The 57,671-nt window shown below is 38.5% G+C and carries 61 protein-coding genes and 1 tRNA gene; 34 read left to right on the top strand and 28 right to left on the bottom strand.

The window, feature by feature from the left end; all coding sequences use genetic code 11:
• The first annotated feature begins 32 nt into the window (after positions 1–32).
• A complete protein-coding gene (locus BLW20_RS01900) occupies positions 33–308 on the top strand; it encodes a DUF1294 domain-containing protein (RefSeq protein ID WP_091095748.1) in 276 nt (91 codons plus the stop codon).
• Here BLW20_RS01900 and BLW20_RS01895 read toward each other — a convergent pair.
• From BLW20_RS01895 to BLW20_RS01880, 4 genes are all read right to left on the bottom strand, one after another.
• Complete coding sequence (locus BLW20_RS01895; RefSeq protein WP_091095746.1) at positions 301–873, bottom strand: helix-turn-helix domain-containing protein; 573 nt, start codon at positions 871–873, stop codon at positions 301–303. The genes BLW20_RS01900 and BLW20_RS01895 overlap by 8 nt on opposite strands.
• Before the next feature lie 107 nt (positions 874–980).
• A complete protein-coding gene (locus tag BLW20_RS01890; RefSeq protein WP_143037716.1) occupies positions 981–1,454 on the bottom strand; it encodes a hypothetical protein in 474 nt (157 codons plus the stop codon).
• 10 nt (positions 1,455–1,464) lie between these two features.
• Positions 1,465–1,896, bottom strand: a complete 432-nt coding sequence (gene rpiB / locus BLW20_RS01885; RefSeq protein ID WP_091095742.1) for a ribose 5-phosphate isomerase B — start codon at positions 1,894–1,896, stop codon at positions 1,465–1,467.
• 55 nt (positions 1,897–1,951) lie between these two features.
• Positions 1,952–3,580, bottom strand: coding sequence for an AMP-binding protein (locus BLW20_RS01880; protein ID WP_091095740.1), 1,629 nt, complete (start codon positions 3,578–3,580; stop codon positions 1,952–1,954).
• A 218-nt stretch (positions 3,581–3,798) separates the two neighbouring features.
• On the opposite strand from BLW20_RS01880, the gene rnr reads away from it, so the two are divergent.
• The 5 genes from rnr (at position 3,799) to BLW20_RS01855 (ending at position 8,652) form a co-directional block, all read left to right on the top strand.
• Positions 3,799–5,985: a ribonuclease R gene (gene rnr / locus BLW20_RS01875; protein WP_091095851.1), complete on the top strand. Its 2,187-nt coding sequence runs from the start codon at positions 3,799–3,801 to the stop codon at positions 5,983–5,985.
• On the top strand, positions 5,982–6,665 hold the full coding sequence (locus BLW20_RS01870; protein ID WP_091095738.1) for a head GIN domain-containing protein: 684 nt from the start codon (positions 5,982–5,984) through the stop codon (positions 6,663–6,665). Before rnr ends, BLW20_RS01870 begins: the two co-directional genes overlap by 4 nt.
• Positions 6,666–6,730: 65 nt before the next feature.
• On the top strand, positions 6,731–7,402 hold the full coding sequence (locus tag BLW20_RS01865; protein ID WP_091095849.1) for a LysE family translocator: 672 nt from the start codon (positions 6,731–6,733) through the stop codon (positions 7,400–7,402).
• A gap of 14 nt (positions 7,403–7,416) precedes the next feature.
• Entirely contained in the window at positions 7,417–8,151 is a 735-nt protein-coding gene (locus BLW20_RS01860) for a DUF4184 family protein (RefSeq protein ID WP_091095736.1), read from the top strand.
• Between the two features lie 105 nt (positions 8,152–8,256).
• Complete coding sequence (locus BLW20_RS01855; RefSeq protein ID WP_091095735.1) at positions 8,257–8,652, top strand: hypothetical protein; 396 nt, start codon at positions 8,257–8,259, stop codon at positions 8,650–8,652.
• Positions 8,653–8,769: 117 nt separating this feature from the next.
• Here BLW20_RS01855 and BLW20_RS01850 read toward each other — a convergent pair whose 3' ends face one another.
• The 3 genes from BLW20_RS01850 to BLW20_RS01840 are packed head-to-tail and all read right to left on the bottom strand — an operon-like array spanning position 8,770 to position 13,114.
• Entirely contained in the window at positions 8,770–9,189 is a 420-nt protein-coding gene (locus BLW20_RS01850) for a hypothetical protein (protein WP_091095733.1), read from the bottom strand.
• Positions 9,186–12,536, bottom strand: coding sequence for a transcription-repair coupling factor (gene mfd, locus BLW20_RS01845; protein ID WP_091095731.1), 3,351 nt, complete (start codon positions 12,534–12,536; stop codon positions 9,186–9,188). Before mfd ends, BLW20_RS01850 begins: the two co-directional genes overlap by 4 nt.
• Positions 12,536–13,114, bottom strand: coding sequence for a hypothetical protein (locus BLW20_RS01840; protein WP_091095729.1), 579 nt, complete (start codon positions 13,112–13,114; stop codon positions 12,536–12,538). The genes mfd and BLW20_RS01840 overlap by 1 nt, the downstream gene beginning before the upstream one ends.
• Positions 13,115–13,267: 153 nt before the next feature.
• On the opposite strand from BLW20_RS01840, the gene BLW20_RS01835 reads away from it, so the two are divergent.
• Positions 13,268–14,209 carry an NAD-dependent epimerase/dehydratase family protein gene (locus tag BLW20_RS01835; protein ID WP_091095727.1) on the top strand — a complete coding sequence of 314 codons (942 nt, stop codon included), beginning with the start codon at positions 13,268–13,270 and terminating at the stop codon, positions 14,207–14,209.
• 90 nt (positions 14,210–14,299) lie between these two features.
• Positions 14,300–14,713: a hypothetical protein gene (locus BLW20_RS01830; protein ID WP_091095725.1), complete on the top strand. Its 414-nt coding sequence runs from the start codon at positions 14,300–14,302 to the stop codon at positions 14,711–14,713.
• Positions 14,714–14,767: 54 nt separating this feature from the next.
• On the opposite strand, the gene BLW20_RS01825 is transcribed toward BLW20_RS01830, so the two are convergent.
• Positions 14,768–15,289 (bottom strand): CvpA family protein, encoded by a 522-nt coding sequence (locus BLW20_RS01825; protein WP_177165008.1) that lies wholly within the window; start codon positions 15,287–15,289, stop codon positions 14,768–14,770.
• Between the two features lie 72 nt (positions 15,290–15,361).
• On the opposite strand from BLW20_RS01825, the gene BLW20_RS01820 reads away from it, so the two are divergent.
• The 13 genes from BLW20_RS01820 (at position 15,362) to BLW20_RS01760 (ending at position 25,333) form a co-directional block, all read left to right on the top strand.
• On the top strand, positions 15,362–15,718 hold the full coding sequence (locus tag BLW20_RS01820) for a hypothetical protein (RefSeq protein WP_091095720.1): 357 nt from the start codon (positions 15,362–15,364) through the stop codon (positions 15,716–15,718).
• Between the two features lie 69 nt (positions 15,719–15,787).
• A complete protein-coding gene (locus BLW20_RS01815; RefSeq protein WP_091095718.1) occupies positions 15,788–16,807 on the top strand; it encodes a phenylalanine--tRNA ligase subunit alpha in 1,020 nt (339 codons plus the stop codon).
• Between the two features lie 320 nt (positions 16,808–17,127).
• Complete coding sequence (locus BLW20_RS01810; protein WP_241313533.1) at positions 17,128–18,447, top strand: site-specific integrase; 1,320 nt, start codon at positions 17,128–17,130, stop codon at positions 18,445–18,447.
• A 662-nt stretch (positions 18,448–19,109) separates the two neighbouring features.
• Entirely contained in the window at positions 19,110–19,502 is a 393-nt protein-coding gene (locus tag BLW20_RS01805) for a single-stranded DNA-binding protein (RefSeq protein ID WP_091095716.1), read from the top strand.
• A gap of 43 nt (positions 19,503–19,545) precedes the next feature.
• Positions 19,546–20,619, top strand: a complete 1,074-nt coding sequence (locus BLW20_RS01800; protein WP_091095714.1) for a DUF932 domain-containing protein — start codon at positions 19,546–19,548, stop codon at positions 20,617–20,619.
• Positions 20,620–20,671: 52 nt separating this feature from the next.
• Positions 20,672–21,079, top strand: coding sequence for a hypothetical protein (locus BLW20_RS01795; RefSeq protein ID WP_091095712.1), 408 nt, complete (start codon positions 20,672–20,674; stop codon positions 21,077–21,079).
• A gap of 3 nt (positions 21,080–21,082) precedes the next feature.
• Positions 21,083–21,523, top strand: coding sequence for a hypothetical protein (locus BLW20_RS01790; protein ID WP_091095710.1), 441 nt, complete (start codon positions 21,083–21,085; stop codon positions 21,521–21,523).
• Positions 21,524–21,566: 43 nt separating this feature from the next.
• A complete protein-coding gene (locus BLW20_RS01785; RefSeq protein ID WP_091095708.1) occupies positions 21,567–21,755 on the top strand; it encodes a 3-isopropylmalate dehydratase in 189 nt (62 codons plus the stop codon).
• A gap of 12 nt (positions 21,756–21,767) precedes the next feature.
• On the top strand, positions 21,768–22,379 hold the full coding sequence (locus tag BLW20_RS01780; protein WP_091095706.1) for a PRTRC system protein E: 612 nt from the start codon (positions 21,768–21,770) through the stop codon (positions 22,377–22,379).
• An 18-nt stretch (positions 22,380–22,397) separates the two neighbouring features.
• Positions 22,398–22,616 (top strand): PRTRC system protein C, encoded by a 219-nt coding sequence (locus BLW20_RS01775; RefSeq protein ID WP_019976352.1) that lies wholly within the window; start codon positions 22,398–22,400, stop codon positions 22,614–22,616.
• 17 nt (positions 22,617–22,633) lie between these two features.
• Positions 22,634–23,788: a hypothetical protein gene (locus tag BLW20_RS01770; RefSeq protein ID WP_091095704.1), complete on the top strand. Its 1,155-nt coding sequence runs from the start codon at positions 22,634–22,636 to the stop codon at positions 23,786–23,788.
• Between the two features lie 10 nt (positions 23,789–23,798).
• Positions 23,799–24,524, top strand: a complete 726-nt coding sequence (locus tag BLW20_RS01765) for a PRTRC system protein B (protein ID WP_091095702.1) — start codon at positions 23,799–23,801, stop codon at positions 24,522–24,524.
• Entirely contained in the window at positions 24,524–25,333 is an 810-nt protein-coding gene (locus tag BLW20_RS01760) for a PRTRC system ThiF family protein (RefSeq protein ID WP_091095700.1), read from the top strand. Before BLW20_RS01765 ends, BLW20_RS01760 begins: the two co-directional genes overlap by 1 nt.
• 280 nt (positions 25,334–25,613) lie before the next feature.
• Here BLW20_RS01760 and BLW20_RS14825 read toward each other — a convergent pair whose 3' ends face one another.
• Complete coding sequence (locus BLW20_RS14825) at positions 25,614–25,850, bottom strand: response regulator (protein WP_245725256.1); 237 nt, start codon at positions 25,848–25,850, stop codon at positions 25,614–25,616.
• 518 nt (positions 25,851–26,368) lie between these two features.
• Here BLW20_RS14825 and BLW20_RS01750 point away from each other — a divergent pair.
• Positions 26,369–27,106 (top strand): YoaK family protein, encoded by a 738-nt coding sequence (locus BLW20_RS01750; RefSeq protein ID WP_091095698.1) that lies wholly within the window; start codon positions 26,369–26,371, stop codon positions 27,104–27,106.
• A 5-nt stretch (positions 27,107–27,111) separates the two neighbouring features.
• Here the strand turns inward: BLW20_RS01750 and BLW20_RS01745 are convergent, their stop codons facing one another.
• The 15 genes from BLW20_RS01745 to BLW20_RS01675 form a co-directional block, all read right to left on the bottom strand.
• A complete protein-coding gene (locus BLW20_RS01745) occupies positions 27,112–27,393 on the bottom strand; it encodes a helix-turn-helix domain-containing protein (protein WP_091095696.1) in 282 nt (93 codons plus the stop codon).
• Positions 27,374–27,685: a helix-turn-helix domain-containing protein gene (locus tag BLW20_RS01740; protein WP_091095694.1), complete on the bottom strand. Its 312-nt coding sequence runs from the start codon at positions 27,683–27,685 to the stop codon at positions 27,374–27,376. The genes BLW20_RS01745 and BLW20_RS01740 overlap by 20 nt, the downstream gene beginning before the upstream one ends.
• A gap of 181 nt (positions 27,686–27,866) precedes the next feature.
• On the bottom strand, positions 27,867–28,154 hold the full coding sequence (locus BLW20_RS01735; RefSeq protein ID WP_091095693.1) for a molybdenum ABC transporter permease: 288 nt from the start codon (positions 28,152–28,154) through the stop codon (positions 27,867–27,869).
• A gap of 110 nt (positions 28,155–28,264) precedes the next feature.
• Positions 28,265–28,714 carry a TraQ conjugal transfer family protein gene (locus BLW20_RS01730; RefSeq protein ID WP_091095691.1) on the bottom strand — a complete coding sequence of 150 codons (450 nt, stop codon included), beginning with the start codon at positions 28,712–28,714 and terminating at the stop codon, positions 28,265–28,267.
• Positions 28,715–28,725: 11 nt separating this feature from the next.
• Positions 28,726–29,286 carry a conjugal transfer protein TraO gene (locus BLW20_RS01725; protein ID WP_091095689.1) on the bottom strand — a complete coding sequence of 187 codons (561 nt, stop codon included), beginning with the start codon at positions 29,284–29,286 and terminating at the stop codon, positions 28,726–28,728.
• Between the two features lie 21 nt (positions 29,287–29,307).
• Entirely contained in the window at positions 29,308–30,201 is an 894-nt protein-coding gene (gene traN / locus BLW20_RS01720; RefSeq protein WP_049038326.1) for a conjugative transposon protein TraN, read from the bottom strand.
• 24 nt (positions 30,202–30,225) lie between these two features.
• Entirely contained in the window at positions 30,226–31,563 is a 1,338-nt protein-coding gene (gene traM, locus BLW20_RS01715) for a conjugative transposon protein TraM (protein ID WP_091095687.1), read from the bottom strand.
• Positions 31,553–31,837 carry a hypothetical protein gene (locus BLW20_RS01710; protein ID WP_049038324.1) on the bottom strand — a complete coding sequence of 95 codons (285 nt, stop codon included), beginning with the start codon at positions 31,835–31,837 and terminating at the stop codon, positions 31,553–31,555. Before BLW20_RS01710 ends, traM begins: the two co-directional genes overlap by 11 nt.
• Before the next feature lie 20 nt (positions 31,838–31,857).
• Entirely contained in the window at positions 31,858–32,289 is a 432-nt protein-coding gene (locus BLW20_RS01705) for a hypothetical protein (protein WP_049038323.1), read from the bottom strand.
• A gap of 10 nt (positions 32,290–32,299) precedes the next feature.
• A complete protein-coding gene (gene traK, locus BLW20_RS01700) occupies positions 32,300–32,923 on the bottom strand; it encodes a conjugative transposon protein TraK (RefSeq protein ID WP_053327170.1) in 624 nt (207 codons plus the stop codon).
• A 21-nt stretch (positions 32,924–32,944) separates the two neighbouring features.
• Positions 32,945–33,940: a conjugative transposon protein TraJ gene (traJ, locus tag BLW20_RS01695; RefSeq protein ID WP_091095685.1), complete on the bottom strand. Its 996-nt coding sequence runs from the start codon at positions 33,938–33,940 to the stop codon at positions 32,945–32,947.
• 2 nt (positions 33,941–33,942) lie between these two features.
• A complete protein-coding gene (locus BLW20_RS01690) occupies positions 33,943–34,575 on the bottom strand; it encodes a DUF4141 domain-containing protein (RefSeq protein ID WP_091095684.1) in 633 nt (210 codons plus the stop codon).
• 28 nt (positions 34,576–34,603) lie between these two features.
• Positions 34,604–37,108, bottom strand: coding sequence for a TraG family conjugative transposon ATPase (locus BLW20_RS01685; RefSeq protein ID WP_091095682.1), 2,505 nt, complete (start codon positions 37,106–37,108; stop codon positions 34,604–34,606).
• Entirely contained in the window at positions 37,105–37,434 is a 330-nt protein-coding gene (locus tag BLW20_RS01680) for a DUF4133 domain-containing protein (protein ID WP_053327174.1), read from the bottom strand. Before BLW20_RS01680 ends, BLW20_RS01685 begins: the two co-directional genes overlap by 4 nt.
• Positions 37,435–37,445: 11 nt before the next feature.
• Entirely contained in the window at positions 37,446–37,751 is a 306-nt protein-coding gene (locus tag BLW20_RS01675) for a DUF4134 domain-containing protein (protein ID WP_091095680.1), read from the bottom strand.
• A gap of 192 nt (positions 37,752–37,943) precedes the next feature.
• Between BLW20_RS01675 and BLW20_RS01670 the strand changes: the two genes are divergently transcribed.
• Both BLW20_RS01670 and BLW20_RS01665 read left to right on the top strand, forming a co-directional pair.
• Complete coding sequence (locus tag BLW20_RS01670) at positions 37,944–44,219, top strand: P-loop domain-containing protein (RefSeq protein WP_091095677.1); 6,276 nt, start codon at positions 37,944–37,946, stop codon at positions 44,217–44,219.
• Entirely contained in the window at positions 44,176–44,895 is a 720-nt protein-coding gene (locus BLW20_RS01665; RefSeq protein WP_091095675.1) for a hypothetical protein, read from the top strand. The genes BLW20_RS01670 and BLW20_RS01665 overlap by 44 nt, the downstream gene beginning before the upstream one ends.
• Positions 44,896–44,925: 30 nt before the next feature.
• On the opposite strand, the gene BLW20_RS01660 is transcribed toward BLW20_RS01665, so the two are convergent.
• Genes BLW20_RS01660 through BLW20_RS01650 form a run of 3 tightly spaced genes read right to left on the bottom strand, consistent with a single transcriptional unit; the run spans position 44,926 to position 46,754 of the window.
• A complete protein-coding gene (locus tag BLW20_RS01660; RefSeq protein WP_091095673.1) occupies positions 44,926–45,561 on the bottom strand; it encodes a conjugal transfer protein TraD in 636 nt (211 codons plus the stop codon).
• A 2-nt stretch (positions 45,562–45,563) separates the two neighbouring features.
• Positions 45,564–45,974, bottom strand: coding sequence for a DUF3408 domain-containing protein (locus BLW20_RS01655; RefSeq protein ID WP_091095671.1), 411 nt, complete (start codon positions 45,972–45,974; stop codon positions 45,564–45,566).
• A gap of 12 nt (positions 45,975–45,986) precedes the next feature.
• Positions 45,987–46,754, bottom strand: a complete 768-nt coding sequence (locus tag BLW20_RS01650; RefSeq protein WP_091095669.1) for a ParA family protein — start codon at positions 46,752–46,754, stop codon at positions 45,987–45,989.
• Positions 46,755–47,454: 700 nt separating this feature from the next.
• On the opposite strand from BLW20_RS01650, the gene mobA reads away from it, so the two are divergent.
• From mobA to BLW20_RS01610, 8 genes are all read left to right on the top strand, one after another.
• Complete coding sequence (mobA, locus tag BLW20_RS01645) at positions 47,455–47,886, top strand: conjugal transfer protein MobA (protein WP_084019006.1); 432 nt, start codon at positions 47,455–47,457, stop codon at positions 47,884–47,886.
• Positions 47,887–47,894: 8 nt separating this feature from the next.
• The gene (mobB, locus tag BLW20_RS01640; RefSeq protein ID WP_065719249.1) at positions 47,895–49,175 is read left to right on the top strand and encodes a conjugal transfer protein MobB; all 1,281 of its coding nucleotides are present in this window, start codon (positions 47,895–47,897) and stop codon (positions 49,173–49,175) included.
• Positions 49,176–49,303: 128 nt separating this feature from the next.
• Positions 49,304–49,678, top strand: coding sequence for an ArsR/SmtB family transcription factor (locus BLW20_RS01635; RefSeq protein ID WP_026728957.1), 375 nt, complete (start codon positions 49,304–49,306; stop codon positions 49,676–49,678).
• 294 nt (positions 49,679–49,972) lie between these two features.
• Positions 49,973–50,050 (top strand) — tRNA-Arg (locus BLW20_RS01630).
• Between the two features lie 296 nt (positions 50,051–50,346).
• Positions 50,347–51,381, top strand: a complete 1,035-nt coding sequence (gene xerA, locus BLW20_RS01625) for a site-specific tyrosine recombinase/integron integrase (protein ID WP_091095667.1) — start codon at positions 50,347–50,349, stop codon at positions 51,379–51,381.
• A gap of 247 nt (positions 51,382–51,628) precedes the next feature.
• A complete protein-coding gene (gene tet(X), locus BLW20_RS01620; RefSeq protein ID WP_091095665.1) occupies positions 51,629–52,795 on the top strand; it encodes a tetracycline-inactivating monooxygenase Tet(X) in 1,167 nt (388 codons plus the stop codon).
• 175 nt (positions 52,796–52,970) lie between these two features.
• Complete coding sequence (locus BLW20_RS01615; RefSeq protein WP_010257826.1) at positions 52,971–53,834, top strand: AadS family aminoglycoside 6-adenylyltransferase; 864 nt, start codon at positions 52,971–52,973, stop codon at positions 53,832–53,834.
• 184 nt (positions 53,835–54,018) lie between these two features.
• Positions 54,019–54,483 carry a GNAT family N-acetyltransferase gene (locus tag BLW20_RS01610; RefSeq protein WP_024568394.1) on the top strand — a complete coding sequence of 155 codons (465 nt, stop codon included), beginning with the start codon at positions 54,019–54,021 and terminating at the stop codon, positions 54,481–54,483.
• A gap of 206 nt (positions 54,484–54,689) precedes the next feature.
• Here the strand turns inward: BLW20_RS01610 and erm(F) are convergent, their stop codons facing one another.
• Positions 54,690–55,490 carry a 23S rRNA (adenine(2058)-N(6))-methyltransferase Erm(F) gene (gene erm(F), locus BLW20_RS01605; protein WP_091095664.1) on the bottom strand — a complete coding sequence of 267 codons (801 nt, stop codon included), beginning with the start codon at positions 55,488–55,490 and terminating at the stop codon, positions 54,690–54,692.
• 510 nt (positions 55,491–56,000) lie between these two features.
• On the opposite strand from erm(F), the gene folP reads away from it, so the two are divergent.
• Together folP and BLW20_RS01595 are read left to right on the top strand one after the other, a co-directional pair.
• Positions 56,001–56,807: a dihydropteroate synthase gene (folP, locus tag BLW20_RS01600; protein WP_091095662.1), complete on the top strand. Its 807-nt coding sequence runs from the start codon at positions 56,001–56,003 to the stop codon at positions 56,805–56,807.
• Positions 56,808–57,235: 428 nt separating this feature from the next.
• On the top strand, positions 57,236–57,610 hold the full coding sequence (locus BLW20_RS01595) for an ArsR/SmtB family transcription factor (RefSeq protein ID WP_087941489.1): 375 nt from the start codon (positions 57,236–57,238) through the stop codon (positions 57,608–57,610).
• The last annotated feature ends 61 nt before the right edge of the window (positions 57,611–57,671 follow it).

Below are 57,671 nucleotides of genomic sequence, written 5' to 3'. Positions count from 1 at the left end.
TAAAATACTACCTTTACAGCAATTATTGTGATATGAAATTTGTATTCCTTTATTTAGTCATCGTGAATTACATTGCTTTTAGCTTGTTTCATTTGGATAAAGAACGGGCAATTAAAGGTAAACGACGTATTTCTGAGAAAAATCTGCTTTCGGTAGTTGCTTTCGGCGGAACTCTGGGTGCATGGATTGGCATGAACAAATACCGGCACAAAACAAAAAAAATGTCTTTTAAATTATGGTTTTACGGTATTTTAATTGTACAGTTATTGTTCTTCTTTGCTTTTTATAAACGAAAGTTTTTTATTTGATAAACCGAATAACCGTTGGATAAAAATTCTTTATTGTTCCTTTAGAAATACGGATTGCATTAATGATCGGAAAAAAGAAATTGATCATTCCTAAAACCAAGACAATAATTAAGGCTTCTTCTAAGCCAATTGTTCCTTTGCTATGAATAATTTTACTTAAAGCTCCAAAAGATATTATAATAAAAGTAACTACGGAATATAAAATCTGAAAATTAAGAATATTTTTTCCTTGTTCGTTTACGTGTTCAATTCTGTTTTTGTTTGAAAGCCAAAGAATCAGTGGTAAAATGATATTGCCCATTGGCAAAACATAACCCAACATAACCGATAAATGCAGCCAAATTAAAAACGTATGATCTTCTGTTTTTTCAAAATTTACAATTTCATCGGGAGTTACGCCCAACGCATCACAAATTAGTTTTAAAGTAGCACCGCGCGGTGTGGTTTCATTATTTTCAATTCGTTGAATGGTGCGGACATTTACTTTTGCCAATTCTGCTAATTGCTCTTGAGAAAAAGCTTTTTGTTTTCTTAATTGTGTAATTTTTGTTCCTATTGTTTCCATATAAATTTACTATTAGATTTTTATGCTACAAAACTACTTTTGAAGGCATAAAAATCTTACGGCAACCCTATGACATTTTCCCGACATTTGTGTCAGAAAGCGTAATATCAGGGAGTTTTAGATGTTTTTTCAATAACGAAGTCTTTCCATTTTTGTTTCACATCGTCAGAAAGAGAAAAATAAAAAGTACGGTCAGCTGTCTTAATTTTCAGGAAAAATCCATCATTAAATACATAAGCAACTTCATTCCCTTTTTTTCTTTTTCCCCATCCACCAAATTTGGTAAGAAAATCTGTTGCTTCAATATCTAATTCCAGAATATCATCAAATGGTATGAATACTTCCGTTTTTTGAAAGGGTTTTAATTGGTAGGAAATTCCTAAATCAGATGTTTTCAATAAAAGTTTTGTAGAAAACATATACCAGGCTGCCCAAATCAATACAAGTAGTATTATTATCCCAAAATAGAAAAAAGTTGACCCCCAATTACCAACAAGTATTACGAGAAAAATCCCGATTGGTATAAAAATACTCCATCGGGCAATAGCATTGTATTGCGTACTGTCAATAACAGAATTCATAGCATTTTCGTTATCTACACGCAATTTTATTCACTCGGTTAGCATGTCTTCCTCCTTCAAATTCTGTAGAAAGAAAAACATCAACCATTTCTAAAACTTGTGGAATAGCCGTAAAACGTGCCGGGATAGAGATTACATTGGCATCGTTATGTTGGCGTGCCAAAACAGCAATTTCTTTTGTCCAGCATAATGCACAACGCACACCTTGATATTTGTTTGCACTCATGGCAATTCCGTTGCCTGAACCACAAATAACGATTCCAAAATCAACTTTTTTATCCTCTACATCTTGTGCTACTTTGTGACCAAAATCAGGGTAATCTACAGAATCAAACGTGTCCGTTCCGTAATTTACTACTTCAAATCCTTTGTTCTGCAGCATTTCTACTATTGCTTTTTTGTATTCCGGACCTGCGTGGTCGTTTCCTATCGCTATCTTCATATCTTGTGAGTGTTGTTTGTGCAAAGATAATTTATTTTAAACTTGAAATTCACTGTTATTTTAGCAAATGCTCTAATCCCAATTCTTTAACCGAAATTTCACGCATTTCTACTTTTCGTATCTTTCCAGAAATAGTCATTGGAAAAGAATCTACAAATTTCCAGTACTTAGGCACACAATAATGCGCTATTTTCTGATTGCAAAACAATTGTAATTCTTCCGCGTTGGCTTCTATTCCTTCGTGCAGTTTTACCCATGCCATTACTTCTTCACCATATTTTTCGCTTGGTACGCCAATCACCTGTACATCGACAATTTTTGGATGCGTGTATAAAAAATCTTCGATCCATTTAGGCGATATGTTTTCTCCGCCACGAATAATTAAATCTTTAATTCTTCCTGTAATCGTAATATAGCCGTCCTCGTCCATAGATGCCAAATCTCCGGTATGCATCCATCTGCCTTCGTCTAAAGATTGACTTGTTTTTTCGGGATCGTTCCAGTATTTTAACATAACCGAATAACCTCGGGTACACAATTCGCCCGATGATCCGCGGGGAACAATGCCTCCTGTTTCCGGGTCAATAATCTTAATTTCTAAATGATCCTGAACGGTACCAACAGTACTTACTTGTTTTTCAAAAGGAACGCCTATTTTAGTTTGTGTAGATACAGGCGAAGTTTCGGTCATTCCGTAGCAGATACTTACTTCTTTCATGTTCATTTCACTTTGTACCCTTTTCATAATTTCCGGCGGACACAGTGATCCTGCCATTACTCCGGTTCTTAATGTAGATAAATCGTATTCCTTGAAATTAGGCAGTCCTAATTCTGAAATAAACATTGTCGGAACGCCATATAACGAGGTGCACTTTTCGTTCTGAACAGCTTCTAAGCTTTTTGCCGCATCAAAAGCATCGTTGGGAATAACCATACAGCTGCCGTGTGTGGTACAGGCTATATTGCCAATGACCATACCGAAACAGTGATAAAAAGGCACGGGAATACAAACGCGGTCTTTTTCGGTATAATGCAAACGTTCGCCAATAAAATATCCGTTGTTTAATATATTGTGGTGTGAAAGCGTTACCCCTTTGGGAAATCCGGTAGTGCCTGAAGTGTACTGAATATTCACAGGATCATCAAATTGAACTGCTTTTTCGGCATTTCTTAAAGCTTCATCGGATATTTCAACTGCCGTTGCTAAAAATTCATCCCAATCTTCGTTTAAATAAACCACTTCCTGTAACGATGGGCAATCTTCACGAACTAAAGTCAGCATATTTTTATAGTCAGATGTTTTAAAAGAAAGTGCCGAAACAACCAATTTTATCTCAGACTGGTTCATGGCAAAACTTACTTCGTGTGCACGATATGCCGGGTTTAAATTCACTAAAATCACACCAATTCTTGCGGTGGCATATTGCAATAATGTCCATTCATAACAATTTGGAGCCCAAATGCCCACACGGTCTCCATTAAAAACGCCGTTAGCCAGCAAAGCTTTTGCCAAGGTCCCTGTTTGCTGATAAAAATCAAGATAGGTTGCCCTGTAATTCTGATGTACCGATACCAAAGCTTCTTGATCAGGAAACTTTTCTACCATGTGTTTTAAATGAGATCCTATTGTTTCTCCTAACAATTGTTTTTCACTTGCACCGTGTACATAAGACAATTTATCCATATCTTTTATCGTTTAATTTTTACATCGCTTAATTTACAAATAAAAACATCACATTATATGCTTTAAGCTGCATTTAAATTAAAAAATTAACATTCACATAGAACTTTGAAAATTCAAAAAACAGGATACTAATTATTTATAACAAATTTTACATTTGCACCTTGATTATTTTTGTACCTTTAATAGATATTAAGCATTGTGCTTATGATAATTTATATATGACAAAGAAAATAAGAAAATTTAATAAAAAACCGGGGAAAGATTTTTCAGGTAAAATTTTAAAATTACTATCGCAAAACAGCTCCAAAGTTTTTAACTACAAACAAATAGCTGCTGCTTTTGAAGTTACCGATACCAAAGGCAGAAACGAAATTATTAAAGAATTAAAATATTTGGTTTCCAAACAAAAAATAGAAGAGACTGATCGCGGAAAATTTCGCATTGTAGAACAATCGAGTTATTTTGAAGGAATAATTGACATGACTTCGCGTAAAGCAGCCTATTTTGTAAGCAGCGAGTTCGAAGAAGATCCTTTCATTCCCACCAACAATTTAAACAAAGCCCTGCATGGCGATAAAGTTAAGGTTTACGTATATAACAAACGTAAAGGCAAAAAGCCCGAAGCCGAGGTTATAGAGATTTTAGAACGCAAACGCGATGAATTTGTGGGTGTGATTCAAATGCACGGCACCTTTGCTTTTGTGGTTTCTGCAAACCCTAAAATGTATGTGGATTTATTTATTCCCAAAGAAAAATTTGGCGATGCTGAAAACGGCGATGTTGTTTTGGTAAAAATGACCGATTGGCCTGAAAAAGCCAACAATCCGTATGCAAAAGTAATTAAGGTTTTAGGAAAACCGGGCGAACACAATACCGAAATGCATGCTATTTTGGCTGAATATGGTTTACCAACCGAATTTCCTATCGAAGTGGAAACTTTTGCTCAGAAATTAGACACATCGATTACCGAAGAAGAAATTGCGAAACGCCGTGATATGCGCAATGTGCTTACTTTTACAATTGATCCGCGCGATGCCAAAGATTTTGACGATGCATTGTCGTTTCAGGTTTTAGAAAACGGAAATTACGAAATTGGAATTCACATTGCCGATGTTTCGCATTATGTACAAGAAGGTACTATTTTAGATGAAGAAGCTTACAACCGTGCCACATCTATCTATCTGGTAGACCGCGTAGTGCCAATGCTTCCAGAAGTATTATCAAACTTTGCCTGTTCATTACGCCCTAACGAAGAAAAATATACCTTTTCTGCCGTTTTTGAACTGAACAAAAAAGCAGAAATAGTAAACTCGTGGTTTGGCAGAACCGTAACCTATTCCGACAAACGATTTGCTTACGAAGAAGCTCAGGTTATCATTGAAACCAAAGGAAATAAAATTCCTGCCGAAATATCGTTAACCAACGAAGACCAAACGATAGAAAAACCTATTGTTGATGCTATTTTAACAATAGACGATCTGGCTAAAAAGCTGCGTGCCAAACGTATGGCAAACGGTGCGGTTTCTTTTGATAAGGTAGAAGTAAAGTTTCATTTAGACGAAAACGACGAACCAACCGGCGTGTATTTTAAAGTATCAAAAGATGCCAATCATTTAATTGAAGAATTTATGTTGCTGGCAAACCGCAAAGTTTCTGAATTTATCGGTAAACAAAAGAAGACCTTTATTTACCGTATTCACGACGAACCCGATCAGGATAAATTGTTCAATCTACAAGCAGTGGTTTCTAAATTTGGTTACGGATTAAATTTCAAATCCAAAGACACCATTTCTAAATCTTTAAACCAGCTGTTAACCGATGTACAAGGCAAAAAAGAGCAGAATATGGTTGATACGTTAGCTATTCGCAGTATGAGCAAGGCCGTGTATTCAACAGATAATATTGGTCATTACGGCTTGGCATTTGATTATTACTCGCATTTTACCTCGCCTATCCGCCGATACCCTGATGTTATGGCACACAGATTGCTACAAAATTATTTAGACGGAGCAAAATCGGCAGATGAAGAAGTGTACGAAGAAAAATCTATCCATTGCTCGCAAATGGAAAACCTTGCTGCCAATGCAGAACGCGACAGCATAAAATACATGCAGGTTAAGTTTATGCAGGATCATAAAGACGAGGAGTTTTTAGGGGTAATTTCCGGAGTTACCGAATGGGGAATTTATGTTGAAATTGTAGAAAATAAATGTGAAGGAATGGTTCGCATCCGTGAGATTAAAGACGATTATTACACATTTGACGACCAACAATACGCTTTGGTGGGCGAAGTTACTAAAAACCTGCTGCAACTGGGCGATGAAGTAATCGTAAAAGTTAAAAATGCCGATTTGGTCAAAAAACAATTAGATTTTACGTTGATAAAAAAAGTAAGTGAAGAATGAAAAAACAATTTTTAATTGCAGCAGTATTTTTAGGATTTCAAACTTTTGTGAATGCACAGGTTGAAAAAAATGTGGGCGATTTTACCTCGTTAAAAACCAGCAACCGTATAAAAATTGAATTAATCCCATCAGATCTAAACAAAGTGGTGGTCAAAGAAAGTCAGGAAGATGCAATAAACATCGTCAACAAAAACGGGCGTTTGGTATTAAAAAACACGCTGAAAGAATTGGTAAGGGAAGATGAATATTCAGTTACGGTTCAGGTTTATTTCAATAATTTAAAACAGATTGATGCACAAGGTGGTTCCTATATTTTTAGTGAGACCGTTTTAGAGCAAACTGCTATTGAATTAAACGCAAATCTGGGTTCTACTATAAACTTAGATTTAAAAACCGAAACGTTGAAAGCCAATACCAACACAGGTGCAAAACTAAATTTAAAAGGTTCGGTTAGTGAGTCTGTTAAACTTTCAGCATCATCAGGCGGACAAATTACTGCTAACGAATTAAAGACCCCTCGCAACACCGTAAAAGTAAATTCGGGCAGTATTGCCAAAGCAACTGCTACCGATTATTTAGACGCACAGGTTCTTGCCGGCGGAAAAATTACCATTTACGGAACGCCAAAAGATATTAAAGAAAAGGTAACAATTGGCGGAAGCATAGAATATGTTAAGTAATTTATTTGTAAATTTGTAAACACCACCAACAGGATGCCAATGTAAAATTGGCATTTTTTTTACAAATGGATTTATTTTTAACAGGAATATTGCTCGGTTTTTTTCTCAGTTTCATGATTGGACCTGTGTTCTTTATTTTGATTGAAACCAGTATCACCAAAGGATTTAAAGCCGCTTTAACATTTGATGTAGGAGTAATTTTAGCAGACATCTGTTTTATTTTAATTGCTTATTTCAGTAGCTTTCAGTTGATCAATCGTATTAAAGACGACCCGGCACTGTTTCTTTTTGGTGGAATGATCATGATTACATACGGTATCATATCATTTATCAGGTTGCAAAAATTACATAAAGCCGAAATCCACGTTGAAGCTACTTCTTATAAAAACAACTATTTCTCTTTATTTGCCAAAGGATTTTTATTGAATTTCATCAACGTAGGCGTTTTAGGGTTTTGGTTAACCATTATCATTACCATTGGTCCGCAATTAGAAATGAACCACGGCAAAATGATTAATTTCTTTGCTTACGTTATTTTAGCTTATTTGGCTACCGATATTCTTAAAATACTTTTAGCCAAACAATTACAAAGCAAACTTACACCCAAAAACATTTTAAAAGTAAAGAAAATCAGCTGTATTTTATTGATAATCTTTGGTACAGTCATCATGTCTAAATCGTTTATAAAAAACGAACCAAATTTTATTAAGAATAATATTCATCTGCCAGGTAATTAATAGTCTTTAGAAAAATGCCTTTTACATTCTCACATCCTGCCATCATTCTACCTTTAAACTTTTTCTTCAGAAAACGGTTGTCTCTGACAGGATTAATAATTGGAAGCATGGCACCCGATTTTGAATATTTTCTGAGAATGAAAATAAAAAGTAATTATAGTCATACATTAGATGGAATATTGTGGTTTAATTTACCTTTAAGTATCATTTTGGCTTTCATTTTTCATAATATTGTTCGCCAAAAATTATCCGATAACCTGCCAATAGTTTTAAAAAGTCGTTTTTCTCAATTTGGGGATTTTGATTGGAATCGATATTTTGTAAAAAATTGGTTTATAGTGGTAATTTCTATTCTTATTGGTTGTATTTCACATATTTTTTGGGATAGTTTTACTCATGATAGCGGATATTTCGTTGAGGTACTTCCATTCTTATCAAAATCTATTATTGTTTTAAATAAAGAAGTCTCCATATTAAAAATACTACAACATTCATCAAGTATTATTGGTATGATATTTATAGTTTATAGTATTTATAAAATTCCAACAATTCAGATCAAAACAGAGTATAGAAATTTAAAGTATTGGATAACTATAGCAGTGATAACTGTTTTAATTGTTTTTATAAGAATATCGTGTGGTTTGGATATTAAACAATATGGAAACGTTATAGTAACAACTATTTCCGCAGTCTTAATATCATTTGTTTTAACATCTTTTATGGTTAAAAAACATAAAACAAACACCTAAAGTTATCTAAGGTAATTATAGATATACTTTATTATGCATGAAATTTATTCCACTTTACAACCTTTTTTACTTTTTATGCGTCTATAGTAATATAAATCAATTAATATGAAAAAACATTTTGTAAACGTATGCCTTTTCAGTGTGCTGGCATTGGGAACAGTGGCTTGTAATTCAGACGATAATGCACCAACAGAACAAGTAAATCCTTATGAAAAATTTAAAGGAACCTGGACCGGATCTTTTTCCGGGAACACTCAGGGTGGTAACTGGACAGCTACTTTTGACACGAACGGAAAAGCAATGGGTACACTTACTACCGGAAATTTCACTTTCGATTTAGAAGGTCAGGTTTCAGAAAATGGGGAAATTACCGCAAAATATAAAAATGATACTACCGAAGTAGGCACAATGACCGGTACAATGACTGAAACTACTGCATCGGGTACCTGGAAAAGCCCACTATTAAATATTGAAGGTACTTGGGAAGGTTCTAAAAACTAAAACCAAAGGTATTTACAACGGAACGAAGATTGGGTAATTTATATGATATATAACATGGCTACTTTTCATTTTCAGTAGCCGTGTTATTTTCTTTTAAATTTTTAATTAAAATCACTTTCAAAAATCACTAATTACTGCTTTGATAGGAACCACCAAAAACTGCTTTTTGTATTCATTATCTTTTGCAGCAACATTCCAACGGGTTGATGCAATTACGCGGACTGCTTCTTTATAAAAACTGTTTTCTGCCGAAATTTCTTTGGGAGAAAATTCAAACGCCTTCCCGTCTTCGCTTACCGCAAATACCACATAAAACACAAAATACGGCTGTTTTCTTGCCACTATGGGTATATCTTCTTTTTTTACGTTGTTGTAATTGAAATTATTGTTTACATAGTAATATAAATCTTCGGTATTTCCACCGGCATAATTCGCGTCTTTTACTACAGGAATATGTTCAACATCAAGGGAATCAACTTGTGAAAAACAAGAAGAGCTACCACATACTAAAAAGAATAAAACACTTAAAATTCTCATAACTGCTGTAATTTTTGAAGGTTTTCTAATGCTTTACTTATTGATCTTATCTGATCAAATGTCAACAGTAAACGCAATCCGTTTTTGGTTTGTTTTTCTTTTAAGGTTGCCAACTTTGGATACATTTGAATGAACTGTAACACTTTGCGGAACTGAGCCGACTGATAATACATTGACTGCTGATCGCTTACAAAATAACCAATCATTTTGCCTTGTTTCAATACCAGCTTTTCAATTCCGGCTTTTGAGGCGATCCATTTAATTCGAACCGAATCCAACAAATTCACCGCTTGTTTAGGCAATGCCCCAAAACGGTCAATCAATTTATTTTGAAAAGCGATTAATTCCTCTTCGGTTCTCAATGTTGACAATTCGTTATATAAAGTTAATCGTTCTGAAACATTGTTGATGTATTCATCAGGAAACAAAATTTCAAAGTCAGATTCAATCACTATATCTTTAACGTATTCTTTGGTATCGATATTTTGCTCTTCCTGGTATAAATCCTTGAATTCGTTTTCTTTCAATTCGTCAATGGCTTCGTTCATGATTTTCTGATAGGTTTCAAAGCCAATTTCATTGATAAATCCACTTTGTTCACCGCCCAAAATATCACCGGCACCACGAATTTCCAAATCTTTCATAGCAATATTGAATCCACTGCCCAAATCGCTGAATTGTTCTAATGCCGAAATACGCTTACGGGCTTCTTCGGTCATGACACTATAAGGCGGCGTAATAAAATAACAAAATGCTTTTTTGTTGCTTCTCCCTACCCGACCACGCATTTGATGTAAATCGCTCAATCCGAAATTATTGGCATTATTGATAAAAATGGTATTTGCGTTTGGAACATCCAATCCACTTTCAATAATAGTTGTGGCAACCAAAACGTCAAATTCGCCTTCCATAAACGATAAAAGAAGTTCTTCTAATTTTTTACCGTCCATTTGTCCGTGACCCACACCCACTTTGGCATTTGGAACCAAGCGCTGGATCATTCCGGCAACTTCCTTAATATTTTCAATTCGGTTGTTGATAAAATAAACTTGTCCGCCACGTTCCAATTCATACGAAATAGCATCACGGATTACCTCTTCATTAAACCCAATCACATTGGTTTCGATGGGATAACGATTAGGCGGCGGTGTGGTAATAACTGATAAATCGCGGGCTGCCATTAAAGAAAACTGTAGCGTTCTCGGGATTGGTGTTGCGGTAAGCGTTAGGGTGTCAATATTTTCGCCAATGGTTTTTAATTTGTCTTTTACCGCTACTCCGAATTTTTGTTCTTCATCGATAATCAGCAAACCCAAATCTTTAAAAACCACATTTTTATTTACTAACTGATGCGTTCCAATGATGATGTCGATTTTTCCTTCTGCCAAATCTTTCAATGTTTCTGCTTTTTGTTTGGCTGTTTTAAAGCGATTCAAATAAGCTACACTCACCGGCATATCTGTTAAACGTTCGGTAAACGTTTTATGATGCTGAAATGCCAAAATGGTTGTTGGTACCAGCACCGCAACTTGTTTTCCGTTATCAACCATCTTAAAAGCCGCGCGAATAGCAACTTCGGTCTTACCAAAACCCACATCGCCACAAACCAACCGATCCATCGGTCGTTCACTTTCCATATCGGTTTTTACATCAATAGTAGATTTTAACTGATCGGGCGTATCCTCGTATATAAACGAACTTTCCAACTCGGCCTGTAAATAACTGTCAGGTGCACAGGCAAATCCTTTCTCCAATCTGCGTTTGGCGTATAACTTTATCAAATTAAAGGCAATGTGTTTTACACGTGCTTTTGTTTTTTGCTTTAAGGCTTTCCATGCTCCTGAACCAATTTTATAGATTTTAGGCGGTGCACCCTCTTTTCCGTTGTATTTTGAAATCTTGTGTAATGAATGTATTGATACATACACAATATCGTTATCGGCATAAACCAGTTTTATGGCTTCTTGCTTTTTACCTTCTACATCAATTTTCTGTAAACCACCAAACTTCCCAATTCCATGGTCAATATGCGTCACATAATCGCCCACCGAAAGCGTGGTAAGTTCTTTTAAAGTGATGGTTTGCTTTTTGGTATAACCGTTTTTGATGCTGAATTTATGGTAGCGTTCAAAAATTTGATGATCGGTATAACACGCAATTTGATTTTCTTTGTCGATAAAACCCTGAAACAAAGGCATTACAACAGTTTTATACTGCTGAATACTTTTGTTTTGATCTTTTAAGCTCGAAAAAATTTCTTCAAAACGCTTGCTTTGTGCCTCGCTTGAACAATACAGGTAATTGGTGTAGCCGTTTGCGGTGTTTTCATTTAAATTTTCAATCAGCAAATCAAACTGCTTATTAAACGATGGCTGCGGATTGAAATAAAATTCCAGCGAAAAATCTGGTGTAAAAAAGTTTTGCTGTGCCAGTTCAACCACAGTAAAGTCATCGGCTTTCTGTAAAAACTCAACTGTTGGAAGAAACATTTGTTCAGGCGACAGATGTTTTACATCGGCACTTAATTTCTCAAATGTTTCGGTTGCTTTCTGAAACATTTTAGCAAGTTGTTCCTTTACTAAAGTTGTATTCTGAATAAACAAAACCGTATTTGGATGGATATAATTCAGAAAACTTTCTCTACTTTCCTGCAAAAATTTATTTTCTACATTGGGAATGATCGTGATTTTTTTATTGGTTTCGATTGATAGCTGTGTTTCCACATCAAACGTACGAATACTTTCGATTTCATTTCCAAAAAATTCAATACGATACGGATTTTCGTTCGAGAAAGAAAACACATCAATGATTCCGCCACGAACCGAAAATTCTCCAGGTTCCGAAACAAAGTCAACACGTTTAAAATTGTATTCAAACAGTACTTCGTTCACAAAATCAATCGTCATCTTGTCATTTACAGCAATCTTGAGCGTGTTTTTATCTAATTGTTTCCGTGTAACCACTTTTTCAAACAAGGCATCGGCATACGAAACAATGACAACCGGCTTTTTACGGGCATTTAACCGGTTTAAAACTTCGGCACGCAACAACACATTGGCATTATCGGTTTCTTCGATTTGATACGGACGGCGGTACGATCCCGGATAAAACAATACATAATCTTTAGAAATCAGATGTTCCAGATCGTTCAGATAATAAGCCGCTTCTTCTTTATCGTTAAAAATCAATAAAAAATGTTGTTCAGAATTTTTAAACAATGCCTGAATTTGAAACGACAAAGCCGATCCAATAAATCCTTTTGCGTGGATTTTATTGCCTGATTTACTGATTTGCTCTTGTAATTGCTGTGTTTTGGTTGCTTGTTCAAATACTTTTTTAATACTCATTATTCTTGTGGAATGGTGTTTAAAGTGGCACGTTTTATTGTATCGATGCGTTGATGCAGTTGCTCTTCACCTGTCTCTTTTGGTATTTTTGCTTTAATTTCAAATTCATCAAACTGGTTAATCAATGAACTGGTATTTTTTTGGATATTGGCAAGCAAAACATTGATTTCTTTGATGTTTAAAGGTTCCAACTCTAAAAGCATATCTAGATTTTGAATATTCGTTTCTAACAAAGCTAAGCGGGCTTTGGTCTCCGGTTTATTGTACAAGTCAGGAATATTATTTTTCAAAACAGCCGATTTTTCAACTAAAGCATTTGCTTTTCGAGTTAAATTCGACAAACTTGCATTGGGTGCAATGGTTAATTCGTTGGTATAATTCCGCCAGTCTTCCCAAGAATTTAATTTTGAATTGACTGATGGATTGGAAACAGCAACAGTAAATTTCCATTGATTGTAAATGCTTCGCACCAATGAATCCTGTGATACGGTCAATGGCAGATTTTCGGTGGTTTCCGTTTGTTTTTTACAACCTGTTACCAAAAATGAAAGACCTATTAAAACAAAAATATACCTCATAAATGTATTTCTATAACAAAACACAAAATTACTAATATTGACCGTATTAAAATATTTAAACCATAAATATTACGAGAAATTCGGTTTCTTTTTTGAGAAGATTTCAAAAATATTTGGTTACAAACAGTATCTTTGTGCATCAAATTAAATAAGATGGAGACAACCAAAATATTGATTATTGGAGCTTGCGGGCAAATTGGTTCTGAGCTTACGCTGAAATTGAGAGAAATTTACGGAATTGACAATGTTATTGCCTCGGATATCAGAAAAGGAGAACAAGAAGTTTTTCAAACAGGACCTTTTGAGTTAGTAGATGCAATGAATTTTGATGCTGTTGCAGCATTGGTTGATAAATATAAAATAGACGAGGTATATTTAATGGCAGCATTGTTATCGGCAACTGCTGAAAAAAATCCGGCATTTGCGTGGGATTTAAATATGAATTCGCTTTTCCACGTACTAAACTTAGCCAAAGAAGGAAAAATTAAAAAGATTTTTTGGCCTTCAAGCATTGCCGTTTTTGGTCCCACAACTCCAAAACACAACACCCCGCAATACACCGTAATGGAACCATCTACCGTTTACGGAATATCAAAACAAGCCGGAGAACGCTGGTGTGAATATTATTTTAACAAATATGGTGTCGATGTACGTTCTATCCGTTATCCGGGATTAATTTCATGGAAAACACCACCGGGCGGCGGAACAACTGACTACGCTGTTGATATTTACTATAAAGCCATTTCAGACAATAAATATACTTGTTTTTTAAGTGAAAATACTGAATTACCAATGATGTACATGGATGATGCCATTCGTGCAACGGTTGGAATTATGCAAGCTGAAAAAGAAAATATAAGAATCCGTTCTTCGTACAATTTAGCAGCAATGAGTTTTACTCCTAAAGAAATTGCCGAAGCTATTACGAAAGAAAAGGCAGGTTTTGAAATTTCTTACCAGCCAGATTTCCGTCAGGCAATTGCCGATTCGTGGCCATCAAGCATTAATGATTCATCAGCTCGTGAAGATTGGGGCTGGGAACACGATTTTGATTTGGAAAGCATGACAAAGGAAATGTTGAAGAATCTTTCTTAAAATGTTAATTATTTAAAATTTCATTTTTTTTATAAAAAATTACAAATAATTATTACATTAGCGAAATAAAGGAATCAACATATAATTATTATGAAGAAAATATTTTCACTTTTATTATTATTTATACCATTAGTTGCTTTAACAACAGCTTGTGAACACGATGAAGAAGATCCAATTACCACTACATCTCCGTATTCCAAGTATAAAGGTGCTTGGGTAGGTACTTATTCAGGTAGTGATTCCGGTGAAATTGAGTTTAATGTAAAAAATGACGGAACGGTCATTGGTACGGTTGAATCTGAGAATTTTACTGATTTAGAATTATCCTTAAAAGGTAAAGTTAGTATTCAAGGAGAAGTTAAACTAATTTTCATTAACACTAACGAAGATGGTAATGAAGAAGAGATAGGTAGTTTTACTGGAACAATGAGCGAAACACATTCTTCCGGTCCTTGGGTTAATGACTCTAAAGGCATCAAAGGCACTTGGATTGCAGGAAGATAAAAAAAGAATGTAAATAAAACGAGGTCTGGTATTAATTACCGGACTGTTTTATTTTTACTCCATCCTTTCCTTTGCCTCATTTAAAACTGCTTTATACCATTTATCCATTAACGGAAAAATGCTTCGGGAAACTTCTTCAAGCGGATGATAAAAAACAGATTCCTCTAACTTTTCTTCTGAAACAAGTAAATTGTTATAATTGATCTTTTGAAATAAATTCAGGAATACTGAAATAATCAAGATCATTTTTAAACTTTCAAAAGCAGCTCCGGCTAATTTGTTTATAAATCCCAATGCAACAGCATTTACTAGTTTTGTAAGGATTTTCCCTAATAAAAAAAGTAAGACCAATACCAATAAAAACGTCATAAAGAAAGCACTTACCGTTATCACATTTTGATTCCACTGTGTGTTTTGCTGAAGAATTTCACTAATAAAAAAAGAAAATCGGAGAGAAAAATAAATCCCAGCAATTAAAGCAATCAGTGAAATAACCGAAACGATCAATCCTTTTTGTAACCCTTTAAACAATGCATAACCCAATAAAACAGCAATTAGCAAATCAATAACAATCATATTCATAAATAAAATACAAATATAAAGTAGTTTCGGTATTATAAAATATCTTTGTAAATGAATAGACTATTTATGGCAAGAGACGAACAATTAAAAGCACGCTGGGAATTATTGGTTAAAAAATTATCTAACCAGTTTGCCGACGGAGATACTTTAGATGTTGACGGAATTATTTATTTAATTGGTGTTCAGGAACTGGGCAAATTCAACAAAAAGTTTAAAAAAGACGAAAAAGTAAACATTATGCACATAGCCATTTGTCGTTTATTGGAGCCTTTTGGTTATTATGAATTTTCGCATTTCGACAACGATGGTTGGCCGCATTACATCATTAAAGATCAATTGCCCCACTTAAAAGCCGGCGAGCAAACCGTGTTAATGAAAGAAGCTATCGCAAACTATTTTTTAGAGAACGGATATATAAATTAATTTTTAACCATTCTAATTTTCTGCATCGGGCAAAAAGCGTAAATTTGCACAACTACTTTTTAGAAAAAAATGATAGATAGAATTAAAGAACTGATTGGTGAAGCTGAAGCTTTTACTACTGACAACAAAGAGGCTTTAGACGTTTTTAGAATTAAATTTATTTCTAAAAAAGGACTGATTAATGAGATTTTTGCCGAGTTTAAAAATGTGCCAAACGAGCAAAAAAAAGCATTTGGTCAGGCGATTAATTCATTGAAAAACGCGGTAGAGAACAAAATCAGAACCATTCAGGAAACTTTAGAAGCAAAAGAGGAAGCTATTGGTGTTTACGGCGATTTAACACGCCCGGGAACACCAATGAACATTGGCTCTCGCCATCCTATTTCTTTAGTAAAAAATCAGGTAATCGACGTGTTTTCAAACATTGGATTTAACGTTTCTGAAGGCCCGGAAATTGAAGACGACTGGCATAATTTTGAAGCACTGAATTTCCCGGCACATCACCCTGCACGTGATATGCAGGATACGTTTTTTGTACAAATGAACCCGGATTATTTGTTGCGTACACACACCTCATCGGTTCAGGTACGTTATATGGAAAACAACCAACCGCCTATTAGAACTATTTCTCCAGGTCGTGTATTCCGAAATGAAGCTATTTCATCACGTTCTCACTGTATTTTCCATCAAGTTGAAGGTTTGTATATAGATAAAGATGTATCGTTTGCCGATTTAAAGCAAACCTTGTTATATTTTACGAAGGAAATGTTCGGAAAATCAAAAATTCGTTTGCGTCCGTCGTATTTCCCTTTTACCGAACCAAGTGCAGAGGTTGATGTTTACTGGGGATTGAAAACCGAAACCGATTACCGCATTACCAAAGGAACCGGCTGGTTGGAAATTATGGGCTGCGGTATGGTAGATCCAAATGTGCTGAAAGCATCAAACATTGATCCTGATGAATACTCTGGTTTTGCTTTTGGAATGGGATTGGAACGTATGGCAATGTTGCTGTATCAAATCGGAGACATTCGTATGTATTTTGAAAATGATGTACGTTTCTTGGAACAATTTAAATCGAACTTTTAAAAAAAATTCATAATTATACAAAGCTCTTGTTTTTTCAGGAGCTTTTTTTATTTTTACCAAAAAAAGATTAGATAAAAGCAAAAATAAGCAAAACGGTTAAAGCAATTGCAATACAACGCTTTATAAAACAGTAGTCTTGGTGTGGAACTCGGTGTCGGATAGGTTTTGGGCTTGAAAACACAACGTTAGGTTACTAATTCGTTACCGATTGACATAGGTAATAACACAGCCTAACAGGTTATATTTCAGTGTTTTGCACTGCATTCTCTATTCCCTTGTAACTCAATGTAATTTAATTTTAAACATTAAACATTTGAGTTATGGAGCAGGCAAAGAAATCGACGTTCAAGCTGCTTTTCTATCTGAAAAAGAACGAACTGAAAAAAAACGGTAATGCCCCGATCATGGGGCGTATTACTATTGATGGCACACCCAAGACTTTCGGGACAAAGTTAGAAATAAACCCCAATAATTGGGATTTGAAGTACGGAAGAGTTGAGGGCAAGAGTGCCACAGCTTTGAGTATTAATCAAAAGCTGGATAACATACGGGGCCGTATCGACAAGATTTATGAAGATATGCTAAAACACGAGGGCTTTGCAACCGCACAAAAGGTAAAGCTCACGTTTCTGGGTGTCGGTGTGATGGAAGATGCCATACTGAAAGTCTTTAAGGAGCAGAATGAAGGCTTTGAAAAAATGGTCGCTAAAGGGAAACGCTCTAAAAGCACCTATGCCAAGTATACCACTGTTTACAATCATCTTAGCGAATTTATAAAGGAACGGTACCATCGGGAGGATATGGCGTTCCGGGAACTCACTTCCGATTTTATCCGGGAGTTTGATTTCTTTCTCCGCATTGATAAAGAATGTACCCACAATACGGTTTGGGTTTATACAATGCCCGTTATTGCACTGGTAGAACTGGCTATTAAAAAAGGTTTGCTACGGGATAATCCTTTTGATGATTACAAGATCACTATGGAGGAAACCGACCGTAGTTACCTTCTAAAAGAGGATGTGGAAAAGTTAATGTTCCTGAACCCATCCAAACAGAAATATGAACTGGTAAAAGACCTCTTTCTTTTCAGTTGTTTTACCGGACTTTCTTACATTGATATTAAGAAACTGAAATGGAGCAATATTCAATCGTTCTTCGACGGCCACCAGTGGATTATCAGCAGGCGTAAAAAATCTGACGTTGCTTCAAACGTAAGGCTGATGGAAATCCCCAAACGCATTATTGAAAAATACAGAGGCATTACCAGAAGCGATTATATATTTCCTGTTCCGTCCAATGCGACCTGTAATAAGCATATCAGTAAACTTATTGAGGAAGCTGGCATTGTTACCGAACAGAAAGTTACTTTCCATACCGCACGTCACACATTTGCCACCATGTTTTTGACCGAGGGCGTACCGCTTGAAAGCCTTAGCAAAATGATGGGACACAAGAATATTTCCACCACCCAGATCTATGCTAAGATTACCAGCCAGAAAATCAGTAAGGATATGGATTTGGTAGCACCTAAATTCAAGGCAATGGAAGATGCGTTTCTTGTCAAAATCGAAGATGAAGAAATAGAATTATTGAATGAAGCTCCACTTGGATTTTATGATACCGAAGAAGTGATGGCTTAAAACAGGGTATATTTTTTAACAGTCAGATTGAAGCAGGATTAAGTCCTGCTTTTTTTATGTCTATACTTTTTATAGCCAAAGCACATTTACTTTTCTCTCCTATTCCCCTTCTGTAAAAGAGCTTTTGTCTACTGCTGAAACAGAAGGTTAAAAAATATTGCCCTGGTACTTCTCCCGCACAAAACGATTTTTCAACCCTCTGTCTCTGTGGCTGTCACAGCCACACAACTTAAAAATAGAGTTTTAAAAATTCAACCAATTGGAAGTGTTATTTCAATCCATTGGGAACCATTTGCCAATACCATCTTCATTGCTTCCACTGTTTTTTTACTCAAAGAAGCCTGTATGCCCTATTGTTCCATTTCAAGAGCAAAGGTATTTCCGTGTTCTTAACGCCCCCACAAGGTCACGCAAGTTTGAAAAAAAATCTCCACCCGTTGGGTAGTATTTGTTTTCCAAAACCTTGTGCCGCCTAAACACTAACCTTTTTCTGCTCGTGAAACGAAACATAGCATACTCCGGCTCTTTAAACGAATAAAAAAAATGTCAGGTATGAAGATCAAAAGCATTGGAAATGGTAATGAAACGAAACAGCACCTCCTCTCATTGCCGAATAAATCAAAAAAATTAAATCAAATATCAATCACTAAAAAGTAGAAATCATGAACATCACAGGAAGACTGACAAGAGATGCGGAAGTACGCACAACGTCACAGGACAAACAAGTAGTAAACTTTTCGGTAGCGACCAACGACAGCTACAAAAACAAACAGGGCGAACGAGTGGAGCAAACAACCTTTTTCGACTGCTCATATTGGATAAGTCCGAACGTAGCCAAGCTACTGACAAAAGGCACATTGGTAGAGCTCACAGGCAGGGTAAGTGCGAGAGCATGGACAGGTAATGATGGTGAAGCAAGAGCAGGACTGAATTTTCATACCTCTAACATCAAACTGCATGGAGGTAGCAGAAAAGCCGAAACCGTACAGGCTACTGCACCATCTGAAAACAGCGGATTTACAGCACAGGGAACAGAGGACGACCTCCCATTTTAACAACGAGTATTCAATCATTTTTTAACATCAAAATTTTATCAAAATGGCACATAATATCAATTTCAACGAAAGAGCAGGAAAGTACAGTTTCTTTTCAGTACAGCAAAAAGCGTGGCACGGTTTGGGGCAAATCGTGGAACAATACCCAACAAGCGAGGAAGCTATAAAGCACGCAGGGTTAAATTACGAAGTAGTAAAATCCCCATTGTTTACCAAAGGTTCGGGCATTATCGAAACTGCTAACGGCATAGAGATAGGCAGTAGCGAATTAGAAGTACCTAACTACTTCGCAAACATTCGTACCGATAACAATGCCGTATTGGGCGTAGTGGGTAAAGATTACCACATCGTACAAAACCGTGAAGCCTTTAATTTCTTTGATGCTATCGTAGGTGGTGGCGAGGGTATCCTGTACGAAACCGCAGGAGCATTGGGCAACGGAGAACGCATTTTTATCACAGCCAAACTGCCCGACTATATCCGTGTAGGCAATGGCGATGATGTGACAGAAAAATATATCTTCCTCACAACTTCTCACGATGGTAGCGGAAGTATTACCGCAGCGTTTACACCTATCCGAATTGTTTGCCAAAACACCCTTAACGCATCGTTACGCAATATGACCAATGTGGTACGCATCAAACATACATCGGGAGCAAAACAGCGTATCGAGAACGCCCACAAGATTATGGGACTTGCCAATACATTGAGCAACCAGTTAGAAGCAATTTTTAATGATTGGACAAAAGTAAGGGTAAGTGACAACGAAGTAAAAAAGCTAATCCAATTGGCACTTTGCCCAAACAAGGAAACCTTAGACCTCATTAAAAAAGGTGCGGAAGATGAAATTTCAACCGTATTCAAAAACACCGTTGAAGATGCCTTTGCCTATGCTATGATGAGTGATACACAGCAGATGAACACCACCAAAGGCACTTTGTTCGGAGCGTACAACGCTGTTACGGGCTACTATCAGAACGTAAGGAATTACAAAGATGAAGAAGCCAAGCTACAGAGTATTGTAATGGGTGGAACTGCTCAACAGCGTACACAGAAAGCCTTTGAATTTTGTACCGCCTTTGCTTTGGACGGTGCGGAAATCCTAAACCTTAATTAAATAACCACAGGCTACCGCCTTAAACGGTGGTAGCCTACTAAAAACAAAAGATATGAAAGCTTTAAATGAAATGAACAACGTACAAAAGGCGTATTTGGTAGCAAAACTTTTCCCCGATACCCTTAAACAATTAATCGTCTTTATCCAACAGGAAACAGAACGCTTCAGAGAGCGTGACGAATATATGCGGAGTATATGGTCAGACAATACATTAATAACAGCCGACTTTTGGTACGGACTGGTTGACAATACAGAACAGATATTAAAACGCTACAATGTGATGTTGCATAGAAGCCCGAGAGTATTTTCTGACCAACTGTTTGACGGTTACAATTCAATATTTATCACCAACTGTTTGATTGAGTTTACAGAAAAACAGAAATGTGAAACTAAATTAAAACAGGCTATACATCTGTTTTTCGGAGAACATAAAATGATTGAGATAACCATAAATGATTAAGACATGAAAAAGAAATTTTCTTTCAAAATTGAAACCCTGCTATTCGGCATCGAAAACCCCAAGGGAGCTATTGAACAGGTGTTGTTTGCCAAAAAAGTAGCAACGCATGAGGGCATTGAACCTTTTAACTGTCTTGCCTGCCTGACATTTACCGACCCAACCATTAATAAAGCATTTTCTGGTGGGCTTCCAATGGATGAAACACTTTTGATTGGCTATGAGGGTTGGAGTGATGCCATACTGCATCTATGTATAAAGAGCGGACAAAGCACCCTTAAAGTTGCCACAGGGTATTTGCTAAGCAAAGAAGTCACCATACATAGCGAATACCGAAATGCCATATTGCTCCGTAAACTATCGGACAAGGAAATAAAAGAGATTTTCACCCATGTATGGAACAATTTGGATGAAATACGACCAAATCCAAGACTTACTAAAGAATAAACATTGAGATAGTAAGCAAATAAGAACCATTAATACAAGTACAATGAAAATCATAGATAAAGATGGGAATTGGATTGAAGTTACCGACCTCGTAAAAGCTATTCGACAAACAGGTTGGTTTAAAAAATATCGGCACGACCCACCAATGGAAAGTGACAGGGAAAGGCAGGAGTATTGGGCAGATATGCACAAGAAACTAAAAGCAATCAAGGAAAATAATAACAGTAATTAAAATTTCAGAACGATGAACACCAATTTTTTCAATCAGATACAAGCCTTGGACTTTACAGGAGTATTGCAACTGAATATTTCCAAAGGAGCAGAAAATAACCTAATCGTATCGGTTATGCTCAACAATGAACAATGCGGAGATAACGCAAAAAACCTAATACCGCCATTGACGTTTAACGCTACACCACAGGAATTTGACGAGGGATTTTTTGAGCAGATAAAAGCACCTGTTAAAACCGTTTCGGGCGTAATGGTGGATATGGAAAAATTCCTAAAGCAAATGGAGGAGGTCAAAAAGCAATCGGCAATGGAGAAAGAAAAGACCGAGAAAGCCAAAAAGGAAAAAGAAGCCAAAGACAAGAAATTTAAAGATGGAATGGCAAAGGCTGACGAATTGGAGAAAGAGGGCAAATTCCGTGAAGCGTGGATGAAAGTTCCCGACATAACCGAGTTTCCCGAAAAAGCGGACGAGATACGCAAACGCAAAACGGAATTGTCAAACAAGTTCGCCACACCGAGCCTTTTCGGAGCAATGGAAGAAGCCACACCCGAACCGCCAAAAGCGGAAGAAGTTACAGCCGATTATCCAACAGACGAAACGGACGAAGAAGAAAACGAGTATTAACCATTAAAAACGAGCATTATGTTATTAGCAACGCAATTGGAACGAGTGTTTATACTCAAAGATAAAGGACAGGACATCAGACTGACCGACCCCGAACCACGTTGGAGCGTGGAAGCCGTAATGAATTTTTACGCCAATATGTACCCCATACTGACTACCGCAAAAGCATCTGCACCGCAAATCAAAGATGATGCAGTAGAGTACAGATTTGAGAGCGTAATGGGAACGAAAGGTTAAACCAAATATTTAAAGCGATGAACTATGCACAAACATATCCTATCGGGAACTATTATAACACCCGAACAGCAAAGGCAACGACAATTGCACCGCCAGTTAAACGAGTTCGCCAATTGGATGCAAAAACCAAAGGACGCCAACGAAGTACGGAAAGACAAACGCAGGTCAGTTCCAACAGCGATGTTGCCAATGGTTTTCTAAAATGCACCTTTCTGCCGAAACTGAAAGAAACGAAAACCGTACAGGCTTGCAGGAAATCGGACAAAACGGAAAGGGATTTTTTTCAGTCCCTTTCCAAATTGGCAGAACATTATAATATTGAACCTGCACAGACCAAACAATTTACCTACCCCTACAATATGGCATTGGCTATGGCTGATGTAGAGGAAAAGTTAAAGAGCAAAGTTTTAGATTGGGAAGAAATCCGTTTGGTACAGGACAGCAAGAAAACCTATTTTGTAAGTGAAGAACGCTACAATACAGGAGCAACCTTGTTCTACATTCCTGTTTCGCCATTGTATCGCCTTTTGCACGATAAGAAGCGAAAAGCCAACGCACACTTGTTATTGTCCGTTTGTGCTTATCTGTACCATATAGCCGATATTCCTTATTACAGGCAGGAAGCAAGTTACCTCTATTGGATGTACGAAATGATGAACGATTGGGTGGAACAGGACGATTATACAGAAGAAACCGAAGTTTATCTTTCAGAGATTAAACAAGCCGAATTTATCGGGGACTTTATCGAGCAACGGATTTATAACCGCATCAATCTGACCGTATTTGAACAACGTATTGAAAAGTTCAAAGTAAGGAATGAGTTTGACAGGGAATGTTTAGCGGTAGCAAAAGAAGCCTTTTCCCTGTATCTGACCTACCCGAATGAAAGTGTGTTCCGCAATGCCAAACCTAATGGGGAAGCATCTGAAGAAGATATGGACAACATTATCGGAATGGAAAAGTACATTTCATTTTACGCAGACCACAAAGGTTGGCTAAACGAAACCTTGATAGAATCCGTAAACACCGATATACAGGAATACGGACAAATGGAAGAACCCATTATACTAAAACAGTTTGACGGCAGGGATATAACCGCCAACAATCTTTGTTTTGAAAACAGGTTATTTCAATTGTTACACAACCTAAGCGATATTTTACACCAATGTTAAACGCAAAAATATGGAAACGATAAACGATATAACACAGGACTTCGGTACATTATACCACCCAAAATCTGCTTTGGTATTCTATGAAACCAAAGGACGGACAACCGATGTGTATGTAGAGCATTTTGATATGGATAAAAATGGAAATCCAATCAATGCCCACCCATTGACCGTGAGAGAAGCAAATATATTGGCAAAGTCACTTCGCACTGAAAAAGACAAGGACAAAGCCTTTTTAAAGCCAAACGGAATTTTGCCGACAAACATTTTACATATCAATCCGAGTGCGGAAAAAGGCACGGTAATCTGGTACACCAAAGCACAGCAAAGAAAGTTGTTTTTTGTGGACAGTCTGAAAATACCCAATGGTAAAGGATATGTACCGCCAATGCTTTGGAAAGCGAGTAAAAACAGCCTTACCGTATATGCCCTTGCGAGTGACAGAAGACCGAATGATAAAACCAAACTCCATTATGCTCCTTTTTTCAATATTTACGAAGATGGTAAAGTATGTATGGGAACGGTAAGCATAGATATAAAGAAATCCGCATCGGTTGAAGAATTTGTACAGGCTTGGGAACACTATTTTTTCAATTCTTATTTCAGCCATTTGTTGGGCAAACACAATCCCATAAAAGGCGATTGCGTAAAGGTTTGGAAAGACCTTATAAACACAGATAATCCCTTTCCAAAAGAAGTATTAAAACCGTATAACAAAAACCTTAAAAATCTATTGTGATGAATACAGATAAAACCAAAGTACATTTTACAGACAACTATCTGATAAGTCCTACAAACCCGATTGAAGTCAATTTGATTGGTGCAGGTGGCACAGGCTCAAAAGTGCTGACTGCCTTAATGGAAATGAGCCATAGCCTAACAGAGTTGGGACACGCAGGATTGCAGGTGCGTTTATGGGATGATGATATTATCACGGAAGCCAATTTGGGCAGACAGCGATTTTCACCGAGTGAAACAGGATTGTACAAATCGGTTGCACTCATAAACCGTGTCAATCGGTTTATGGGAACGAATTGGAAAGCAGAAACCCAAAAGTTTGAACGCAATTCGTTGGGAGGACTGCCCGAAAATACAAAAGCAACGATTTATATTTCTTGTGTGGATAATGTAAAGACAAGGTTTGCTATAGCGGAAATGCTCACAGCTATGAGCAAACAACGCAGAGCCAACCGTGATGAGCCTAAATATTGGTTGGATTTTGGGAACAGCCAACATACAGGGCAAGTAATACTATCTACTATCGGAAGTATCAAACAACCCGACTCCGAAAAGTACGAAACGGTGGCAAGCCTGCCAATGGTTACGGATGAATTTGGCGACTTGCTGAAACAGTCCGAACAAACGGACAATACGCCAAGTTGTAGTTTGGCAGAAGCATTGGAAAAGCAGGATTTGTATATCAATGCTACATTGGCTCAAATGGGTTGTTCGTTATTGTGGAATATGTTTCGCTTCGGAATGACCGAAAACAGGGGATTTTTCATTAATCTGAAAAATTTCCACACCCAACCCCTAAAAGTTGCCTGACCTCAAAAGTCGGGCGGCGAAAAGACGCATCCTTCCGTTGGTCGGAACCGCCTTTTCGCATTTAAAAAGGTGCAACCACTTTGTCAAAATGCACCCCTACACAATTCCCTCTCTCTACATTTTACCAAACAGATTGCGATATTATTTCGTGGGATATTCTTTATCCCATTTGTTGTATTCGGGAGTGACTTCTTTTCTTTTCAGACTGCGACCAAAGAAAAGAAGCAAAAGAAGGTCGCTTGATTTGAATAGATATTTTTACGGTGTTAGGATTGGGCTGTTACTTATTGCCAAAATATTCCTGTACAATCTTCGCTACGCCCACACTAAAATATCTTCCTCCATTGGTAACTCCATCAATGGCTTTTATGAAATCGTCCCTATCGCTGCCAATGAGAAGGTAACCTGCAAAACCCATTTCCAAAAGCGGTTTTACAGCTTTTTCGGTATCTCTATCACTATGGGCAATCAGCTTAATACTTGGATATTGTTTGTGTAATTCCTGAAGATCTGCCAATACATTCTTATCGTAAAAATCAAGATCAATGATACAGACCTCAGGTAGAGAGGTTAAAGCAGATAACTGAATTATTCCGTCTTCGATATGTTGCGAGCGGAATAGTATTTCAAATCCTGAATCAGAGAGGTCATTGCAGATAATATCTACAATCGGGCTTTTATCATTGATAAAAGAAAGCGTATTTTTTTTTGTAGTGTACCAGTTTCCATATATATCAGTATTAAATTAATGGAGTACCTGCACAAAAAAAAGCGTAGGCCACCACACTTACCGACATTGAGGTACTGGTATACCCGACTACGAATAAGCGAGCACCCACGCCTATAGCGTGAGCGTCCTTACTTATTATCGTCCCGTAGTCTAAAAATTACCAGTTTTCAATGTGGGACTTAAAGTAAAAACAACTTTAAGTTTCTATATTTTATCAAACAAAGGTAAGAATGTTGTTTATTATATACAATGCCAAGCAAATAAAGAAAGGCAGTTTTGTAAATTTGCAATAAAAGAACCCTAATATGTTCAGACATAAAGGGAAAGGTCGCACTTATTCCCACAATCTTAAATTAGCTTCCATCTTATCGGGTGTTGCAGGTATTGTAAACATTACGAGCGTTTTGGAATTGAATACATTAACAACAAATGTTACAGGTCATTTCGCTTTCTTTTCAGAAGAACTTGTTTTGAAGGATTACAGAATGGCATTTGCTTATTTGTTCTATATATTATTTTTTCTGTTCGGAGCTTTTGCTTCCAGCCTAATCATGGAATGGGTATCAAGATATAAGCAACAAGCTACTTATGTAATCCCTATATCTATAGAGGTCTTTATACTATTTGTTATTAGTTTCTCTTCCTTTCTGCTGACAAAAGAACCTTTTCCGTATTCTATTCTTTTAGCTTCAGCTTTACTGTTCGCTATGGGCTTACAAAACGCATTGGTAACACGTGTGTCTCAATCAGTAGTAAGAACAACCCATCTAACAGGCCTATTTACGGATCTTGGTATTGAATTATCACAAATGTTATTTTATAAGGAACGTTCCGAGCGTATGCAACTAAGTAAAAGCATCTATCTGAAACTAGCCATTATTTGTTGTTTCTTTTCAGGAGGAATAATTGGAGGATTTATATTTCCATATCTTGAATTAAGAACGCTTTTGATTGCTGTAGGATTATTGCTGTTTGCCTTATGGTATGACAGACTCTTATTTAGATACTATATATTAAAACGAAGATTCAGAGATCATCACTAAAGCAATCAACCCGTATAGTTCTTTTCCAGAATATGTAGTATATCTGATTCTTTGTAAATAATCTTACCACCAATTTGAATGTATGGCAATATTGTGTCATCCCGGTATTGCTGTAACGTCCGTTTACTAATATGTAACAACTTACACACATCTTCACCCGATAAGTAAATTTCCCCGTTCATTACAGGGCGATAATTTTTCAAGATTATTTCGATACGCTTTTTCAATTGCGTTATCATCTCCTGATGGGCGATGATTTCTTGGGTATCATTCGTTAGTAAATCCATTGTCGTTGGTATTATACGGCTGTCCGGCTTCGAGCAAAGCCTGTACATCCGAGAGTTTGTAATAATTCTTGCGGTTTAATTTAGAGTAAGGCAACAAACCCTTATCCTTATAGGTCTGCAATGTTCGTTTGGTAATGTTCATCATCAAACACACTTCCTGGTTATCCAGCCATTTCTCTTCTTTGAAAATCGGGGTATATTTCCGAGTAGCGTTTTCGGTCAGTTCCAAAAGTGCTTCCAACTCATTTGTCATTCCGTCAAATGCGGATTTCTGTATTGCGATAACTTCCATAGTCTGCTCCATTTTTCTGTGGAAGTCGAATTTAGAAAGGCTTATTGCAGGATTGGGAAATATTGCATCCATTGGCACTGAAAGGCAGTATTTGGCGGTTTACATTTGTTATAAACATAAATCGGACAGCCTTTTGAGCTATCCGATTGAAATTAAATCAGCAGAAAAACTTCGATCAGCGTTAGGCAGGCTGTTCAATATTAAGTTCCTGTTGCTTTTTCTCCCTCTCTTTTTTCATCTGTGTATAAGACCAAAGAACAACAACGCCAAGAATAATTAAAGCATAGGCGATCCATTTACCAACACGTTCTATAAAACGGATAAACACAGATGCTTCAAAACTTGAAAAGCCCTCCGCTCCCATAGGACTACGCCTGTAAAATTTCCTTCTGCTTATCCAGTAGATAAGCCCTATTCCGATAACAAGCGGAATAATTCCCATTACCAATTGAGAAGTAACTGCATCCATATTGTGAAAATTATATCAAGTAAATTTAAACAAAAACATCCTTGGTCGAAAATCAGAAGCAAAAAAACCGACCTTTAAAGTCGGCTTTTCTTTTATCAAAGTTGTTTCTCTTAATCGCTACTGTTAAACTGAAAGCTCACTTGCTTTTCGTTCCCAAAGCTATCCGAAATCCACACCTCAAAGGACTGTGATACGGTAGAAGCCGAAGTATAATACAAACGGAACTGCTCCGTTGGCAACGGGTACAAATCATTGGGTAGGTATGGCGGTTCATCGTAATACCGCAACGTGCCAGTACCATCAAACTGAAAATACCTGAGATAGTATTGCGTACCTGTATAATTTCCGATACGCTGTATGGTAATGCGTATTTCCACGGTCTGCCCGTTGGCAACATCTTTTGGTACGGGCATCACATTTACCTCAAAAGGAAAATCGTTCTGTATTTCGAGTTCATCATCCTTGCTGCAAGATACCAGCGTAACCGAAGCTGTGAGGATTGCCAACAGTACATACAATGGCAGTAACCCCATTCTGAATTTATTGAATATTGCTATCATTGTTTTACGTTTTAAAAGTTAAACCTTAATCCCACACCTGCGGACGGTCTGAACTGTTCCAGATCCGTACCCCAAAAGACCTTTGTACGTCCTTGCAGGACTAACACAAATCGGTCTGACAGGTACGTTTCAAATGTGAGCCGTCCGCCAGCTCCGTAAATGAAATTGTCCTCGCTCAGTATTTTCGCCCCGTCATACAGCATCGTTTCTCCCCGGTTGATGGTTTCGTAACCGACCACGCCAGTTACTCCGAAATTCAATGTGATATTCTTTCGGGCATCACCCAGCAGGAAGAAACTGTAGCCGCCCTCTGCAGTATAGGTTTCCTGCGGTATGCGTAGGTTCTTGTAGCCGTGGTATTGGTGCATGTATTCCAATGCCCAAAGCTGGTAATTTCCGTTCTTTCCGTTCACGGTCATTGCTGCGCTGATGTAATAATCGTTACCAATTTTATCATCGGACAATACACCCGCACTTATTTCCAATCCTTTCTGTTTAGGCAGCATCCTTTGTGCCTGTGCCACCGTGATACCCATTAGGACGAGCATCACGGTATAGATATACTTTTTCATTGCTATTGCTTTAAAAGGTTATTAAAATTTCAGGTGCATATCGCTGATCAACCGGGCTTTTATCAAATCCGAATTTTCCACCTGAAGCGTTTGCTGCCGGCCACCGTTCTTTTCAAAAATCTCAATCAACAGTACCTTATCATTGGCAATAGTGAATTGGTCTAACAGAAATACATTCTGTTCGGTGGTTTGTCCTGAAATTTCTGTGAGTGGCTTGTAGGTACGAAGCGGTATCAACGGGCGTTCCTGTACAACAGTGCGTTTGGCTACCTTTTTATCTACCACTTTGAAATTGACAAAATCAATCTGAAAAGGCACATTGCTACGGTTTCTCAATTCCGTATGGAAATAGTATTTACCGTTGTGGATGTAAATGCCTTTCAGGATAAACTGAATACCGAAGCTCTTAGATCCGATATGCTTTACAATACGTTTGTCTTTCTTGTAAATGGTTTCCAGAAGCAAACCCGCCAATGACGGGGAATTGTTGCCCAATTCTTCAAAAAGAACATCATTACTGTTGGCCTTATCCACCGCTTTCTGCATGGTCAAAAGGTCATAGCTCAACGCATCGGGATACCCACTGTAATACACATTGAAGCTGTAAAAACGTCCGTCATTGGTAATGACCGAAAAATTAGTTTCGGGTTCAAAATCCCTTACCGATGCTTTTACACGCAGTACGTTTTCCGCATCTTCCGCCTTACCTGCAATCAGGTATTCGCTTCCCAAATCCACATAGCGTATGGCGGTAGGGAAAATCAAATGCGAAGTTTTATCGTAGGTAACTTCCATGCGGTACGGTTCTATTTTGCCCAGGGCAAGCGGTGCTTTGATGCTGTCCTGTGCGTAGGACTGTACGGCAAAGCCGAGTATCAGGGCCAAAGCCCAAAAGGTTTTAAAATGATTTTTCATTGTTTAAAATATTTGAGTTCAACATCATTGTTTGGAAACAAGGAAGACCTGATGGTCTGCCTTTAGGGTTACTTTGGGTGTGCGCACCTTTTTGGCGAAATAGCCAGAAATGCCCTGTACCACGCCACGGCTAAGGTCTGCGGCAACCTGCTGTCCGGCGGACTGCGTGAGCATCACGCTGGTTCCCGAAGTCTGGCTCATATTGCCTGCCATTTCGGTAAGGGCATTCATTTCGGGCGAATACGGAACATACAAACCTTGCTGTCCGTCTATGTCATAAATGGTTATATCTACCGGTATGATATTGCCCTCCAGTTCTATTGAAGTAATCTTTAGCTGTAATCGCCCTCCCTGAAATTTGGCATTAGCTGTTACAATCGTTCCTTTTGGAATGGTTCGTTGTGGTGTTTGAGCTGGCTCCAATAAACGAAGACGTACACCTGTTTCGCCTGCTATCGTTTGTGTTTCGTGTACACTTGCCTTTATACTGTTTTTGGGTTGTACCACCTGCTCAATGGAACCTGCGGTATAAAAGCCACGATTTCTCGTTTCGCTCCAATTGGCTAAGAAAGCACTATCCGTAGGCTCACGGTACAGGGCAGAAACGGTGTTTTTTCTTGCAGGTGTAAACGCCACAAAATGCTCTTTTTGGTTGGCAGACGAAACCGCCGGAGTAACATTGTTATCAAGTGCAGCATTTTCTGTATTCGTATTCTTCGGAAGATATTTTGCCGCCATTTCATAGGATTTCTCCATTAGCTTCAGTTGGTCATCTACGGTGGCGACAGGCGGTACATCTTTCTCGGCCAATTGTTCCTTCAGTTCCTCCAATTGCCTGCGGAGTTCAGTTGTTTCCGCATTATCATCCTGATAGAATGAACCCAATGTACTTTGCATATTGCGGTAGCTGCTCAATGCAGGATTGCCGTTTCTTCCAGAAGTTCTGCCCCCGCCGTATCCGTAGGCTTCTTCCTCTTCGGTAAACGCTTCTTCATTGTCCTGTGTACTGTCTTCCGTGTTCCAATAATCGGAAAGCGTGGTAAGTGCGTTGCGTTTTTCCTGGTCTTTTTGCTGAAGCATTTCCTGCTCGTATGCTTTCCCTTTATCATCGGGTAGCCCTGCATCCGTAGCCTGTGGTACGGCATCGTTCAGCCCGATGTTTTCCATTGCCTTTTTATCTTCGGATGGTTTAAATATGAGGTACATACAACCCACGAAGACAATTCCCATCAAGCCGAATATAAGTGGCTTTTTGAGCTTTTCGGCTTTGCTCTCTGTGCTGTCTTGCAGCACATCAGCGGTTACCGACGGATTTCCTTCCGTTACCCGGACAACCGACTTTTTGTTCTCCTTATCTTTCATAAATTCTATTTTTTAAAATTGTTGTTATGGTGTCCTGCAAGGTTGCCGGACTTTCTTTCTTTTTGAGGACAGGGTTTTCGATATGCTCGATGTGCATGTCGTTACCGGACTTTGCCGTGTCGTACCATACTTTGAAAATGACCCCTGCGGTCAACAGCAGATACCCCACAAAAAAGTAAAGGGTATATTGGTGCTGTTTCCTGATGGGCAAAGTCTGCCAGCGGTCGTCCAGCTTGTCAAAGTACCTGTCCATATTTGCTCTGATTTTTTTCATACCTTAATGATTATCGGTTATTACATTCTGAGCCGTCTGACCTGTGAAGACAGCTTTTGTTTAGGTGGTTCGGACACCAATGCAATGGCTTCTTTTCGGGTCGGCACTGTACCTGTGGATAGGTTTGTCAGTTCCGACTTCTTCATTAAATGCCCGTATTGGTCTTTCCTTGTAATGTCCATTTTCTGTACATCGAATTTGCCGTCTTCGTACCGTACCCGCATATAGCAATCAACTTTGGGTTTGTCATCGCCATTCCATTCGATGTAAGTCCTTAACGAAAAGCTATCGGGCCGCAGAGGTTTGTCCGTACCATTCTTGCAAGCCTCCAAGAACTGGCTGATACTGTCTTTAATTTTATCGGGGTAAGCTCCCTCCGTTTGGAAATACCCATCATATCCTTTATCAGTCAGTGTTTTTGCGAATGTGCTTAAATCAAGTAACTGTTTCATATCCCTAGTTTTAGCGGTTTATAACTTCGATATCCCTGTTTTCTATTACCGCGAACTTTTCGATGTTAAATCCTTGCGGATTGTTGTCCGAACGGACGGAATTCACGAGATAGCAGGAAGTAATCAGATTTCGCCTGGTCACGTTGCTTGACCGGATAATGAACTGTTTGGCATAGGTTCGCACCGAATACGGATAGTTGTCGAAGTTGCACACGACACTATCCACCTCTATGCGTTGCTGCACATTACCGGATATGATACGGTTGTAATAGCCCTTTTCCGACAGGTCTTTGTAATAATCAAAAGCTGATTTGTCGGCAAGGTTAAATGCCCGTTTCATATTGCTTTCAATGGCATTCTTATCGGGAGCAAGCGTAAAAAAAAGCTCGTGAAAACGTCTGACGTGTTCCCTTGCTTCCACAGGTCGGTTGATGCTGGCATCCTGCGATAAGGCAAGCATCAGTGATTTGCCATTATCCAACACATAGATTTTCTGGCGTTGTTCTTCTGCGAAGCGGTAGGATTGCCATACGGCATATCCTACCACGCCGATGCAGAGAACAGCAAACACAATGGCATACAAACGGATCTGCCTAAAGCTGTTTTCGATATTTCTTAGCGTTTTAAATTCCATTTTTAAATCATTTAATTGTTTTTATTTTCCCATTAATTTGCCACCGATGTTTCCGGCTGTTGAGCCAACCCCGGCACTTGCGATGTTTCCGGCTTTCATTGCGGTCTGGTTTACATTACGGGTAAAGTTTCCTGCTCCTCCAGCCTGAATAATCCAGCCCGTTACGGTCGGGATCGTGAAATAACCCACAATACCGATTATCATAAACACGATGTACACGGTGTTGCCCGTATCGGGTATGTAGGTGGGGTCTGCAAGCATTGCTATATCCTTTTCAATAATGAGGGATTGTATTTTGGCGAGCATGGAACTGAACAGATCGGCTACGGGTAGCCATAGGTAAACGCTGACATACCGGGTCAGCCATTGCGTGAGCGTGGACTGAAAACCGTCCCATACGCTTATTGCAAAGGCTATCGGCCCCAATATGGAAAGTACGATAAGGAAAAACGTTCGTATAGTATCCACGACGAGTGCCGCAGCCTGAAAAAGTACCTCCAACAGATTGCGGAACCAATTTTTGACCGCCTGCTCCGTTTGGTAGGCGAACCTGTCCATATACATTCCTGACATCGTAATCAGGTCGCTTGGCGACCAGCCCAACTCTTCGAGTTTCTTATCAAATTCCTCATTGGATACGAGGTAGGCAGTTTCCGGATTTCTGAGCATTGCTTCCCGTTCCAGCAGGTCTTTTTTAGCCTGCAAATCGTTAAGGTCAAGTACCTGGTCTTCGAGAATGGCATGTGTACCCTGTACCACCGGACTTAGTACCGCATTGATGGTGCCTAATACGATGGTCGGGAAGAACATAATACAGATACCCAAAGCGAAAGGACGGAGCAAAGGGAACATATCAATAGGTTCGGCACGGCTTAAAGCCTGCCAAACCTTTAATGCCACATAGAACAATGCTCCCAAGCCCGCTACCCCTTTAGCCACTGCCGCCATATCAGCGGACAGTGGCATCATCTCATCATATAATGAGCGTAGGACTTCGTGAAGATTACTAAATTCCATAACTACCAGTATTTTTGGTTTGGCGTTCCGTAGAGTTCAAGCACTCTTTTGGTATTGTTCTGTTTTTTTGCCCGCAGGATGCTCACGGAGATGTTTTTATTGGTGTAGTAGCGTACAAGGCTGTGGTATTCCTTTACCTCTTTATATACACGGTCAATAATATCCATACGCTCCTTGTCGTTCAGCGAAAGGCTGGATGAGGTTACAATCTGCTTCAGTTCTTTCAGCAGTTCAGTACTCTCATTTAAGAGTGCCGAGTAACCATTGGCGATTGCCGCCAGTTCCTGCGGGGAGAAATTCGGGTCGTTCATCATCTTGCCGAAATTCTGTACATACATTTCGGACACGTCACCTACCAACAGAACCGTTTGCTGTACTTTACGGGCATCTTTCACAAGGTTATTGACGGCTTTCAGCTTGTCGTAATACTCCTTGCCTTGCTTGTACATCTTTTCTACTTCCTTGAAGTTCTTAATTACATTGCTTACGGTCGAGGAAGTCTGAACGATTTCGTTTGCAGAGTTGATAATGCCCGAAGCCAAATTAGCCGGGTCGGTTACAACCCACTGGGCTTTTGCTGACGGTGCTACGGCGAGCATCAGTGCCGTACACACCAGATACAATACTTTTTTCATTGTTTCTGAATTTTTAAATTGTTAATGACTATTGATTTGAATTGTCCCGCCTTTGCATTGCGATATGCTTAATGGCGAGTTCTACATTACCATCCAGTTCGGAAGCAAGCTGCATTACTTCCATTTTTTCGGTTTCTTCTGTCGTGTAGGCGAGGTATTCCTCCAAACTAACTTCGGTGGCATAGACTGCCGAGTGCGTACCACCTAAGCCAATCCAAACCTCTTTGTAAAGTCGGCTTGCATCGTTGTTCATATTGATGGAAAGTACCTGCCCTTTCTCTTTGTCCGTAAGCCCCAACATCGCCTGTATATCATCAAACTTGTTCATATACTTGCGTTGGTCAAGCAGGATTTTACAGTCGGAGTTATTGATGATACTTTCCTTGACAATGGGCGACTGGATAATATCATCGACCTCTTGCGTTACGACAATCGCTTCTCCGAAAAATTTGCGGACGGTCTTAAACAAATACTTGATGTATTCTGCCATTCCTTCTTTGGCTATCGCTTTCCAAGCCTCTTCAATCAGGATGAGCTTACGAATACCTTTCAATCGGCGCATCTTGTTGATGAACACCTCCATAATGATGATGGTCACAATGGGAAAGAGGATTTTGTGGTCTTTAATCGCATCAATCTCAAACACGATAAAGCGTTTGGAAAGCAGGTCTAACTGCTTGTTGGAGTTCAGCAGGTAATCATATTCGCCACCCTTGTAATAGGGTTCGAGTACGTTCAGGAAGTTGGCAATGTCAAAGTCCTTTTCCCTGACCTGCTTTTCTTCCAGTACCTTGCGGTAGTCGCCTTTTACATACTCATAGAAACCGTTGAATGACGGGTAAACGTCTTCCGTTTTGATACGTTCGATATAACCGCTTACCGCATTGGAAAGGGCAACTTCTTCAGAACGGGTTGGCGGCTCATCGTCACGTTTCCATAAGGTCAGTATCAAAGTCTTGATACTTTCCCGCTTCTCAATGTCGAACACGCCATCATCGGTATAGAAAGGGTTAAAGGCAATGGGGTTATCTTCGGTATAAGTGAAGTAAACACCGTCTTCGCCTTTGGTCTTTCCTTTGATGAGTTCGCACAAGCCCTGATAAGAGTTACCCGTATCTACCAACAGTACGTGTGCGCCCTGTTCATAATACTGCCGTACCATATGGTTAGTGAAGAACGATTTACCACTTCCCGATGGACCAAGTATAAACTTGTTCCGGTTCGTAATGATACCACGCTTCATAGGCAGGTCGGAAATATCCAAATGGATAGGTTTTCCTGTAAGCCTGTCAGCCATCTTGATACCGAACGGCGAGGGCGAATTGTGGTAGTTGGTTTCTTCCGTGAAGAAGCACAATGCAGGCTCAATAAAAGTGTAAAAACTTTCCTCACTGGGGAAGTCGCCCGCATTGCCGGGCATACCTGCCCAATACAAAGTGGCTACGTCCGTAGTGTTGTGCCGAGGCTTACACTCCATCAATGCCAATGCACTACCGCAATCATTCTTTAGCTGTTTCAGTTCCGCAGGGTCTTCCGACCACGCTATAATGTTGAAGTGCGCACGGATTGAAGAAAGCCCGAAGCTGTGGGCTTCGTTCAGGTACTTTTCTATCCACTCTTTGTTGATTTGGTTGGCACGGCTGTAACGAGCCAGTGAGTGCATATTCCTTGCGGACTTCTCAAACTTTTGCAGGTTGTCTTCGCTGTTATCCAAAAAAATGTACTGGTTGTAAATGTGGTTGCAGCTTAACAGCAAGCCCACGGGTGCGGCGAATGAAAGGCGGCAGTCGCTACGGTCGGTAGATAGCTTTTCAAAACGGGTATCTGCCGATACCGTTCCGGGCAGGTCGTCCGTATCTGAAAGTGTATGCAGGCTTAACCTTTTGTTACCGATGCGTACTTCTTCGTTTCCGAGTGCGATGTCCTGCATTGGTGTTCCGGCTCCCCTCGATAACGTGAGGTACTGTTCCAGTAATCCCTGTGTATCTTCCGTTCCGATAATGTCCTCTTCGGTCAAACGCCGCAGGCTAACAAAACCGCTATCGTTCACGATACGCTCAAACTGGGCGACCGCCTCCATAAAGCGGTGTATCGTTTCCTTGTTCCTGATTTCCTTTGGTATTAACGTACCTTTGCAAAGCGAACTGAAGTTGCTTTGCATCCGCATTCTTTCCTTTGTGGTCTTCGTCAGGAACAGGTAGCAATAATGGTTCAGGAACGGTCGCTCGTTGAAATGGCGTTGATAGGACTTTGATAAAAAGCTCTGGTCTTCGATTGCCAAATCGGGCGCATAGCTTTCCTTAATGTACCAATCCTGTTTGTGAATGACCGTAAAATCAGGCAGGGTTTTGATAGCCTTGTGCCAGGCGGAGTGTATGGCTTCGTATTCCGCAGAAGCTACCGTGAACAGTTCCGGCAGGCGCACTTCAAAGCAGGCGGTAATGCCCGCATCTTTGGATAAGATGCAGTTGTTCTCTACTGCCAACAATGGAAATTTACTTTCCAGCGTAGTGGTTTTAGATACATTTCTCATAGGGCGTTCTGTTTAGGCGTGAATTTTAAATAGCGGTGTACCGGCTTGCGGCAGATGATGTAGCGGGGATGTCTTTTTCTCGCACCTACTTTCATCAGACCGTATTCGCCGTACTTCCTGTTCAGCGAAAAGGTCTGCCACACAATGAGCGAAGCACCGCCAGCACCGAGCAGCAAGCAGGTGTAAGAGTTCACGCCAGCCATATACAGTATCATCACGAGGATAAGCGTTCCGAGCAGCCCACCAGCGAAAATGAACAGGTATTGTGCTTTCAGCCCCTTGAACTCCACCGTTCTTCCAATGCCTTTATTGATATTGTAATTCATAAGGCAAGGAATTAAAGGAAGAATGAACGCAGGATAGTAGCCGCCACAATCAAGAAGATACACGCCCCAAACCACGAAGCCGCCGTCTTCGATGTATCTGGGTCACCGGAACTGAATTTGTTGTACACCTTAACGCCTCCGATTAACCCCACGACCGCACCGATGGCGTAGATTAATTGGGTAGCAGGGTCGAAGTAGCTTGTTACCATTTGGGTAGCTTCGTTGATACCTGCCGAGCCGTTTCCCTGTGCGAAAGCACCCATTGCCGACAGCATTGCACCTAACGTCAGCAAAATTTTTTTTCTCTGTTTGTCCATAATTGAAACACATTAATTTGTTACTGTTTATCCCGCACCTTGCGAGCTTTCGGGACAAATGTCTTGTGGAAAAAGAGGCGTTATAAGAAAGTGGCAGTCAAAGGAAGTGTTTGGCTGTGAATGGCTGTTATTGAAGTGAAAAAAGCAGTATATTAGCTGTATTTAAAACTTTTAGCTGAGGAACTACAGATAATGCCGAACGACTTAGTAGCATATTCAAGAGCAGGTGATGTATTTCATTACAGGTGGGCAGCCAGACGCTGCTTAGGATTAGTTTATTCTAACGCTTCTCTACGGACTATTGTGATCGAAGGTTCAAAAGAAAACGAGAAAGAAGGCGAGTATGTTATAGACGTCACTGAATATTACGATGAGTTAAATGACAGAAAGCAGATTAAGTATTACCAATTAAAGCACACAACGGTTCAGAAAGATACTCCTTTTGTTTTAAGTGATTTGAAAGATACCATTGAGGGCTTTTCAAAAAGATTTTCCCAACATTTAACAGAGACAAATGCTCCTGTTTTTTCATTTACCATCGTTACCAACAGACCGCTAGAAGATTCTTTCAAACGGAATATAAATTTGTTAGCAAATGATGACCCGGTCAATGATAGGTTTAGAGAAACCATTGAAAAATATACGGGATTTTCTTCTGATGAACTGAGTAAGTTTTGTAAACTTTTGAACTTCCAGGATGGCGAGGGCGATTACAATACTCAAAAAGATGAACTGAGATTAGAAATAGCACAATTGATAGCCGGAACTGTTGATAATGCACAAATTGAAAGTATTGTTGCTCTTGTACAGGAAAGGGTTTTACCGGACTCTAACGGAATAATTTCTCGGGAAGATATTTTAAAACGCTTCGGTATTTCCGCCGAGAGAGACCTGTTTCCGGCTCCTGCCATATGGGAACAGGCAGAAAATATCATTGAGCGGGAACAACACAATGAGCTTGTCAAAAATATTTCAAATTCTTCATATCCTGTCATTGTCCATGCACCGGGCGGTGTTGGCAAATCTGTATTCTGTCGCCAGCTAATACATTCATTACCTTCAGATTCAATAGGTATTGCCTATGATTGTTTTGGAGCGGGGCGATACAGAAATCGTAGCGAACCTCGACATAGACATCGGGATGCTTTGGTTCAAATTGTCAATGAACTTGCCGTAAAAGGTCTATGCGATCCTTTGCTTGTACAGGACACTTCCCAGGATAATGATATTATGAAGAAGTTCTTATGGCGGATTGACGCCGCTGTAAAAACCTTAAAACAAACAAGTGATTCTGCCACCTTATTTATTTTGATTGATGCGGCAGATAATGCAGAAATGGCAGCTCAGGAATACAACCATCCCTGTTTTGCCAACGAATTGCTTCGTGAAAATATACCGGACGGATGTAAGCTGGTTTTATTATGCAGAACAGAACGAATTCAGTTACTAAAACCTAACTCTAAAATTGCTCAGTTTAAATTAGAAGCATTTTCCGAAACTGAATCATTAATAAATTTACGGAAATGGTTCCCTGAAGCTGACGAAAAAGACGGGACGGAATTTCATCGGTTAACCAGTGGCAATCCTCGTGTGCAGGCAAATGCATTAAGTGTTCATGCATCAACCGTTTCTGAATTATTAAGCCGATTAGGTCCTGCGGGAATGACCGTTGAGGAGCAGATTGAACTGCAATTAAACACAGCGATATCAACAATAAAAGATTCCTTGTCGGATTCTTTTCAGGAACAAATACAGGCAATATGTTTAGGGTTGGCAAGCTTACCTCCTCATATTCCAATAGAAATTTTAGCAAAAGCGGCAGGAGTAACAACCGAGACAATTAAAAGCTTTGTAGCAGATATTGGTCGCTCGTTGTGGTTGTCAGACGAATCTGTACAATTCAGAGATGAGCCAACGGAAACGTGGTTTAGAAAAACTTTCTTGGCAAAAAAAGAAAATTTCGAAACCTATATAAACATATTAGAGCCTTTAGCCAATCAGTACACTTATGTGGCCGAGGTTCTGCCGCATCTGTACCTTCAGGCAGAGAAATATAAAAAACTAATCGAAATTGCACTCTCGGACAGTTATTTGCCGGAAGATAATCCAATCGATGCAAGAAATGTACGTGTTTACAGGTTACAGTTTGCTTTTCGTGCAGCACTGAGAGCAAAACAATATAATGATGCCATTAAGATAGCCATGAGAGCTGGCGAGGAAGTGGCTGGAAATCGGCGGCAGCTTGGGCTTTTTCAGAACAATATTGACCTGCTTGTTACTTTACAGGATAAACAAAAGGTTCAGGATATTGCATTTAAACGCTTACTGAGTGGTGCTTGGAATAGTTCAGAGAATGTCTTTACTGCTTCATTACTGTCAGGAATTAATGAATATAAGGGAGAAGCTAGGGGTTACCTAAGAGCTGCTGAAAATTGGCTTGATATATATTACGAAGAGCTTCGAAAAAGTGATGAACGCCAAATACGAAATGAAGTTACGGAAGGAGATATTGTAGAGTTAGCATATACATCTTTCAATATTTACGGCGTAGAAGATTGTATTGATTTCCTAAATCGATTCAAGTCCAAAGCATTTGTTTTCGGTATCATGAAAAACCTAACAAATAGGCTTATAGATATTGGAAATTTTGAAGCTGTTAATAATTTTTTGGAAACTTGTATCAGGCAACCATACTATACAGTAGCTATTGTCAGCGAACTCATAAAAGTTGGGAGATTCCCTGAAAAACAGTTCATTGAAACTTGTTTAAGGCTCTTAACAGGGTCGAAATCCAGGATTAAAAAACCAAAGCACTACTATCATAATGATAATATTACACCAGCTATAGTGTCTTTTATAGAGGCTTGTCTATATAGAAACTTGCCATCTACACAACTGCTAAGGGTATTGAGACATTATATCCCTTTAAAAGCGTCGCAGATGGTATATAGTGCACATCAATCTCAGGAACGTACCTTTTACCTAAAAACACTCGCAATCCGAAACTTATTGGAAGATAAATCGGAAGTAGATATTGATGCTATTTTGCCTCGAAATCTAGCTGACAAAAAGGAAAAAAGTGACTATGATCGGGATAATGAGATTAAAGAATTCAAAGAAATAATCAACGGCTTGTTTCCCTGGTATCTTCTAAGGGTTAGAATATTGAGCCAGCAGGACTTCAATTTTGAAGGTGAAGTAAAAAATGCGAATGAAAAATCACACAAAGCAAGAACCAATAGATATCGCTCTTACGATACTTTACCTAACGAGATTGCTGCACTTCAGTCATCTATTCTAATATTATATGACAAAGGAAATACTGAAGAAGTAAACTGGTTTTATAATACCTACATCAAGAACAATAAAGCTTTGTGGATTCCCGATGAGCTGAATACAGTAAGAGCAGCATTCAGATTACCGCATTTATCCTTAGTAAAACAGGAGCTTGAGCAAAGTGCTTATGAGCGAATAAAAAGTATCACCGAAGATGGCCCTGAAGAAATGGCGGAAAGATATATCGGACTTGCCCGTGCTGTATTGAATACAGCCTCTGATGACGCCAGTGTATATTTTGAAGAGGCCGTAAACATCGTGTCTAAATTTGGCGACGAAATAGTCAGGAGATGGGAAGCTGTTGTATCACTTGCTAAACAAGCATGCAATGGAGATAGTGTCTCTGACGAATTAGCTTATCGTTTTATACGCTGTGCCGAAGTAGTGGGAGAATATGTCTCCCGTGAAAAGTATTGGAACAGAAGCGAAGCGATTGCTGTTTGTGCGAGAATGTCGAGCGGAGAAGGAATATCTGCACTAAGCCGGTGGCGGGATAGAGACATAGGAAGGTTTGAATACCAGTTAGAAGCATTACTGATGGAATTGGTACAATCCGGCAAAATATCGCCTTCAACAGGATGGACGATGTCAAGATTTTTCTCCTATCATCAACTTGAAGAGTTGCTTTCCATCTGCCTGGAAAATGAAGGTAATACAGAAATAAAGCAAAAGATATTTGCAGATGCCATCTATCTGCTCCAAATAGAAGGTACCACCGCCGATTACTGGGAAAAGATGCAGCAAATAGCCTCCCGGCAAAATATCCAGAATGATACATTAGATGGAATATTAGCTTACCATCAAAAGAATAAAAAATTATTGCCGGAGGATAAAGAAGATAAAACTCTTCAAAACACAAATCGAACTGATGATAATGTACATTGGGAAGATGTCTTTGGAGCTCTGGATATTCTCAACAATGAACAGTTTGAAAAATGCCTTCTTGCTTTTAATGCAATATCCGATAAGCGTTTCTACAGGGACATTGAAAGCTTTTGGAACGAAGTGATACAAAGATTGAATGAAAAGGATCTCTGGAAATTTATTGATATATTACTCTTATCAAGAGTAAATCGTTATGAACTCAAATCTTTTTTCAAATTGCTTCCAGAAGAATGGAAAAATAAGGTCAGCTTCAAGAAAAACTGGCCTGTTTTAGCAAAGCAATTAGGAAGGAAGTATGCACAAGAACTGATAAGCCTGTATTCTTTTCAATATTTTGTTCAGGATTTTAATCTTAGTGAAAGTGAAATAGATAAACTAAAAGAAGGAATATTTGAAGGGCTGTCAAGCGGGTACGAATTTTCTGACGCAGAAATGTTTTTTGGGTTTGTAAGTATTGCTACTTCAATAATCGACCCTGTAAAGGTAACGGACTTACTTGATTTTACACTATCAAGATTTGAATTACATATTGAGAAAGATTTTGGTGATGGCGAATGGGATAAATGGTTATTTACATCTAAGAATGTCAACAAAAATATAGCGGGTTTCATTTGGTCTGCTCTTGGATCCCCTCGCTCATCAGAACGATGGAATGCAGCACATACGGTAAGTGCATTAGCCCAATTCAACTGTACGGGTATCATTGATGAACTGATTAACTGGATGCAGCATGACAAAGTGGATGCCTTTGGTAGCTGTCAATTTCCGTTTTATAATCTTCATGCCCGATTATATTTATTAATTGCTTTAGTAAGAGTTTCTCTTGATAAACCCGAGTTGTTGGTTCAATATAAAGACATATTCGTTCATTATGCCTTTGGTGAACCTCACATCCTTATTCAAAAGTTTTCAGCAGAAATATCGGTCAATCTCTCCACTTCTTTGGACGATATATATGATGACGAAACACTGAATAAACTAAAAGCTGTTGGTAAAAGCAATATGCCGGTAGTGGAAATGGATTACAATGATACAGTAGATAGTTATTGGCACATTAACGGACTAGTTAATACTGAATATGATTTTCATTTCGGATGGGATTTTGACAGGTACTGGTTTGAACCGTTGGGCGATGTATTTGGTGTACCGGGGAAACAAGTAGAAGATATAGCTGCTAATGTCATTATTGAAGAATGGGGTATAAAAGAGAAAAACGGTTATAACAATGATCCGAGAATATCGATATGGAATAGATATTCGAATGAAAGAGAAACTTGGCATGACCATGGAAGTTACCCAAGAACAGATAATCTTGACTTCTATTTGTCTTACCATTCCATGATGGTAGCAGCAGCAAAGTTTCTCGAAAAAATGCCTGTAGTATCAAAAAGAGATTGGTATGATAATGAGTGGGACGAGTGGATCTCAGGTCATTTATTAACGTGTGCTGATGGAAAATGGTTAATAGACTATCGTGATCCAGTGCCATTAAAGAGACCAGAATGGCTTTCTAAAAGTAAGGATGATAACTGGAAATCGGAAATTCCGGAAAAGAGTTTTTATGAAGCATTACTAACAGACGATGACAGCGGAGAACAATGGCTTAATGTACGGGGAGGATGGGAAGAAAAAGATAGCGAAAGAACCGAAAGTTTTTCAATTGCCTCTGCATTGGTTTCTAAAGGCACTTCCGGCGCACTAATGATAGCACTGGAAACCTGCAGTGATCCTCATGACTACAAACTTCCTAATTATAAAGAGGGGGATATGGAAATAGAATCAGGTTCTTTTGAGCTTAAGGGGTGGATTAAGGATGAATCTGTTTCCAAAAGATTAGACGAATATGATCCCTATGCTGATAATGTAGACTATCCTCCTTTTGTAATAGGAGATGATATTGTGGACAGGTTAAGTTTGTCTGTAGATGGTAACGGGAAAATTTGGTATTCACCCAAGTCATCATATCCAGCCTTGAAATGCGCAATATGGAGCAGTCACAGAGACGACAGAGATGAAAATCCAAATCAGGCCGGTAAACGGTTAAAAGCGTCATTACAATTTTTAAAACACATGTGTTCAACTCTTAATTGTGACCTGATATTGGAAGTTGGAATAAAAAGGGAAATTAATTATAAATACCGGAGCCGGGAAGATAAATACGAATATTCGAAACCTATACATAAACTATTTATACTGTCATCAGATGGAGAACTTAGAACTACAGGAAAAAATCATAAACTTGGGTAAACTCTTCGTGAAAGAGCTTAAATTAGAACCAGGCGTTGATACCTTCTCACGCTGGATGGCTCATTATCTTGCAGAAAAAATATCTGTTGCTGAACAATCAGAAGGGAATGAAAAAGAGGCAGCAGAAAAAGAGTGTTTTGATGTAATATTAATGTTATGGCAACACCGGCATTCTCTTCCATCTGGAAGAAGACCTTTCCAAAGTTTCGAGCCTATCCTGGATACATTGTCTAAGCTAAATCCTGACAAAGAGGAACCTTATTTTTATAATGCTTTACGCAATCAAGACCTGGCGGAATTAGAAACAGACAATTTAAATCATAAATCTGTAGAAGAATGGATGGATATTGCTAACGAAATTGACAAGACAGCCAGGATTTGGATAGAATATGCATTAGGCCAAGCCGCTAATAATGCAAAAAATGAGAGAACAAAGCAGTGGATTGAAAATGCTGTAAACCTATCTGATAATGCTGATACAAGCATCATTAATGTTTTATTAGATAATAACCCTTCTTTTGATATTGAAGATTATGATAAAGATGATTATTCAAAACAATATGATATTGAGAGGTTAAAAAAGAGGATTACTCAGCTTCAGAAATATTCACAGCTTAATGAGACTTTATTAAAAGTCTATGAAACTGACCTTAAAAAATTGTCGAATAATATCTAAATCTGAGAATGTAAACACGAGAAAGAACCCTCACACAAACTCCCCAATGTCAAAGTTTTCAAAATCATTTTTCCGCAAATTGGAAGAACCGGCTTCTGTTTCAGTAGAGAGTGTGCTGTCCAAAAGCTCGGCAATTTTTCGGGAAGCACCCTCAATGGAATTTTCCAGCAGGCTGAATAATTCGGTTCCCTGTAATCTTTGAACTATGGCTACCGTTGTTTCCTTTTGGTCTGTTTCCAGTTTTTCTTTTTGGAGCAACACCCCCACGGAGTTTAGTTCTTCAAAGGTAACCCCTTGGGCAAAACCGTCATCGCCACCGGATGTTCCGTACCTGTTCCATTCTTCTTCCTCTTCCTCAAAATCAGGCATATTACTGAAAACTTCGTCCAGCTCTTCCTGCGGAACCTGAATACCTACGTCTTCATTTTCGTCGTATTCGATGTCTAAATTAGCGGGGTTTATCTCTGGTTCCTGAATTTGGCGTTCATTGGCAGTGTTTGGCTGCGAAAGTCGCATTACAGGTTTGGGCTGCCCCATAATATCGGGCAGGTTCGGATTGACTTTTTCCTGTTTTGGCTTTTGCTCCGACCGTTTCTTAATTACAATCTTGTCCTGCAAAAGCAGGGCTATGACTATCAGCAGGCATATCACGATTAGTATTTCCATAGCTACAAAATGGGTTTAAAACGTTCGTTGAAATAATTTGTAATATCATCGCCAAACTCCCTGAAGTGGTGTTCAAGGATATTGTCAATGTAGGAATAGAGGGTTGTTTTTTCCTCCCTTGTCAATTGTACAATGCGGAGCAACCGTTCGTGGTATTCCGGACGAATGTAAACGACCTTGCCACTACGACCGGATGGGAACCGATTGACCAGAAATGTTTCCTCGTAGTCCGCTTTTTTTGATGAACTGCTTCGGGGTTTCTCTTTAGGTTTGGGCTTCGTTTCCTTTGGTGATTCCGGTTGCTGATTGTTTTTAGTCAAAGCAACTGGCTCATCGCCACTGATGATGTTCATCAAATAATCCTCATCAACATCAGGCTTTTTAAAATCGTTATTCTTATTTTCAGTACTCATAGTTCATCACTTTTATAGCTGCGTGATTTTTAAAAATTCCTCGATAAACAAATCCATTTTTGTGGCTTTCAGCAATTGTGTTTCGGCGGGCAGCAAGCTGGATCTAAATACATAGTTTTCGGTATCGTCTGTTTCTTTTCGGAAACGCTTGCTGTCCATTATTCTTGTTTCCATTATGGGTAGGCTGAGTTGTTTGATAACACTTTGATAAGCCTCATACAAGCCTGTTTTTTCCCTTCCGTCCACTTGGTTCCAGAACAGCCATAACTCTTGCTCATCATTACCCTCAATGGTTTTCGGGAGTTCAAGAAAGGCTTTGGTAAAGCCCAATGTACTTTCCACGACCAAACGGTCGGCGGTTATGGGCGAAAAGATAAAATCCATCATTTTCAAAGTGGTTAGTACCCCTTTGGTATTGGCGGTTCCGGGCAGATCAAAGAAAATAACATCCGGTACAATAGCCGATTGGCTTACATATTCCGATGCTTTTTCTAAAGCATATTCGGCTTTGCTTTTGATAATCGGATATGCCTTTTTGTTAATGGTTTGAAACTGCTTCATTGCCGCCTTTTTATGATATTCATTTTGCATTAAGGTCTTCTTATCCCGTTCACGCATATTGGTCAGGCTATGCTGCGGAAAGTCGCAATCCAATACCAAGACGTTAAAACCTAACCGGTAGTGGAGCACACTTGCCAGCAAGGTGGTCATTGTCGATTTTCCTACACCGCCCTTTTGCGTGGAGAAGCTGATTTTTAAGGTTTTTTTCTTTGTTTCCATTATTTAAAAATTTATTGTTACACGTTTTACTTGCTTTGCAGGTTTGAATATTCCTGCTTTTGAATATTACATTGTTCCCATTTTTCTGCATTGTTTGTCAGGAATACGCCTGTATATTTTTTTGCTTTTCTTACAGCCTTGTTGGATATGTTTTTTGGTAAATGGTAAACTTCTCAAATGGCAAAATGCTTTACCGCTTTTATGCTTTTACACTTTTATAGTTTTACGTTTTTAAAACTTTATGCTTTTATTCCAAACTACCTGCACACTAATCCTGATTTCTTCCCTGTTTTAATACATTTTTTACTCCCTGCTCTAAAACAATATGGCAAATAAAGTGAATGAAAGACCTGCTGATTGAAGTGTGGCACTGTTTGGCGTTCAAAGGCAGTGTTTGTCCGGGTATTGCATTGCAATACTCTTGTAAGCAGGTCTTTACTTTGTGTGATGAATTATATTAACGGATTTATGCAAAGGCATCTTGACAAAATGGACACGAAACAGGACGGCATCGGGCCGTTTTTCCCTGTTACATTTAATCCGTCACGAAGTGCGGATTTTTGTGTTCACCGGAACACGGCAAGTTGTGTTTTGAGCATCTCGGAATGATTTCCGATGCTCAAAACAACTTGCCCTTTGCAGGGGGCAGAAAACACCTTCCAAAGTCAGGGTTTTGTATGGATTTTAAAATGGATTAGTGATGAACGATAACAACAAAAAGCAATTGAAAAAGACCGGACGTCGCCCCAAAGAAGACCCGGCGACCATCCGCTATACGATTTCCTTTAACGAGCAGGAACACGCCCATTTTCTTGCCCTGTTTGATAAATCAGGTATGCAGGTAAAGGCTCATTTCATAACGTCCTGCATCTTTGACAAGACCATAAAAACCATTCAGATTGACAAGGGAACGGTTGATTTTTATATGCGGCTGACCTCTTTTCACAGCCAGTTCCGCTCCATAGGTGTAAACTATAACCAGATTGTAAAGCTGTTGTACAAGAATTTTTCGGAGAAAAAAGCCGCAGCGTTCCTGTACAAATTGGAAAAACAAACGGCTGAAATGGCGATGCTATGCCAAAAAATCATTCAGATAACCGAAGAATTTGAAGCAAAGAACCTGAAAAAATAGCAGTACAGATGATAGCAAAGATTGGCAGAAGCGGGAATTTATACGGTGCATTGGCGTACAATCAGCTCAAAGTAGAGAATGAAAACGGGAAAATTCTGTTCGCAAATAAGATAATCGAAACGCCAACTGGAGCATATACTGTTGCACAATTAGCACAATCTTTTGCACCTTACCTGATTGCCAACCGCAATACGGAAAAGCATACGTTGCATATTTCGCTCAATCCCGACCCGAAAGATAAGGTTAGCGATGACAGGTTTCGGCAAATGGCGGAAGAATATATGCGGGAAATGGGCTACGGCGAACAGCCTTTTGTGGTATTCAAACATACCGATATCGACCGCAGCCATATACACATTGTATCGGTTTGCGTGGACGAGCAGGGCAAAAAGATTTCGGACAAATTCGAGAAAATGCGGTCTATGAATGTGTGCCGTGAACTGGAAAGACAACATGGCTTGATACCCGCAACCGATAAAGAACACAAGCAGAACGACAAGATTTTCCGTCCGGTAGATTATCGGGCAGGCGATGTGAAAAGCCAAATCGCTTCGGTTGTCCGCCACCTACCGAATTATTATAAGTTTCAGACTTTGGGCGAATACAATGCCTTGCTTTCCCTGTTTAATGTTACCACCGAAAAAGTGGAGGGCGAATTGCAGGGAAAAATGCGGCAAGGCTTATTATATATTCCTTTAAACGAGAAAGGCGAAAGAGCCGGGCATCCGTTCAAGGCTTCGTTGTTTGGTAAAAATGCAGGGCTTCCGGCTTTGGAACTGCATTTTGCAAAATGCAAAGAGGATTTAAAAGACCACCCAAGTAAGCAGACCCTAAAAGCTGCAATTTCTATTGCTCTGAAATCCACAAATGATGAGCAGGCTTTTAAAAAGCAGTTGAGTGAACAGGGCATTAATGTAGTGGTCCGCCGGAACGATACAGGTCGTATTTATGGTATCACTTTCATAGACCACAATTCAAAGGCGGTTTGGAACGGTTCACGCTTAGCAAAGGAACTTTCTGCCAATACCTTTAATGATTATTGGAACAATAATATCAAACCGGAGATTAAAGAACCTGTCGTACAACTTCCAAAAACATCCACATCAAATGATGCAGATCTTCCTGCGGAAGAACCTCATCACTTGTTCGACTTCCTGAATACTACTGAAAAACACGAAGACGGTTTGATTGAGGCATTTGGCGGTTTGTTACCCGAAGCACAGGGCGATGATTACGAGGAACAGGATTTTGCTAACAAAATGAAGAAGAAAAAAAAAAGAAGACTGTAAGAGGTCAGATTTTGGAATTAAAAATCTGTTTTTAAAAAGATTTATTGAGCTGTCACTTTATAATTCTGAAAGAATTTGAGTTGTATTTAAGTAATTGCTTAAATAAACAAATTGACTATCTTTGTGCTATGGACAATAATTCTTGCATACGACAACAAGCAGACATTAAACAAATAAACCGCTGTAAAGACCGAGTTTCAGAACTCAACGGTTCTTTTGACTATTTATCGAACGGACTTGAATTAGCGGGAAACAATGTAAGACTGAAAATACTCTTTCTACTTTATGAAGAAAAACGACTTTGTGTTTGTGATATAAGTGATATTCTTGGTATGACAATTTCAGCGGTTTCACAACACTTGAGAAAACTCAAAGACAGAAAACTTATTGAAACCGAACGAGAAGCACAAACCATTTTTTACTCGTTGACAAAAGAGTATGAAAAAATGCTGAAACCGTTTTTCAAAATACTTGACGAAAACAAAATATTAGAAACATTATGAAAACAGACAAATATGACATTTTATGGAGGAAAGAGAGAACCATAATAGTTTTTTATCTATTAACAAGTTTATATGTCTTTTTAAAAGAGATAAAAAGTAATTGGGGAAATGGTATAGGATTACAAATCCTAAACTATTCATAGTTCGGAATGCGCTGCTCTAACATCCCGAACAGCGAGGATTTATATGCGTTGCTCATTTTTTTTGTATTGCAATTATGTGTTTGTTTGGTATGATGAAGTCAGAGACTTCAGGATGCCGCTCACAAGTTTACTTCGTAAAACTTGCGAGAGCGGTTCCCGTAGCTCAGCTGGATAGAGCAACTGCCTTCTAAGCAGTAGGTCTTTGGATCGAATCCAAACGGAATCACCAAACGGGACAAACTCCTTTCATAGTGAGTTTGTCCCGTTTTCTTTTCCACGAATCGCCCTGTATATCTAAGAATCATTGCGAACATAGCATCTAATTCGGGTGTTCTAACTTCATTATTTTGAAAAGAGAATTTTCCAGTAAAAATCGAGCCCAGTATTTCCTTTTTTCCTGTAACCCACTGTTTTTATACCATTCGAGAACATTTGAAAGGAAAGATATTTTTTTCTCCAATTCATCCGTCCATTTAAATACTAAAGCAATGGATTCATCTTTTTCTTTAAATTTGAAAGAAATATATGTACACTGCAAAACTCATCACTCACAGAGGTCAAAAACGCATTGCCGTTTCTTTTGAAAAGAAAAAGGAACTGATTGCCCGTTTTAGAAAATTAGACGGTGCAAAATGGAGCAGCACGCTCAAAGTGTGGCATTTGCCCGACAAGGAAGAATACCGTCTAAAATTTAAACTTCCGCTCGAAAAAAGGTTGTCAGCCGAAACAGAACAACAAATAGAAAATTTTGTAAAATGGTTGCGTAGCAAACGATACAGCGAAAGCACCATAAAAACTTATGTTGATGCTATTCGGGTTTTTCTAAAATTCTTTTCTGAAAAAGCGTTATACGATATTGAAAATAACGACATCATCATTTTCAACAACGAGTATATTTTGAAAAACAAACTGTCGGCTTCGTACCAAAACCAAATGGTAAATGCCGTAAAATTGTTTTTTCAAACGGTGCAAAACAGAAAGTTAAACATTGAACAAATACACCGCCCCAAAAAGCCCAAAACCTTACCCAATGTTTTGAGCAAAGAAGAAATAAAAGTCATTTTAGAAGCACACGGCAACATAAAACACAGAGCAATGCTGAGTTTGATTTACGCTTGTGGACTACGAAGAAGCGAACTTTTGAATTTAAAACCGACCGATATAGACAGCAAACGTGGAATTTTATTGATAAAACAAGCCAAAGGCAAGAAAGACCGCATTGCACCTATTTCGGAAAAAATAATAGAACTTTTGAGACAATATTACAAAGCGTACAAACCAACAGTTTGGTTATTTGAAGGACAACAAAAAGGCGAACAATACACTGCCGAAAGCCTGCAAAGTGTATTGAAACAAGCCTTGCAAAAATCAAACATTAAAAAGCCTGTAAGTTTGCATTGGTTGCGACACAGCTACGCTACGCACTTATTGGAAAGTGGAACGGACTTGCGTTTTATTCAAGAACTTTTAGGACACAACAGTAGTAAAACCACCGAAATTTATACCCACGTAAGCACTAAAAGTTTGCAAAATATCAAAAGTCCGTTTGATGATTTGTGATAAAAAAACTACACCAAGCCAGCCATTTATGGAATATTTGCGTATTTTTGTCGCATATATAAATGAGTTGTTAGCAATCCGCTGCGCTCCTTGCTAACAATGGCTCGGCGACTTACGTCGCTTGCCGTAAGCCGCCGCTTCGCGGACTGCTTACAACAAGCGACTTGGCTAAATAGCTCCGCTTTTGTATCTTCGATACAGCTTCGCTACTTCGCCAAGTCGCCGAGCCATTATGTGCCATTTTTGAATGACAATGCGAATAGATACAGACAAACAAATGAATTTACTTAGTGATAAGAACGTTGCAATAATTGGTGGTGGACCCGTTGGACTGACTATGGCAAAATTATTACAGCAAAACGGCATAGACGTTTCAGTTTACGAGAGAGACAAAGACCAAGATGCAAGGATTTTTGGTGGAACCCTTGACCTACACAAAGGTTCAGGTCAGGAAGCAATGAAAAAAGCGGGATTGTTACAAACTTATTATGACTTAGCCTTACCAATGGGTGTAAATATTGCTGATGAAAAAGGCAATATTTTATCCACAAAAAATGTAAGACCCGAAAATCGTTTTGACAATCCTGAAATAAACAGAAATGACTTAAGGACTATCCTATTAAATAGTTTACAAAATGATACCGTCATTTGGGATAGAAAACTTGTTACCCTTGAACCTGATAAGGAGAAGTGGATACTAACTTTTGAGGATAAATCGAGTGAAACAGCAGATCTGGTTATTATTGCCAATGGTGGAATGTCTAAAGTAAGAAAATTTGTTACCGACACGGAAGTTGAAGAAACAGGTACTTTCAATATACAAGCCGATATTCATCAACCGGAGGTGAACTGTCCTGGATTTTTTCAGCTTTGCAATGGAAACCGGCTAATGGCTGCTCATCAAGGTAATTTATTATTTGCGAATCCTAATAATAATGGTGCATTGCATTTTGGAATAAGTTTTAAAACACCTGATGAATGGAAAAGCAAAACGCGGGTAGATTTTCAAGACAGAAATAGTGTCGTTGATTTTCTCCTGAAAAAATTTTCCGATTGGGACGAACGCTACAAAGAACTGATTCGTTTGACATCATCTTTTGTAGGGTTAGCGACACGAATATTTCCCTTAGATAAGTCTTGGAAAAGTAAGCGTCCATTACCCATAACGATGATTGGAGATGCTGCTCATTTGATGCCTCCTTTTGCAGGACAAGGCGTAAACAGTGGGTTGATGGATGCCTTGATATTGTCGGATAATCTGACCAATGGGAAATTTAACAGCATTGAAGAGGCTATTGAAAATTATGAACAGCAAATGTTTGCTTATGGAAGAGAAGCACAAGAAGAATCAACTCAAAACGAAATTGAAATGTTTAAACCCGACTTTACGTTTCAGCAATTGTTAAATGTATAAAATGGAATAAAACGGCACATAACAAACAAATTGGCAATAGAGCCGGTGAAGTACTTCTATTGAACTTTTGTGCAATGTTGAAGATTAGTAATTCTATTCAACATTTGTGCTAAAAGTCGGCTCCATCGCCAATTTGCCAACCGTTGTACGACATAGTAAAACCGAACCAAACAAAATGAAAGTCAGAGAAGAAAAGTTAAGAACAATTATAGAATGGTCGGAGAAAAACGAAGATGTAAGAGTTCTTCTTCTGACAAGTTCACTTGTAAATCCTTTAGCACTTGTTGACGAATTTAGTGATTTAGACATTGAATTTGTTTTTGAGGATAATACAAATTACATTTCAGACAAAAGCTGGACGCTTAAATTCGGAAATCCAATTGCTATGATTGAAGAAGACGAAAGTTGTTTTAACCATAAACACGCAATGAAAATGCTACTTTATGAAGACGGTGTGAAAGTAGATTTTAAACTTTACAGCAAATCAAAATTTATAAAGGAAACGCAAGAGAAAGAATTACCAGAAGATTGGGATATTGGTTATAAAATTTTAATTGATAAAGATGGTATTACAAAGCAAATGCTGAAACCAACTTATCAAATTTCCATTATCAAAAAACCGTCTGAAAAAGAGTTTCAAAATCTAATAAACGATTTTTGGTGGGACACAACTTACGTGGCAAAGTGTCTTGTGAGAGATGAAATATTCTATGCGAAATTTATGTCGGAAACCGTTATTCGCACAGAATATTTAATTCCTTTAATTGAATGGCACATTGCAAGTGAACACAATTGGAACATAACGACCAATAAATATGGACGACTTTTCAAAAAGTATCTTAACCAGGAAATGTGGGCTAAAACAGAACAAACATTTTCAGGGAGCAATATAAAGGAAAATTGGACTGCTCTATTTTCAATGACTGATTTAGTTTCAGAAATAGGAACTGAATTGTCAAAAAAATTAGAGTACAAATACCCGGATAAATTAGAAAATGACATACGAAAATATTTAGCTGGACTAAAACCCAAAACATAACTACGTCGTACAACATCGTATTGGCAATAGGCGGGCTGAACGGCTTCGTATCAACGGAAGTGCAAAATTCAACTTCTGTTCTTCGATTAAAGTTCAGTGCTAAAAATCCCGCCCATCGCCAATACGCGGCACGTTATGCGGGCATTGTAAAGGACTATCTCTAAAAAAGAAAACTGAGAAATGTATGAACTTAGAATTGCAAATACTACAATCTGACAATATTAAAGAGTTCAAGGACTTAATAGTTATTTTTGAAAATGTATTTGAAATGAAAAATTTCAATTTGCCAAGTGAATTGCACTTACAGAAACTATTAAACCAAGAAACCTTTTATGTAGTTACGGCTAGGGCAAACAACAAAGTTATAGGTGGGCTGACAGTTTATGTGCTTGACCAGTACTATTCAGATAAACCATTAGCCTATATATATGACCTTGCAGTATTGACGAATTACCAAAGAAAAGGCGTGGGGCGAAAGTTAATAGCGTTTACAAATCAATATTTCAAAGAAAAGGGATTTGAAGAAGTTTTTGTGCAAGCAGATGAAGTTGACAATTATGCTCTTGATTTCTACCGTCTTACAAATCCGACAGAAGAAGAGAAAGTGCGACATTTCTATTACAAATTAACTCTTGACAGTGAAAAGTAAACAAGAACAACGACCCGCTAACACGGGTTTTGCGTCAGGCGGGGTGACGTATCACTTGGAGCTTTGTGCTTCTATTCAAGTTCAGTGCAGGTTGACAGTTTTGTGCTCCGAAACCCGCCCGAACGCAAAGCCCGAAAACGTTATGCGGCAGCTTAAAAGACGACACCAAACCAGAAAAATCATCTTGACAACCACCCGACTTTGAACTACGAAGGATGAAATTTTTCAGGGACAACTTCCAGCATTTCCAAAAAACAGTTTACCCATTGACTTGGCGACAAACAAACAATTTGAACATTCAGGTTTATTCCGAACTTTTCCGAAATCGACCTGACCTGACTTTTTCTGAAAATAGACTTCAAAGCTGTTTTGACAGTTAAATCAGGCTTTCGTAAAAGACAGGAAATAAACGCTAAATATTTGGCTTTAAGCTCAACATCAAAAGAAGACTGTTTTCTTTTAATGCGTAACAAAGCCGACTTGACAGTTGGCGGTGGCAAGAAACTTTCAGGACCTACCTCATAGACAAGTTTCAAATCAAAAAAAGTATGATAGAAAACGGTATATGGATTGTAAAGCTTCCTCGAAAATAACTTTTGTGTAGGTTCTAACTGAAGGATAATGGAACCTCCCAGAAAATTTCCAAGACTCTCAAACATCAGGATTTTGAAAATATCGGAAGTAATGCCATAAGGAATATTTGACACCACTTTGAAAGGAAATTTCGGAACTGCAAAATTCCTAAAATCACAACCGACAACTTGAACATTTCGGGCATCAGAAAATAATTTTCGTAAATGTTCAACCAAAGCTGTGTCGTTTTCAATAGCAACAACATTGTTGGCGATTTTTAATAAATGAACAGTAAGAAACCCCTTGCCTGCCCCAATATCTAAAACCGTATCCTGATTACTTATATTTGCTTGTCTTATTGCATCTTTTATTAGCACTTTATCAATAGTAAAGTGCTGACCCGTAAAACGAACGGGCAATTTCTTTTTTGTCATTAGTAACTTATTTTAAATTAAAAATTAACGTACCAAATAGCAACCGTCTCAAAAAGACGATTTAATAATTTACTTTAATTTTTAATTACCAAGGCTTGCTGAAATACATAAAATGTGAATTATTTGAATACAAAGATACTAAAAATTCCTTCACATAACATCGCATTGGCAAAATGGCAGGTTAAGTGCTAAATTGAAAGTTTCTGCATTTTATTCCGCCGAATGTGTTCCACATTCGCTTTTTATTTGTAAGTTAGCTCTGTGGAAACACATCGGCTACGTTCTCGCTAAATTGAACTTTTTGTCCAATTTATCCGCCACTTCGCCAATGCGTTTCCCGTTGGGCGCAATTAAATGGCGCGTTAAATAAATAGCCCGGCCGAGAAATATAAAAACAAAAGACGAGCGGCACAGTTTAGGGAAACAATAATCCGCGAATTAAATTAAAAAGATATGAAATAAAACCACAGACAAAACAGAATAGAAAAGGCAATTAAAGTGAAAAAACATATGAAATTAAAAAAGCCTACAATACTAGGTGTAGTAAACATTACTGAAGACAGCTTTTCAGATGGCGGCCTTTATTTAAATTATGATAAAGCTATAGAGAAATCACTTCAACTTGTTAAGGATGGCGCTGACATAATTGATGTAGGAGCCGCTTCCAGTAATCCTGAATCAAAAGAAGTAAAGCCTCATGAGGAAATAATCCGTTTAAATGATGTCATCGACAAATTGCATTCTCAAAATATTTCAGTTTCTGTTGATTCATTCAAACCCGAAGTTCAAAAATATTTTTTAAAAAAGAATGTCCACTATTTAAATGACATTCAAGGGTTTCCATACGCAGAATTATATCCTGAATTGGCAGAATCTAATTGCAAACTCATTGTTATGCATTCCATACAGCGGCTTGGGAAAGCCCAAGTAATCGAAACTGTTCCCGAAAATATATTTAATGGAATAATTGATTTCTTTTCGCAACGAATAAATTCACTTCAAAATTCAGGCGTTTCATCCGAAAGAATTATTTTAGACCCAGGGATGGGTTTCTTCTTAGGCTCTAACCCAGAAACGTCAATATATGTTTTGAAAAATATTTTTCGATTAAAAGAATACTTTAAATTACCAATTCTTGTTTCGGTTTCTCGGAAATCTTTTTTAGGAACTATTGTTGGGCGAGGAGTCAACGAGCGAACGCCAGCGACCCTGGCTGCTGAAATTTATATAAGCTATATGGGTGTGGATTACATCCGTACGCATGATGTAAGAGCTTTAAGTGACGCATTAAAAGTGCTTGGGATGTTAAATTGCTAATTTGTAATTGACAACCATTTCAAGATGGATTACGGTTTTATTATGCTGATCTATAACTTGGGAATACTAAGTTCTTAAAGGCGAAAAATAAGGTCTCTTGGTTTTGATGGAATAGATTGGGGTAATTGAAAATAAAGAGAATCAACCAACTCCCCTTAATGAGTGCCGCTCAATGCAAATAGAGAAGAGAATCGGCCGGGAAAAGAAACGCTGTGGTTACGCGCCATTTAACAGCGCCCAACAGGCAATAAAACTTCGTTCCCTTCGGTCACTACGCCCTTCGGGCAAATTGCCTTCGGCAACTTGTTTTATCGCCGGCCCGTTAGTGGCAAGGCTATGACGACACAACCCGACAGACAAATCGGGTTCTTTTTGATGTTTCGTATTTTAGTAGTTACTTAAATAAGCAAATTGACTACCTTTGTACTATGGACAACAATTCTTGCATACGACAACAAGCGGACATTAAACAAATAAATCGCTGTAAAGACAGAGTTTCAGAACTCAACGGCTCATTTGACTATTTATCAAACGGACTTGAATTGGCAGGAAACAACGTAAGACTGAAAATTCTCTTTCTGATCTATGAAGAAAAACGACTTTGTGTTTGTGATATAAGCGATATTCTTGGTATGACAATTTCAGCGGTTTCACAACACTTGCGAAAACTCAAAGACAGAAAACTCATTGAAACAGAAAGAGAAGCTCAAACCATTTTTTACTCATTAACAAAAGAGTATGAAAAAATGCTGAAACCGTTTTTCAAAATACTTGACGAAAACAAAATTTTGGAAACATTATGAAAACAGACAACAAACTAATTGGAGCAGGACTTTTAACAGCAATTGCAGCTTCATTGTGTTG

It is taken from the genome of Paenimyroides marinum (assembly GCF_900108395.1).
Classification (GTDB): domain Bacteria; phylum Bacteroidota; class Bacteroidia; order Flavobacteriales; family Flavobacteriaceae; genus Flavobacterium; species Flavobacterium marinum.
This window is presented reverse-complemented; position numbering and strand designations above follow the sequence as displayed.

Bases quoted from the DNA above. Each gene is read 5' to 3' on its own strand.
- BLW20_RS01790 (WP_091095710.1), top strand. From the start codon at position 21,083: ATGAAAAAGAAATTTTCTTTCAAAATTGAAACCCTGCTATTCGGCATC.
- BLW20_RS01725 (WP_091095689.1), bottom strand. From the start codon at position 29,286: ATGAAAAAGTATATCTATACCGTGATGCTCGTCCTAATGGGTATCACG.
- BLW20_RS01795 (WP_091095712.1), top strand. From the start codon at position 20,672: ATGAAAGCTTTAAATGAAATGAACAACGTACAAAAGGCGTATTTGGTA.
- BLW20_RS01825 (WP_177165008.1), bottom strand. From the start codon at position 15,289: ATGATTGTTATTGATTTGCTAATTGCTGTTTTATTGGGTTATGCATTG.
- BLW20_RS01855 (WP_091095735.1), top strand. From the start codon at position 8,257: ATGAAAAAACATTTTGTAAACGTATGCCTTTTCAGTGTGCTGGCATTG.
- BLW20_RS01815 (WP_091095718.1), top strand. From the start codon at position 15,788: ATGATAGATAGAATTAAAGAACTGATTGGTGAAGCTGAAGCTTTTACT.
- BLW20_RS01805 (WP_091095716.1), top strand. From the start codon at position 19,110: ATGAACATCACAGGAAGACTGACAAGAGATGCGGAAGTACGCACAACG.
- traK (WP_053327170.1), bottom strand. From the start codon at position 32,923: ATGGAATTTAAAACGCTAAGAAATATCGAAAACAGCTTTAGGCAGATC.
- BLW20_RS01690 (WP_091095684.1), bottom strand. From the start codon at position 34,575: ATGAAAAAAGTATTGTATCTGGTGTGTACGGCACTGATGCTCGCCGTA.
- BLW20_RS01735 (WP_091095693.1), bottom strand. From the start codon at position 28,154: ATGGATGCAGTTACTTCTCAATTGGTAATGGGAATTATTCCGCTTGTT.
- BLW20_RS01865 (WP_091095849.1), top strand. From the start codon at position 6,731: ATGGATTTATTTTTAACAGGAATATTGCTCGGTTTTTTTCTCAGTTTC.
- BLW20_RS01595 (WP_087941489.1), top strand. From the start codon at position 57,236: ATGGACAACAATTCTTGCATACGACAACAAGCGGACATTAAACAAATA.
- BLW20_RS01785 (WP_091095708.1), top strand. From the start codon at position 21,567: ATGAAAATCATAGATAAAGATGGGAATTGGATTGAAGTTACCGACCTC.
- traM (WP_091095687.1), bottom strand. From the start codon at position 31,563: ATGAAAGATAAGGAGAACAAAAAGTCGGTTGTCCGGGTAACGGAAGGA.
- BLW20_RS01835 (WP_091095727.1), top strand. From the start codon at position 13,268: ATGGAGACAACCAAAATATTGATTATTGGAGCTTGCGGGCAAATTGGT.
- BLW20_RS01740 (WP_091095694.1), bottom strand. From the start codon at position 27,685: ATGGAAGTTATCGCAATACAGAAATCCGCATTTGACGGAATGACAAAT.
- BLW20_RS01710 (WP_049038324.1), bottom strand. From the start codon at position 31,837: ATGAAAAAAATCAGAGCAAATATGGACAGGTACTTTGACAAGCTGGAC.
- mobB (WP_065719249.1), top strand. From the start codon at position 47,895: ATGATAGCAAAGATTGGCAGAAGCGGGAATTTATACGGTGCATTGGCG.
- BLW20_RS01830 (WP_091095725.1), top strand. From the start codon at position 14,300: ATGAAGAAAATATTTTCACTTTTATTATTATTTATACCATTAGTTGCT.
- traJ (WP_091095685.1), bottom strand. From the start codon at position 33,940: ATGGAATTTAGTAATCTTCACGAAGTCCTACGCTCATTATATGATGAG.
- BLW20_RS01750 (WP_091095698.1), top strand. From the start codon at position 26,369: ATGTTCAGACATAAAGGGAAAGGTCGCACTTATTCCCACAATCTTAAA.
- rnr (WP_091095851.1), top strand. From the start codon at position 3,799: ATGACAAAGAAAATAAGAAAATTTAATAAAAAACCGGGGAAAGATTTT.
- BLW20_RS01650 (WP_091095669.1), bottom strand. From the start codon at position 46,754: ATGGAAACAAAGAAAAAAACCTTAAAAATCAGCTTCTCCACGCAAAAG.
- BLW20_RS01820 (WP_091095720.1), top strand. From the start codon at position 15,362: ATGGCAAGAGACGAACAATTAAAAGCACGCTGGGAATTATTGGTTAAA.
- BLW20_RS01780 (WP_091095706.1), top strand. From the start codon at position 21,768: ATGAACACCAATTTTTTCAATCAGATACAAGCCTTGGACTTTACAGGA.
- BLW20_RS01675 (WP_091095680.1), bottom strand. From the start codon at position 37,751: ATGGACAAACAGAGAAAAAAAATTTTGCTGACGTTAGGTGCAATGCTG.
- BLW20_RS01880 (WP_091095740.1), bottom strand. From the start codon at position 3,580: ATGGATAAATTGTCTTATGTACACGGTGCAAGTGAAAAACAATTGTTA.
- BLW20_RS01685 (WP_091095682.1), bottom strand. From the start codon at position 37,108: ATGAGAAATGTATCTAAAACCACTACGCTGGAAAGTAAATTTCCATTG.
- BLW20_RS01615 (WP_010257826.1), top strand. From the start codon at position 52,971: ATGAAAGTCAGAGAAGAAAAGTTAAGAACAATTATAGAATGGTCGGAG.
- BLW20_RS01730 (WP_091095691.1), bottom strand. From the start codon at position 28,714: ATGATAGCAATATTCAATAAATTCAGAATGGGGTTACTGCCATTGTAT.
- BLW20_RS01745 (WP_091095696.1), bottom strand. From the start codon at position 27,393: ATGGATTTACTAACGAATGATACCCAAGAAATCATCGCCCATCAGGAG.
- BLW20_RS01670 (WP_091095677.1), top strand. From the start codon at position 37,944: ATGCCGAACGACTTAGTAGCATATTCAAGAGCAGGTGATGTATTTCAT.
- mfd (WP_091095731.1), bottom strand. From the start codon at position 12,536: ATGAGTATTAAAAAAGTATTTGAACAAGCAACCAAAACACAGCAATTA.
- BLW20_RS01810 (WP_241313533.1), top strand. From the start codon at position 17,128: ATGGAGCAGGCAAAGAAATCGACGTTCAAGCTGCTTTTCTATCTGAAA.
- BLW20_RS01770 (WP_091095704.1), top strand. From the start codon at position 22,634: ATGAACTATGCACAAACATATCCTATCGGGAACTATTATAACACCCGA.
- BLW20_RS01840 (WP_091095729.1), bottom strand. From the start codon at position 13,114: ATGAGGTATATTTTTGTTTTAATAGGTCTTTCATTTTTGGTAACAGGT.
- BLW20_RS01635 (WP_026728957.1), top strand. From the start codon at position 49,304: ATGGACAATAATTCTTGCATACGACAACAAGCAGACATTAAACAAATA.
- rpiB (WP_091095742.1), bottom strand. From the start codon at position 1,896: ATGAAGATAGCGATAGGAAACGACCACGCAGGTCCGGAATACAAAAAA.
- mobA (WP_084019006.1), top strand. From the start codon at position 47,455: ATGAACGATAACAACAAAAAGCAATTGAAAAAGACCGGACGTCGCCCC.
- BLW20_RS01895 (WP_091095746.1), bottom strand. From the start codon at position 873: ATGGAAACAATAGGAACAAAAATTACACAATTAAGAAAACAAAAAGCT.
- BLW20_RS01860 (WP_091095736.1), top strand. From the start codon at position 7,417: ATGCCTTTTACATTCTCACATCCTGCCATCATTCTACCTTTAAACTTT.
- BLW20_RS01610 (WP_024568394.1), top strand. From the start codon at position 54,019: ATGAACTTAGAATTGCAAATACTACAATCTGACAATATTAAAGAGTTC.
- BLW20_RS01680 (WP_053327174.1), bottom strand. From the start codon at position 37,434: ATGAATTACAATATCAATAAAGGCATTGGAAGAACGGTGGAGTTCAAG.
- BLW20_RS01800 (WP_091095714.1), top strand. From the start codon at position 19,546: ATGGCACATAATATCAATTTCAACGAAAGAGCAGGAAAGTACAGTTTC.
- BLW20_RS01760 (WP_091095700.1), top strand. From the start codon at position 24,524: ATGAATACAGATAAAACCAAAGTACATTTTACAGACAACTATCTGATA.
- BLW20_RS01655 (WP_091095671.1), bottom strand. From the start codon at position 45,974: ATGAGTACTGAAAATAAGAATAACGATTTTAAAAAGCCTGATGTTGAT.
- xerA (WP_091095667.1), top strand. From the start codon at position 50,347: ATGTACACTGCAAAACTCATCACTCACAGAGGTCAAAAACGCATTGCC.
- BLW20_RS01660 (WP_091095673.1), bottom strand. From the start codon at position 45,561: ATGGAAATACTAATCGTGATATGCCTGCTGATAGTCATAGCCCTGCTT.
- BLW20_RS01900 (WP_091095748.1), top strand. From the start codon at position 33: ATGAAATTTGTATTCCTTTATTTAGTCATCGTGAATTACATTGCTTTT.
- BLW20_RS01870 (WP_091095738.1), top strand. From the start codon at position 5,982: ATGAAAAAACAATTTTTAATTGCAGCAGTATTTTTAGGATTTCAAACT.
- traN (WP_049038326.1), bottom strand. From the start codon at position 30,201: ATGAAAAATCATTTTAAAACCTTTTGGGCTTTGGCCCTGATACTCGGC.
- BLW20_RS01705 (WP_049038323.1), bottom strand. From the start codon at position 32,289: ATGAAACAGTTACTTGATTTAAGCACATTCGCAAAAACACTGACTGAT.
- BLW20_RS01665 (WP_091095675.1), top strand. From the start codon at position 44,176: ATGGAGAACTTAGAACTACAGGAAAAAATCATAAACTTGGGTAAACTC.
- BLW20_RS01850 (WP_091095733.1), bottom strand. From the start codon at position 9,189: ATGAGAATTTTAAGTGTTTTATTCTTTTTAGTATGTGGTAGCTCTTCT.
- folP (WP_091095662.1), top strand. From the start codon at position 56,001: ATGAAATTAAAAAAGCCTACAATACTAGGTGTAGTAAACATTACTGAA.
- BLW20_RS01775 (WP_019976352.1), top strand. From the start codon at position 22,398: ATGTTATTAGCAACGCAATTGGAACGAGTGTTTATACTCAAAGATAAA.
- BLW20_RS01890 (WP_143037716.1), bottom strand. From the start codon at position 1,454: ATGAATTCTGTTATTGACAGTACGCAATACAATGCTATTGCCCGATGG.
- BLW20_RS01765 (WP_091095702.1), top strand. From the start codon at position 23,799: ATGGAAACGATAAACGATATAACACAGGACTTCGGTACATTATACCAC.